At 54.8% G+C, this 48,619-nt stretch carries 40 protein-coding genes, 1 tRNA gene and 2 rRNA genes (1 of these 43 only partly in view); 20 read left to right on the forward strand and 23 right to left on the reverse strand.

From position 1 onward, the window contains the following. The 3 genes from IE105_RS04740 to IE105_RS04750 form a co-directional block, all read right to left on the reverse strand. A protein-coding gene (locus tag IE105_RS04740) for a VIT1/CCC1 transporter family protein (RefSeq protein WP_189495976.1) crosses the window boundary here: on the reverse strand, positions 1-319 show its beginning. The gene continues 389 nt to the left of window position 1, outside the view; 319 of the gene's 708 nt are visible here — the first part of the coding sequence; its start codon is at positions 317-319; its stop codon lies off the left edge, out of view. A gap of 99 nt (positions 320-418) precedes the next feature. After that, entirely contained in the window at positions 419-1,315 is an 897-nt protein-coding gene (locus IE105_RS04745; RefSeq protein ID WP_189495978.1) for an LOG family protein, read from the reverse strand. Between the two features lie 126 nt (positions 1,316-1,441). Next, positions 1,442-1,813 (reverse strand): c-type cytochrome, encoded by a 372-nt coding sequence (locus IE105_RS04750; protein ID WP_189495980.1) that lies wholly within the window; start codon positions 1,811-1,813, stop codon positions 1,442-1,444. A 265-nt stretch (positions 1,814-2,078) separates the two neighbouring features. Here IE105_RS04750 and IE105_RS04755 point away from each other — a divergent pair, with 265 nt between their 5' ends. Next, on the forward strand, positions 2,079-2,489 hold the full coding sequence (locus IE105_RS04755; protein WP_189495982.1) for a BLUF domain-containing protein: 411 nt from the start codon (positions 2,079-2,081) through the stop codon (positions 2,487-2,489). Between the two features lie 64 nt (positions 2,490-2,553). On the opposite strand, the gene fghA is transcribed toward IE105_RS04755, so the two are convergent. The 5 genes from fghA to IE105_RS04780 are packed head-to-tail and all read right to left on the reverse strand — an operon-like array spanning position 2,554 to position 7,034. Next, positions 2,554-3,399, reverse strand: a complete 846-nt coding sequence (gene fghA, locus IE105_RS04760) for an S-formylglutathione hydrolase (protein WP_189496374.1) — start codon at positions 3,397-3,399, stop codon at positions 2,554-2,556. 17 nt (positions 3,400-3,416) lie between these two features. Then, positions 3,417-3,791 (reverse strand): VOC family protein, encoded by a 375-nt coding sequence (locus tag IE105_RS04765; protein WP_189495984.1) that lies wholly within the window; start codon positions 3,789-3,791, stop codon positions 3,417-3,419. Positions 3,792-3,838: 47 nt separating this feature from the next. After that, positions 3,839-4,426, reverse strand: a complete 588-nt coding sequence (locus IE105_RS04770) for a hypothetical protein (RefSeq protein WP_189495986.1) — start codon at positions 4,424-4,426, stop codon at positions 3,839-3,841. After that, entirely contained in the window at positions 4,410-5,531 is a 1,122-nt protein-coding gene (locus IE105_RS04775) for an S-(hydroxymethyl)glutathione dehydrogenase/class III alcohol dehydrogenase (protein ID WP_189495988.1), read from the reverse strand. Before IE105_RS04775 ends, IE105_RS04770 begins: the two co-directional genes overlap by 17 nt. 9 nt (positions 5,532-5,540) lie before the next feature. Next, positions 5,541-7,034 (reverse strand): CoA-acylating methylmalonate-semialdehyde dehydrogenase, encoded by a 1,494-nt coding sequence (locus IE105_RS04780; protein ID WP_189495989.1) that lies wholly within the window; start codon positions 7,032-7,034, stop codon positions 5,541-5,543. 68 nt (positions 7,035-7,102) lie between these two features. Between IE105_RS04780 and IE105_RS15500 the strand changes: the two genes are divergently transcribed. Further along, a complete protein-coding gene (locus tag IE105_RS15500; protein ID WP_267904657.1) occupies positions 7,103-7,231 on the forward strand; it encodes a hypothetical protein in 129 nt (42 codons plus the stop codon). Here IE105_RS15500 and IE105_RS04785 read toward each other — a convergent pair. Next, positions 7,228-9,909: a response regulator gene (locus tag IE105_RS04785; RefSeq protein ID WP_189495991.1), complete on the reverse strand. Its 2,682-nt coding sequence runs from the start codon at positions 9,907-9,909 to the stop codon at positions 7,228-7,230. The genes IE105_RS15500 and IE105_RS04785 overlap by 4 nt on opposite strands. Positions 9,910-10,309: 400 nt before the next feature. Between IE105_RS04785 and IE105_RS04790 the strand changes: the two genes are divergently transcribed. The 4 genes from IE105_RS04790 to IE105_RS04805 all read left to right on the forward strand — a co-directional run bounded on the left by IE105_RS04790 (position 10,310) and on the right by IE105_RS04805 (position 19,705). Then, the gene (locus IE105_RS04790; RefSeq protein ID WP_189495994.1) at positions 10,310-13,672 is read left to right on the forward strand and encodes a TonB-dependent receptor domain-containing protein; all 3,363 of its coding nucleotides are present in this window, start codon (positions 10,310-10,312) and stop codon (positions 13,670-13,672) included. A gap of 166 nt (positions 13,673-13,838) precedes the next feature. Further along, complete coding sequence (locus tag IE105_RS04795; protein ID WP_189495996.1) at positions 13,839-15,794, forward strand: alpha/beta hydrolase family protein; 1,956 nt, start codon at positions 13,839-13,841, stop codon at positions 15,792-15,794. A 130-nt stretch (positions 15,795-15,924) separates the two neighbouring features. Continuing rightward, a complete protein-coding gene (locus IE105_RS04800) occupies positions 15,925-17,085 on the forward strand; it encodes a metallophosphoesterase family protein (protein ID WP_189495997.1) in 1,161 nt (386 codons plus the stop codon). Between the two features lie 10 nt (positions 17,086-17,095). Next, positions 17,096-19,705: an AAA family ATPase gene (locus IE105_RS04805; protein ID WP_189495999.1), complete on the forward strand. Its 2,610-nt coding sequence runs from the start codon at positions 17,096-17,098 to the stop codon at positions 19,703-19,705. Here IE105_RS04805 and IE105_RS04810 read toward each other — a convergent pair. Together IE105_RS04810 and IE105_RS04815 are read right to left on the reverse strand one after the other, a co-directional pair. Further along, positions 19,702-20,577 carry an ATP-grasp domain-containing protein gene (locus IE105_RS04810; RefSeq protein WP_189496001.1) on the reverse strand — a complete coding sequence of 292 codons (876 nt, stop codon included), beginning with the start codon at positions 20,575-20,577 and terminating at the stop codon, positions 19,702-19,704. The genes IE105_RS04805 and IE105_RS04810 overlap by 4 nt on opposite strands. A 54-nt stretch (positions 20,578-20,631) precedes the next feature. Further along, positions 20,632-21,090 (reverse strand): Lrp/AsnC family transcriptional regulator, encoded by a 459-nt coding sequence (locus IE105_RS04815; protein ID WP_189496004.1) that lies wholly within the window; start codon positions 21,088-21,090, stop codon positions 20,632-20,634. 134 nt (positions 21,091-21,224) lie between these two features. Here IE105_RS04815 and ald point away from each other — a divergent pair, with 134 nt between their 5' ends. From ald to IE105_RS04835, 4 genes are all read left to right on the forward strand, one after another. Further along, positions 21,225-22,337, forward strand: a complete 1,113-nt coding sequence (gene ald / locus IE105_RS04820) for an alanine dehydrogenase (RefSeq protein ID WP_189496006.1) — start codon at positions 21,225-21,227, stop codon at positions 22,335-22,337. A gap of 111 nt (positions 22,338-22,448) precedes the next feature. Next, complete coding sequence (locus IE105_RS04825) at positions 22,449-23,507, forward strand: dihydrofolate reductase family protein (protein ID WP_189496008.1); 1,059 nt, start codon at positions 22,449-22,451, stop codon at positions 23,505-23,507. Further along, complete coding sequence (locus IE105_RS04830; RefSeq protein ID WP_189496010.1) at positions 23,504-24,286, forward strand: 3-deoxy-manno-octulosonate cytidylyltransferase; 783 nt, start codon at positions 23,504-23,506, stop codon at positions 24,284-24,286. The genes IE105_RS04825 and IE105_RS04830 overlap by 4 nt, the downstream gene beginning before the upstream one ends. Next, positions 24,283-24,870 (forward strand): histidine phosphatase family protein, encoded by a 588-nt coding sequence (locus IE105_RS04835; RefSeq protein WP_233353994.1) that lies wholly within the window; start codon positions 24,283-24,285, stop codon positions 24,868-24,870. Before IE105_RS04830 ends, IE105_RS04835 begins: the two co-directional genes overlap by 4 nt. On the opposite strand, the gene IE105_RS04840 is transcribed toward IE105_RS04835, so the two are convergent. Next, entirely contained in the window at positions 24,867-25,865 is a 999-nt protein-coding gene (locus tag IE105_RS04840; RefSeq protein WP_189496012.1) for a KpsF/GutQ family sugar-phosphate isomerase, read from the reverse strand. The two genes, IE105_RS04835 and IE105_RS04840, sit on opposite strands and share 4 nt — an antisense overlap. 76 nt (positions 25,866-25,941) lie before the next feature. On the opposite strand from IE105_RS04840, the gene kdsA reads away from it, so the two are divergent. Then, a complete protein-coding gene (gene kdsA, locus IE105_RS04845) occupies positions 25,942-26,817 on the forward strand; it encodes a 3-deoxy-8-phosphooctulonate synthase (RefSeq protein WP_189496014.1) in 876 nt (291 codons plus the stop codon). A gap of 64 nt (positions 26,818-26,881) precedes the next feature. Here kdsA and IE105_RS04850 read toward each other — a convergent pair whose 3' ends face one another. Beyond that, positions 26,882-27,133, reverse strand: coding sequence for an HP1242/YdcH family protein (locus IE105_RS04850; protein ID WP_189496016.1), 252 nt, complete (start codon positions 27,131-27,133; stop codon positions 26,882-26,884). Between the two features lie 263 nt (positions 27,134-27,396). On the opposite strand from IE105_RS04850, the gene IE105_RS04855 reads away from it, so the two are divergent. Continuing rightward, the gene (locus tag IE105_RS04855; protein ID WP_189496018.1) at positions 27,397-28,251 is read left to right on the forward strand and encodes a DMT family transporter; all 855 of its coding nucleotides are present in this window, start codon (positions 27,397-27,399) and stop codon (positions 28,249-28,251) included. On the opposite strand, the gene IE105_RS04860 is transcribed toward IE105_RS04855, so the two are convergent. From IE105_RS04860 to IE105_RS04870, 3 genes are read right to left on the reverse strand one after another with little or no spacing between them, the layout of a single operon-like run. Then, on the reverse strand, positions 28,246-28,839 hold the full coding sequence (locus IE105_RS04860) for a class I SAM-dependent methyltransferase (RefSeq protein WP_189496020.1): 594 nt from the start codon (positions 28,837-28,839) through the stop codon (positions 28,246-28,248). The genes IE105_RS04855 and IE105_RS04860 overlap by 6 nt on opposite strands. A 25-nt stretch (positions 28,840-28,864) precedes the next feature. Beyond that, positions 28,865-30,055, reverse strand: coding sequence for an aspartate aminotransferase family protein (locus IE105_RS04865; protein ID WP_189496021.1), 1,191 nt, complete (start codon positions 30,053-30,055; stop codon positions 28,865-28,867). 15 nt (positions 30,056-30,070) lie between these two features. Then, positions 30,071-30,880: an ABC transporter permease gene (locus IE105_RS04870; RefSeq protein ID WP_189496024.1), complete on the reverse strand. Its 810-nt coding sequence runs from the start codon at positions 30,878-30,880 to the stop codon at positions 30,071-30,073. Between the two features lie 321 nt (positions 30,881-31,201). Between IE105_RS04870 and IE105_RS04875 the strand changes: the two genes are divergently transcribed. Next, positions 31,202-31,759, forward strand: coding sequence for a GcrA family cell cycle regulator (locus tag IE105_RS04875; RefSeq protein WP_189496025.1), 558 nt, complete (start codon positions 31,202-31,204; stop codon positions 31,757-31,759). 69 nt (positions 31,760-31,828) lie between these two features. Then, complete coding sequence (locus IE105_RS04880; RefSeq protein ID WP_189496027.1) at positions 31,829-33,238, forward strand: sensor histidine kinase; 1,410 nt, start codon at positions 31,829-31,831, stop codon at positions 33,236-33,238. A 28-nt stretch (positions 33,239-33,266) separates the two neighbouring features. Here the strand turns inward: IE105_RS04880 and IE105_RS04885 are convergent, their stop codons facing one another. Beyond that, positions 33,267-35,051 carry a gamma-glutamyltransferase family protein gene (locus IE105_RS04885; protein ID WP_189496029.1) on the reverse strand — a complete coding sequence of 595 codons (1,785 nt, stop codon included), beginning with the start codon at positions 35,049-35,051 and terminating at the stop codon, positions 33,267-33,269. Between the two features lie 268 nt (positions 35,052-35,319). On the opposite strand from IE105_RS04885, the gene IE105_RS15375 reads away from it, so the two are divergent. Both IE105_RS15375 and IE105_RS04890 read left to right on the forward strand, forming a co-directional pair. Then, a complete protein-coding gene (locus tag IE105_RS15375) occupies positions 35,320-35,550 on the forward strand; it encodes a DUF6356 family protein (protein ID WP_267904658.1) in 231 nt (76 codons plus the stop codon). A gap of 66 nt (positions 35,551-35,616) precedes the next feature. Beyond that, on the forward strand, positions 35,617-36,648 hold the full coding sequence (locus IE105_RS04890) for a YeiH family protein (RefSeq protein ID WP_189496031.1): 1,032 nt from the start codon (positions 35,617-35,619) through the stop codon (positions 36,646-36,648). A 106-nt stretch (positions 36,649-36,754) separates the two neighbouring features. Here IE105_RS04890 and IE105_RS04895 read toward each other — a convergent pair whose 3' ends face one another. From IE105_RS04895 to argF, 3 genes are all read right to left on the reverse strand, one after another. After that, a complete protein-coding gene (locus IE105_RS04895; RefSeq protein ID WP_189496033.1) occupies positions 36,755-37,735 on the reverse strand; it encodes a zinc-binding metallopeptidase family protein in 981 nt (326 codons plus the stop codon). Between the two features lie 154 nt (positions 37,736-37,889). Continuing rightward, positions 37,890-39,173 carry a hypothetical protein gene (locus IE105_RS04900; RefSeq protein WP_189496035.1) on the reverse strand — a complete coding sequence of 428 codons (1,284 nt, stop codon included), beginning with the start codon at positions 39,171-39,173 and terminating at the stop codon, positions 37,890-37,892. A gap of 118 nt (positions 39,174-39,291) precedes the next feature. Beyond that, positions 39,292-40,212, reverse strand: a complete 921-nt coding sequence (gene argF, locus IE105_RS04905) for an ornithine carbamoyltransferase (protein ID WP_189496037.1) — start codon at positions 40,210-40,212, stop codon at positions 39,292-39,294. Between the two features lie 322 nt (positions 40,213-40,534). On the opposite strand from argF, the gene IE105_RS04910 reads away from it, so the two are divergent. Further along, positions 40,535-41,647, forward strand: coding sequence for an ATP-dependent DNA helicase (locus tag IE105_RS04910; protein WP_233353995.1), 1,113 nt, complete (start codon positions 40,535-40,537; stop codon positions 41,645-41,647). An 89-nt stretch (positions 41,648-41,736) separates the two neighbouring features. Continuing rightward, on the forward strand, positions 41,737-42,405 hold the full coding sequence (locus IE105_RS04915) for a pentapeptide repeat-containing protein (protein ID WP_189496039.1): 669 nt from the start codon (positions 41,737-41,739) through the stop codon (positions 42,403-42,405). 199 nt (positions 42,406-42,604) lie between these two features. On the opposite strand, the gene IE105_RS04920 is transcribed toward IE105_RS04915, so the two are convergent. Next, a tRNA-Met gene (locus IE105_RS04920) sits at positions 42,605-42,681 on the reverse strand. Positions 42,682-42,906: 225 nt separating this feature from the next. Between IE105_RS04920 and IE105_RS04925 the strand changes: the two genes are divergently transcribed. Together IE105_RS04925 and IE105_RS04930 are read left to right on the forward strand one after the other, a co-directional pair. After that, a complete protein-coding gene (locus IE105_RS04925; RefSeq protein WP_189496041.1) occupies positions 42,907-44,565 on the forward strand; it encodes a hypothetical protein in 1,659 nt (552 codons plus the stop codon). Between the two features lie 28 nt (positions 44,566-44,593). Continuing rightward, complete coding sequence (locus IE105_RS04930; RefSeq protein ID WP_189496043.1) at positions 44,594-45,163, forward strand: hypothetical protein; 570 nt, start codon at positions 44,594-44,596, stop codon at positions 45,161-45,163. 224 nt (positions 45,164-45,387) lie between these two features. Here the strand turns inward: IE105_RS04930 and rrf are convergent. Together rrf and IE105_RS04940 are read right to left on the reverse strand one after the other, a co-directional pair. Then, a 5S ribosomal RNA gene (rrf, locus tag IE105_RS04935) occupies positions 45,388-45,502 on the reverse strand. Positions 45,503-45,612: 110 nt separating this feature from the next. Next, positions 45,613-48,428 (reverse strand): 23S ribosomal RNA (locus IE105_RS04940). Positions 48,429-48,619: the final 191 nt, after the last annotated feature.

The raw sequence follows: 48,619 nt of genomic DNA on the forward strand, positions 1-48,619 counted from the left end.
TGTGTGCCAGCTCTTGCAGCTCCCCAACCGGATCCGCCTCAATAGCGGCTTTTTCGATCGCGAGATCCACGGCTTCACTATCCGCTTGCGTGCTGACCGAAACATATTCTCCCGCGGCCATAGACAACGCGCCCGCCACCAGGGCCGCCGTTCCTGTGAGTAATAGAGCCTGATGCGACACGGAGGCCGCGGCCACGCCCATCATGACACTGGCCGTGGAAATTATACCATCATTGGCCCCGAGCACGGCCGCGCGCAGCCATCCTAACTTATGACTGACATGATGCTCATCAATATGGTCTTTGGTGGGCTTCGACATGCCGTGAGCTTATTCTTCAAAGTAAACCTTGTCAGAGGAATTTACACGTCGCCTCGCAGGCTGTGATACGGAAGGAGATTTGCAGAATGTGTCACGCGGTTATGGAGGACACGCACCGATCATAACCGAGTCTGACGGCGGGGTTTTATTGTAGAATTCACAGATCACATGCACCGCCTCGACAGCGGTATCAACGACCGTAAAGAGGGATAGGTCATCGGGCGCAACGAAACCTTCTTCGACCAAGAATTCAAAATCGACGACGCGGTTCCAGTAGGCGCTCCCAACCAAAATTATCGGGATCGGGTCTATTTTTTTGGTCTGAACCAAGGTGAGCACATCAAACACTTCGTCCAGCGTTCCAAAGCCCCCTGGGAACGCAACAAGTGCTTTTGCGCGCATAAGAAAATGCATTTTCCGCAATCCAAAATAACGGAAGCGAAAGCAAAGTTCCGGTGAAATATAGGGGTTTGGGATTTGCTCTTTAGGAAGATCAATATTGAGTCCAATGGAGCGCGCCCCGGCTTCATCGGCACCGCGATTAGCGGCTTCCATAATGCCGGGACCACCGCCCGTTACGACAACGAAGTCGGGCCGCCCCGCCACATGAAACCGCTGCGAGACAATTTTGGCGAAACGTCTCGCTTCCTCATAATAGTCCGATCTTCGAAGCTGCTTCTCAAGATCGGAGATTTTGCTCACATCGACAGTTTCCGCATTGCGGGCAGTTTCAAGGTCAGCCTCAACCGCCTCTTTCGCCCGCAGGCGCGCGCTGCCAAACACGACGATTGTAGACTGGATGCCTTCCCGCGTTTGCAGAAGATCGGCCTTCAGATATTCCAACTGCAACCTGACAGAGCGCAGTTCATCCAACCCTAGCAAATCAGGATCATTAGACGACAGCCGATAGGCTTCACTCTTCATCAAGTCTTGCTGCCGTTGCGTGAGCCCTTTGGCGTCGATGTTACGTTCATTGCCGCCAAATTTTTCAGTCATTCTGAATATCCTTATGACGTTCACGGAACCGACTTTGCTAAAGGAACACGCCCTATTTTTAGGCGTGTTTTGTCTCTGACTGACACCCCATAAACAGTACGCTTTTGGCCTCAGAGACCCGACTGATTAGTCTTTGGCGGGTGTCTCTTGGATCATTCTTAGGTAGGACAGCAGTCCCTCGGTTTCTTTCACAGTGAAATCGAAATCTGGCATATCCGGATGGCCTACATGAATATGTTCACGAAAATCATCGGCCAGAGCCTCAGGATTGTACTGGCTGAGAACTATCCGCAAGGGCGGTGCATCAGAGCGCGGACTATCCCCTGAAGGGCTCACATTGTGGCACGCCGCGCAGTGGGTTTTGGCAATATCCGCTCCCAATTCCGCATAGGGTTGCACGACCGTCGTCGGCGGAGATTTCATCGTCGGCGCTTGCACATTTTGACAGGCGACCAAGCTTATAACAGGAATGATAGTGACCGCTCTTATGATATCCATTTGACCTCCATGCCTGATTTCACGGCTCTAAGAAACGCGATCCTTCAGCTTCATTCCCGGCCCCGGAAATTCAGCCCGTGAGGATCCAGCCCCGTACAGCGTAAGCTTTAGAGGTTTATAGAGTTTGGGGCTACGTGATATTAAATAAGGCTCAGAGGCCGGACGCCTGGACCGATCATGCTGACGTGAAAACGTTGAGGTAGTGGGGTGACGACATTTGCCAACTGAGGTTGCGCCAACGCGTCACATCTGTGTAAACGCAAGTATGGTTGAGGAGACAATACAGATCAACGCGTGGCTTTACACAAGTGAATTTGTCGTGGCGCAATCTTGGGACGAGACAAAAGCCATGTCCGACGCGTTTTCCGCGTCCAATCAATCTTACGGGATAACGGGCTTTCTGATAAGTGATGGCCACAATGTCATGCAATATATTGAAGGCGGCGATTCAGAGCTTTCAACCCTAAAAAGCAAAATCATGAGTGACGCGCAGCACAACCGTCTCACCACCCACTGTAATACCTCCCTTAAAGAGAGGGCTTACCCCGATTGGTCTTTGAAGGCTGTGCCCCCGTCAGACTACGAAGATCTTTTCACAGAAATCGAGGCGGCCAATCGGATGTCCCTCGGCGTGAGCATTGCCCGGATGCTGTTTGACTCCATATTTGAGAGCTAAGCCGCCTGTCCGCAAAGTTTGAGGCGCGCGAATTTAACCGCTTTATTGTGTAAACGCGTGGCGGTTAGACGGCGTGAAACTTTGCCGCGTGCCAGCGGATATGATCGGCCATAAAAGTCGAGATGAAGTAATAGCTATGATCATAGCCGTCTTGCATCCGTAAGCGCAGGTCGATCCCGGCGTCCGCGCACGCCGTGGCCAAGGCCTCAGGTGCCAATTGTTTAGCCAGAAAATTATCGTCTGCCCCCTGATCCACCAGAAAGCTCGGCACACGGGCGCGCCTGTCATCTGTCATATCCTCGATCAGCGCGACGGCGTCATAGTCCCGCCACGCCTGTCGATCGTCGCCGAGATAACCACCGAGCGCTTTTTCGCCCCACGGGACTTGGGAGGGATGGCAGATCGGGGCAAAGGCAGACACGCTTTTGAACCGATCCGGATTTCGCAAACCAATCGTCAGTGCCCCATGCCCACCCATCGAATGACCAGTGATCCCCTGCCGCGTCATGTCCGCGGGAAAATTCTGCGCGATCAGCGAGGGCAGCTCGTCCTCAATATAGGTCCGCATCTGATAATGGGCGGCAAACGGGGCCTGCGTCGCATCGACGTAAAACCCCGCCCCTTGGCCAAAGTCATAGGCATCATCATCGGCCACACCCTCGCCGCGCGGGCTCGTGTCCGGTGCAATGAAGATAATCCCGGCCTCGGCACAGGCCGCGCGATATTCGCCCTTATCCGTGACATTGGCATGGGTGCAGGTCAGGCCCGACAAATACCATAGGACGGGGAACGGCCCCTCACCTTCCGGAACAAACACCGAAAACGTCATCGGCGTGTGTGTTGCCGTAGACGCATGGCGATACACGCCTTGCGTGCCGCCATGCGCGCGGTTGGTGGAGAGGGTTTCCAAAGCGAATTCAGTCAAGCCTAGCTACCCGAAACAAAGGCACAGACTTTATTGCCGTCTGGATCACGCAGATAAGCGCCGTAAGGATTGCCCGGCGCGCCTGAACGCGGCCCCGGTTTGCCCTCGCATGTCCCGCCATTGGCGCAGCCCGCCGAGTGGAACGCATCGACTTGCTCAGGCGTCTGCGCCTTGAACCCAATCGTGCCGCCATTGGCAAACGTCGCCGCTTCGCCGTTTCTCGGCTTGCCCACACCAAACGCACCGCCATTCGGCGAGCTGTAAAAGGCGCGCTCGCCCATCGTCTGCCCTTTAATGCCGAGCGGGCTCAGCGCCGCATCGTAAAAAGCGATGGATTTCGCGGGGTCGTTCGCGCCGACCATGATGTGTGTGAACATGGGTGTTCTCCTCGTTTCTCAAACAAACATTCAGCGTGATTAACTTATTAAGCGCTATACTCTAGGCGAAAGATTTCAACTTTAGTGGCCATAGCGTCGATGGATTGCAAATATAAACCTATGTTCAATCGAGTGTGGCCCTCAACTAATATCATTTCATTGGGCAAACTTTTATCAATAGCTGGTACATCCTGAAGTCGCGCTAAATGCCCATTTCGGTTATCTAGACAAATTATAGGGCTCGGAAACGACGCCTCAGCCCTCATAAATTTTTCTAACCAAATTTTATCGAATGGCCATTTGCGGCTGGGATGGTCGCCGCATATAAATTTCCCTTGATCCAATGCAGGAGTGTTATCCTCTCTAAATCTCGACCACGATGTTCTAATTTTTCTAAGTTCAGTGCTATCGATTTTTTCCCTGAAGAAGTTATACTTTTCTGACGGCACCCAATGAAAAGTGGAAAGGCCCCAATGTCTATGTAGCCACTCGCGAGCTACTTCTTCCGGAACATTTGGAAATGAAATCTGCTTGGCGCTCCACCAGTCTCTAAATGGCGTGCTGACTGCACCTGAACTATCAAAACTCGGAGCTAATTCTTCTGGATAATTATCCAACTCAATAAACCACCACACTCCGAATGCTCTCGCCCGAATGCATCAGGTCGAACGCCTCGTTGATCTGATCCAGATCAAGGACGTGGGTAATCATCGGGTCAATCTCGATCTTGCCGTTCATATACCAATCGACAATTTTCGGCACGTCCGTCCGGCCTTTGGCACCACCGAAGGCTGAGCCTTTCCAAACGCGACCTGTGACCAATTGGAACGGGCGGGTGCTGATTTCTTTGCCAGCTTCAGCGACGCCGATGACCACAGAGACGCCCCAACCGCGGTGGCAGGCCTCTAACGCATTGCGCATCACGTCGGTATTGCCCGTGCAATCAAAGGTGTAATCCGCGCCGCCATCGGTGAGGTCAACCAGATGCGCGACAAGGTCGCCGTCAACCTTTTTGGGATTGACGAAATGGGTCATGCCGAAACGCTCGCCCCATTCTTTTTTATCGTCATTAATATCAACGCCGATAATCTTATCCGCCCCGACTAACCGCGCCGCTTGCAACACATTGAGACCAATGCCTCCGAGGCCAAACACGATGACATTGCTGCCCGGTTCAACCTTGGCCGAGTTGGTCACAGCGCCCACGCCTGTCGTCACACCGCAGCCAATATAGCAGGCTTTGTCGAATGGCGCGTCGTCGCGGATTTTCGCGACCGCGATTTCCGGCAGGACCGTATGGTTCGCAAAGGTCGAGCAACCCATATAATGGTAGATCGGCTTGCCGTCAAAGCTGAACCGCGACGTCCCGTCCGGCATCACGCCCTTGCCTTGTGTGGCGCGAATGGCGGTGCAGAGATTGGTCTTGCCCGACAGGCAGCTTTTACACTGGCGGCATTCCGGCGTGTAGAGCGGGATGACGTGATCGCCCACTTTGAGCGAGGTCACGCCCTCCCCCAGCTCCCGCACAATACCCGCGCCCTCATGACCGAGAATGCAGGGAAACAGCCCTTCGCTATCCAGCCCGTCGAGCGTGTATGCATCCGTATGGCAAATTCCCGTCGCCATAATCTCAATCAGTACCTCACCCGCCTGTGGACCTTGCAGATCCACCTCGACGACTTTGAGTGGCTCTTTGGCAGCGAAGGCAACAGCCGCGCGGGTTTTACGGATTTTTGTCATGCTTAAACTCTAAAACGTTGGGATAATGAACGCGCTGTCTTCAGTTTCGCCTTCCGGCCAGCGCTGGGTCACGGTTTTGACTTTAGTGTAGAAGCGCATGCCTTCCATGCCGTACTGATTGGCATCACCGAACGCAGACCGTTTCCAGCCGCCGAAACTATGATAGGCGACAGGGACTGGGATCGGCACATTGATACCGACCATGCCGACTTCGACGCGGTCTGCAAATTCGCGCGCGACGCGGCCGTTTTGGGTGAAGATTGCGACGCCATTGCCATATTGATGCTCGGACGGCAGGCGCACGGCGGCTTCGAAATCTTTGGCGCGAACGATCTGCAACACGGGACCGAAAATCTCTTCGTGGTAGGTCTCCATGTCCGGCGTGACATTGTCGAGCAATGTCGGGCCGACGAAGAAGCCGCCTTCATGACCCTGTAAGGTAAAGCCGCGTCCGTCGCGAATGAGGGTCGCGCCTTCGGCCACAGCTTTGTCGATATCGGCTTCAATCGACGCTTTATGTACGGCGGAGACGACCGGGCCATAATCGGCGTCCGGATCGGTCGAGGTGCCGACCGTCATCGCGTCGATCTTCGGGAGCAGCGCTTCCAAAAAGCGTTCCGCTGTGCCTTCGCCGACAGGAACAACGACAGGCAAGGCCATGCAGCGTTCGCCAGCTGAGCCGTAAGCCGCGCCGAGGATGTCCTTGGCCGCTTGTTCCATATTGGCGTCCGGCATGATGATGCCGTGGTTTTTCGCCCCGCCCATACATTGCGCGCGTTTGCCGTTGGCCGTGGCCCGGGCATAGACATATTGCGCGATGTCGGATGACCCGACGAAGGATACGGCTTTAATCGTGGCGTGATCGCAGATCGCATCGACGATTTCTTTGTCGCCATTGATACATTGCAACAACCCGACCGGGCCGCCCGCTTCGACAAACAGTTCCGTCAGCCGCATCGGCACTGAGGGGTCTTTTTCAGACGGTTTCAAGATGACCGCATTGCCCGTCGTGATCGCCATGCCGAACATCCACATCGGGATCATGGCGGGGAAGTTAAACGGAGTAATCGCGGCGACAACGCCGAGCGGCTTGCGCATCGAGTAAACGTCGATTTCCGGCCCAGCGCCGTAGGTATGCTCGCCTTTTTGCGCATGCGGCGCACCGCAAGCAAATTCGATCACATCAAGCCCCCGGATGACATCGCCACGGCTATCGGGAATGACCTTGCCATGTTCGCGTGACAACGTCTCGGCCAGCTCTTCCATATGGCTTTCGACCAGCGCCTTATAGGCGAACAAGATGCGGGAGCGTTTTTGCGGATTGGTGTTGGCCCAGGCCACTTGCGCCTTGGCGGCGGATTTAACGGCGGCGTCTAGCTCGGCCGGTGTTGCCATCGCGACACGCGATTGCACGGCGCCCGTATTGGGATCGAAAATGTCTTTAAAGCGCCCCGATGTGCCGTCTACGCGCGCACCGTCGATAAAATGGCCAATTGTATGCATATTTTGCCTCGTCAAATCGTCGCGTCGGCGCTGTGAGAGCCAACACGATGTCTCAATGGATAGAATAATTGGAACCACCTTTAACGCGGTTTCGTGCCCCTGTCGCGGGTCAAGGCTGTATTCATCATTGGATGGATGTGATGCGTCGAAAATCACCCGTCGCGCAAGGCAAGGCGATGGGGGCGACGCGGCGCTAGGCGGCTGATGCCTGAGCTTTTTGGGCGGTTTGGGTGGCCTGACTTGTCTGCCCCTGCCATTTTGCGATCATCGCCAACAAGTTACCTTTAATGAGCGGCTTCGGGAGGTGATCGTCCATTCCGGCCGCCAAATAACGATCCCGTTCCGTATTCATAGCATGGGCCGTCACCGCAATGATCGGCGTGGCGGGCGCTTTGGCTTGGGCTTCAAGACGACGAATGGCCTGCGTGGCCTTGACCCCATCCATGATCGGCATTGAGATATCCATTAATACCAGATCGAACTGGGCAACACGGATCGCATTGACGGCTTCCTGTCCATCGTGGACAAAGTGCAAATCAAGCGGTTCGCCCTCACACATTAACCGCATGACTTCGCGATTGACGGCATTATCTTCCGCGACAAGAATTTTGGGGTTTGCCGTCGGGGCAGTCGCAGTCACGACGGGCTCAGGCTGTGCGCTATGCAGATTAAGAGCAGGATTGGTGGCGAGGGTTTCAGGGGACATAGCGGCGCGCGCTGACGCAGGAACCATCTTTTGCAACGCGCGGATCACAGCACCGGTTAAGGCCGGTTTTTCGAGCACGGACTCAACCCCCAGCGCACGGAACTCGCGCTTAACGTCATCACTACCAACAGAGGACAGCACCATCACCGGGGTCGCCGCTATCGTCGCGTCTGCCCGGATTTGCCGGACGAATTCCAACCCATCGATATGGGGCATTTGAAAATCACTGATCACGATCGGCAGGGTTTGGCTCCCCCGGGCGGCCACACCTCTCAGAACCGCCAACCCTTTTTCCGCACTATCCACACAATAGGCTTTTGCGCCCCATCCCGTGAGCTGCTCGCTAAGAATACGGCGGTTCAACGCGATATCATCCACGACTAAAAAAACGACTCCGCTCAGATCACACGTGTGTGGTTCTGCCACGGGTTTCGGCTTTGAGCTTTGCGTCTCAAGGGTCAGTTCAAACCAGAAGGTCGACCCGTGGCCATACTCAGATTTGACCCCGATCGTGCCGCCCATCAACTCAACGATGCGGCGACTGATAGAGAGACCAAGTCCTGTGCCACCAAATTGTCGTGTCGTTGATCCCTCCGCTTGCGTGAATTGATCGAAAATAAGGCCGAGCTTATCCTCAGGAATACCAACCCCCGTATCTTCGACCTCAATCCGAACCCGACTCAGACGCGCATCGACATCCTCCATGGTCGCCCGGATCAGCACATGCCCCTCCGAAGTAAATTTGATCGCATTGCCGAGCAAATTTGTCACGGTCTGTCGAATACGGCCAATATCCCCCACAACCGTGCGGTCGCGAAGGGACTCAATTTCAGCAATCAGATCGATTTCTTTATCGCGCGCCTGACTTCCTAACAGCGCAATTACGCTTTCAAGGGCGCAGTGTAGATCGAACGGTTCGGGATCGAGTTCCATCTTACCGGACTCAATTTTTGAGAAATCCAAAATGTCATTGATGATTGTCATCAAAGCCATGCCGGAGTCGTACATGAGGTCGACATAATGGGTTTGCACCTCGGATAGGTCTGTGCCGCGCATTACTTGCGCCATCCCCAAAACGCCATTCATTGGCGTCCGAATTTCATGGCTCATATTAGCAAGAAATTCAGATTTTGAGACGCTGGCCGCCTTGGCCTTACTGACAGCGGCTTCCAGCGCTTCCGTGTTTTCTTCGCTGGCCCGCTGAAGCGTATTGTATGTTCGATACAAGTCTCCGACCTCATCTGACCGCTGGTTTTGCTGGATCACATCGCGCCGCTTGGGCAGAGCGCGCCCCGCAATCAGGTTCGTCAAAGACGAAATCGGCCCGATCAACAGTTTTTCGAGCATGATCCGCAGGACAAGGAGAATAATGATCATTGATATGGCTAAGAATAATGTCAGTGTTCGCAATGACGACTTGCCCGACGCGACAATGAAACGCGGTGTATTCGACGATAGTAAGACTGATGTTTTTCCGTTTTCGGATTGAAACAGCGCCGTTTTCGTCGTGATGACTTTGTCTGCAGAAACATGCGGCGTATAAGCCCGGGCCTCAGCTTGACCGGACGTGAAGGCCAGCTCGACCAAGCCCAACTCTCCCTCTGCCCGCAAGGTCCAATCAATATTCGTTTTTCTTTTAATGGCCGCGATGAAATCTGCGTCAATTTTGCTGCCAATGACGATGTGCCCGACATGGCTTCCGCCGTCACGCGTCCCGACGATCGGCATGGTCGAGACAATCAAAGGTCCGTCGGCAGACTTAATAATGCCGTTCATCATGAAGCCTGGCTTCATCAGGTCCATAAGCTGGGACCACCCTGGTTCAGTCATGTCGTAAGCCGCGGCCATATCGGCGAGCGCCAATTGGTCTGCGTTCTCATCCTCGTCTCGCACGACACCGTATTTTAAACCCTTCGGGCAGAAGAAGCCGATCAGGTCGAGATTTGCAAATCTGAGTGAACTGGAGAGTCCGGTCTCCGATACGGGTGCCTCACCCTGACCCAGCATAAAATCATGCACGACATCCCATTTGCCATATTCAGACATCAAAGCGACTTTGGTTTCGATATTCCCGCGCACGGCATTTTCGATCACAAAGAAGTCGGAGTTCGCCTGATGAGTCTCTAAAGCTTCATAGCTGCGCCCGATAACGAGCGTGGCGACGAGCATTGTCACCCCACACAGCACAAGGGCTGTCAGGATAAAGGATGCTGTAAATTTCGTTCGTAGTTTCAATGGAATGATATCCGCGCGCCTATTTCACAGTCGCGGATAGCAGGTGAAAGCTAACTAGGTCTAAACACTGTGGAGCGACGCCAGCATGCGAACTCTCACGCAGCTACGTCAGGATTTATTCGGCCCAATGAACCAAACGGCGCATGGCGTGAGCGACCTCAAAAGAGGCGCACGGCTATGAAATGCCTTACTTTGTTGCAATATTGCTACAGTTCTGGATTTTCGACAGTCAAGTTAAAGCTTGGTGTCATTACGAACTTGTTAGGTCCATGGACCCTCCCTATAGGGGCATTAAGGGAATGCCATTCCTGCATTCAAAATTAAGAAGGGTAATATGTCCAATCTAAACCTGAAGCAGCTTCTGCTCTGCTCGTCATTGCTGGTTGGGGCCAGCTTTGCCTCATCGGGGATCGCATTCGCACAAGATGCTGATCCAGAACTTGAAAACACTGACGCGGAAGTGCTTCTGATTGAAGATGAAGATCTTCTTGACGACGAATCTGCTGACACAGTTGTCGTCACAGGTTCACGCATTAAACGTGATGCGTTCACAAGCATCTCACCGCTTCAGGTGATTTCAACTGAATTAGCCCAAGATGTTGGTCTGTTTGACCCAGCTTCTATTCTTCAGCGCTCCGAAGCGGCTTCTGGCCAGCAAATCGACGCGACATTCCAAGGCTTCGTTCTGGACAATGGTCCGGGCTCACAAACACTGAACATCCGCGGCCTTGGCGCTGACCGGACGCTTCTGCTGTTGAATGGTCGTCGTATTGCTCCTGCCGGTGTTGAAGGCGCGCCTTCCAGCCCGTCAATCAACTTGCTGCCTGGTTCCCTGATTGAACGTTATGACCTGCTGCTCGACGGCGCGTCATCCATCTATGGTTCTGACGCGGTTGCTGGTGTGGGTAACGTAATCCTGCGCAAAGACTTTGAAGGCTTGGAAGTCTTCGGTTCAGGCAACTACAACCCACGCGGGGGCGGCGACGATTATACTGTCAGCGCATCTTGGGGCAAAAACTCAGACCGTGGCTTCTTCGGCGTTGGCGCTGAATATGACTTCCGCGACGAAGTTAAGATTTCAGACCGTGACTTCCTTGCTGGTTGTGACACACATTACGAAATCTCTGAAAGCGGCGAAATCCGGACTGTCGGTATTTCTGACCGTCTGATTGTTGAAGACCGGACGCCTGGCGTCACAGTGTCCGATAATGCCTGCAAAGTTTCAGGTATTTCCGGCCGTATCTTCAACCCATTCACAAACCTTGGGTCAATCTACTACACACCCAACGCTGGCAACTCCGGCATTCCTAACTTTGATGAGTCCACAGGCGGCTTCGGCGATGTCGATGCCAACGGCGACGGCATCCGTGATGTTGACTTCCAAAATGTCAACGTCAACGGATCTAATGCTGACCGTACATTCATCAGTGAACAAAAGCGCATCAGCATCATGGCGTTTGGTGAATATACGCTTGAAGGCGAAGCTAACATCACACCGTTCTTCGAAGCGCTCTATACGCGCGCTGAAGTGGGTGCGGATAATACTGGTGCCCCACAGCTGTTCCCGTATGTGACAATGGCGAACCCGTTCAACCCATGTAATATCGGGACTGGCGTCGATTGTCGTGCGGCACAAAATGCAGGCGGCTTGTTCGCTAACAACCTCAGCACTGGCTTCTCGACACCCGTTATTCCTATTGTCGCTATCCGCGGTGATCGGAGTAACTTTGATGTTACGCAAGAACAGACACGTATCGTCGGCGGTATCAAAGGCGATATCCCTTGGATGAATGTCGGCCCATTGAACGACTGGACCTTTGAAGTTTCCGGGACTTATTCCCGTTCAGATGGTGAATCGACTCGTCTCGGTATTCGCGAAGACAAGTTGGCTTTGGCTTTGGGTATCGACCCGACGTTCGATTTTGATGGCGACGGCATTGTTGATAACAATGGCGACGGCATTGCAGATGATTATGATAATAACGTCAACTTCGGTGTGACCTTTGGCGCGCCTATTGTCGGGGTCAACACGCCCGCAGGTGTCATCAACCCTTGTGATGCTTCGGCCCTCTCAAACCCTAGTTTGGCGATGGCCGATCTGACGGCGGGCTGTGTCCCGGTCAATCTGTTCGCCGATAGCGTCCTTGGTGCTGCGATTGGTGATTTCGAAACGCAAGCTGAACGTGACTATGTGTTCGGTCGTCGTGATTTCGACACCATTTATGAGCAAACGATCTTCAATGGTATGGTAACTGGTCAGGTCGGCAAAACTGCTGCCGGTCCAATCGGTGTTGCTGCGGGCTTTGAAATCCGCACAGACAAGATCGATTCACGCCCATCATTGGTTGCTGAAAACGGTTTGTTCTTCGGGTTCTTCTCTGACTCGGGTGCTCAAGGTGAAAAAACCATCAAGGAAATTTTCGCCGAGGTCGATATTCCATTGATCGCTGATTATCCTTTGTTCGAGCAACTTGACGTTAACATTTCAGGTCGTTTCACGGATGAAGAGTTTTACGGTTCGGCCGGAACATATTCGATCAAAGGCGGCTGGCGTCCCGTGACACCACTCTTGCTGAAAGCAAGCTATGGTACGTCATACCGTGCGCCGAACCTGCGTGAAAACTTCTTGGCCGGACAATCCGGGTTCAATACAATCTTTGACCCGTGTGCCGTCCCCAATGATGCTTTCATCACTGGTGTTTATAACGCCTCTGAAGATACGCGTGATGCTACAACTTTGGCTAACTGTCGCCGTGAAGGACGTGACCCACTTACAGTCGGTACCGATCCTCTTGGTAACCTTTTGGGCACGCAACAAAGTGCGAGTGTCGAAATTTCAGCAGGTGGTTCACTGGACCTAGAGCCAGAGACTTCCACGTCTTTCACAACTGGTTTTGCCTTCACGCAACCATTCTTTGAAAGCTTCGATTTCGACTTCAACATGAACTATTATGACATCAAAGTTACGGGGGCTGTTATTGAGCCGTCCGGCGCTTTCATTGTTAATGATTGCTTCTCACGTGATGACGGAACTCGCTCACCATTCTGTGGACGTATCCAAACGGGTGGCGCGCGTAGCTTGGTCAGCTTTGTCTCAGGCGGCTTTATCAACCAGGACGAAGAAATAGTCCGTGGTCTCGATATTAACTCACGCTTTGGTTATGAGTTCACAGCCTTTGACCAGCCGCTTGATTTTGGTCTGAACGTTCGGGCCAACAAGTTGCTGGAACGCAGTAGCCTCTTCGTTGACGATACAGGTGAAGAGCTGTTTGACGAAGATGCCGGTGAGTTTGGCTTCCCAGAGTGGACCGGAACAACGACAGCGACGCTGGATTGGAAAGACTTCCGTCTGACTTGGCAAGCGCGTTACATCGGTAAAGTCGAGCAACAAGCTGACGGTATCGACCCGTTCAGTGACGTGTTTGATACACGCGGCACAGGGTTCTTCTCTGATACGTGTGCAAACGGTGAGTTCTGTCGTGATGTCGGTTTCGCCGATGATTACATGACCCACACAGTCGCTTTGCGTTATCGTGCGGATACATGGACCCTTCGTGGCGGTGTTTCGAACGTCTTTGACAAAGAGCCACCCCTGGTTGACAGCAATGAAGTTCTCGCAATTTCCAACACACCAATCGGAAATGGCTACGACCTTGACGGTCGTGAGTTCTTCATCTCGATGAACAAACAGTTCTAGTCCTTAGGGATTAAGACGACTATTTAGGGTCCCAGCCTCAGGCTGGGGCCCTTTTTCGTGGCCGACAGGCAGAATTTGCTGTGATTACGATGTAATATCGCCTCAAAGTATCTTGCTTCCACTCTGGACTGTGCCAAATTGCAGGCCAATTGCCGGAGAAACACCTATGAAATCGATCCTCTTATCCTGTGTTGCTGCTATGGGCATGGTTGCCCTGCCGGCAACGATCGCGTCCGCCAAGGTCAGCAAGCCCTACCCAATGGAATATTGGGCTGCGCCAAATTTCATGAGCAGCGTTTCATTGTCTCCCGATGGGAAACGTGTCGCTTTCATCAAAGCGGAAAGCCAGATGGGTGATAATATTATCGAGATCTATGAAACCGCGAATATGAAGAAAAAGCCTCTTCGCGTCGGCGCCGACACCATGGAAATCCAACAATTCAGCTGGGTGAGTGACCGCGATTTAATCGTCGTTTTTAACAAACAAGTCAGTAAAAAAATCAAAGGCTTCAACCGAGGCGCTTTTAAATCCAAAGTGGCATTGTTTTCGATAAAATCTAAGAAGTTTGAAGAACTTAACGACGATAACTTTGCAATCTCTTTTGTCTCTCCTTTGATTGACAAACCCAATAAAGTTTTGGTGACGTTTCAAGAGGCCCGAGAGGGCAAATCCCGTCGCGCGGCCAATTACTATGAATATGACCTTAAAACGGGCAGCAAGAAACTTGTGCTCAAGGGCAACCAAGAACTGTTTGGATACCGTTTTGATAAAGACGGCAACCCGCGTTTTGCCAGCAAATTCGATCAAGGGTCGGAAGAGTTTGTCTACTTATGGCGCCCTGTCGACGGCGGTGGTTGGGAAGAGTATCACCGTATAAAACGCGATAGTTTTGAAAACTTCTCCTATGCTGGAATCATCAAAGACGAGCCAGACATGGTCTATGTCATCGCTCACAACGGCGAAGACCGGGAAGGGCTTTACAAGTTCAATCTTCGGACCAAACAATTTGGTGAGCTCGTTTTCCGTCACCCTGAAGTCGAGCTTGGGGGAACAACTCGCCACTCAAACGCTTGGACACGGGCCGGTGAAGTGACGGGTGTGACTTACGGAACCGATAAAACTTATACAGAGTATTTCGACGCCGAAGAAGAAGCCATCGTTAACCAGTTTACGGCGGCAATTCCGAATGCCCACCGTGTTCGTCTGTCAAGCCGATCGCGAGACGGTAACGTCGTTGTGGTTACAAACTCCGGTCCACGCGACCCTGGCTCTTACTACCTTTATAATAATGGGGCGTTCTCAAAACTGGGCAGTGTCAATGCCTTGCTCGAACCTGAGCAGCTCTCGGATGTTGAATATATCACGTATCAAGCTCGCGATGGCAAAACCATTCGTGGCTATGTCACCCGTCCGAACGGTCCCGGACCGCACCCTCTAGTCGTCATGCCACACGGCGGTCCTTTCGTCGGAGAAGTCGTCGGTTGGGATGACTGGGGACAAATGCTGGCCAACAATGGCTACATGGTCTTGCAACCGCAATATCGCGGCTCCACCAATTACGGCCTTGATTTCTACAAAGCGGCTTTCATCAACGGCGGTGAAGGGGGCGGTAAAATGCAAGATGATAAGGATGATGGCGTCCAATACCTAATTGACAAGGGTGAGGTCTCTGCCGACCGCGTCGCAATGTTTGGCTGGTCTTATGGCGGTTACGCAGCCCTAATTGCGGCGGCTCGTGAGCCCAACATCTATCAATGTGTCATCGCAGGCGCGGCCGTGGCGGATAATCAGCAACAAGTGAACTATTATCGAAACGGCATCCGAGGTTCGCAGCGTGTCGAGCAATTGGCCATGTGGGATGACTCCGTCAGTCCAATCGAAGAGGTGAGCAAGGTCAATGTACCCATGCTCCTTATCCACGGCTCCGTTGATCAACGGGTAGTTGTCAGCCACTCTAAAAAGTATGTTGATGAGCTCGAGAAATACGGCAAGGATTTCGAATATATCGAATTGGAAAATGCCGATCACTTCTCAAACACGCTCGATTACGATCACAAAATGTTGGCCTATCCACGGATGATGGACTTCCTCAAAAAAGATTGTGGTCCGGGCGGGCTGTAGGCTTCGTTCAACACTCATCACAACACGCGCCTCTCGGGGCGCGTTTTTTTTTGCGCGCAATGCAGATGGCGGCGTTACTGCGCCGCGCCTAATCCCTATCGCTGCGCAGATAGATTGATATGTAGGCGCTATGGCAGTGCGATTCATCCACACAGCTGATTGGCAGCTAGGCAAGCCGTTTGGTCGGTTTGATGATGCTTTGGCCGGTCGACTGACTGCAGAGCGCCAAGAGGTGATCACCCGGATTGCCGACACGGCCCGCACACAGAACGCGCCGCATGTTATTGTCGCCGGCGATGTCTGGGACAATGCCGCCCCGAATAATGCCGTCCTGCGCCAGCCGCTCGATATTATGGGAGAGCAGCCCGACATTACTTGGTGGCTGATGCCCGGCAATCATGATGTCGACGGGGCCGATAGTCTCTGGGACCGGGTCGCCGCAATCGCCCCGCCGAATTTGCGCGTTTTACGCACGGCCGAACCGATCCAAATGACGCCAGACACATGGTTGCTCCCGGCTCCGTGGCAGCGCTTGCATCACGGGCGTGACCTAACAGATTGGATGGACGGCGCCGAGACGCCCGCAGGGGCGATCCGTATCGGTATAGCGCACGGGTCGATAAAAACGTTCGGGACCCAACATGAGGGAACGAATTCCGGCGAAAGCGATGCCATCATTCCCCCTGACCGCGCGACCCGGGCTCGGCTGGATTATCTCGCACTCGGGGATTGGCATGCGCGCGCCGCCATCAACCCCCGCACCCATTATTCCGGCACGCCAGAGCCCGACCGTTTCAAAACCGGATCCCGCGGCCAAGTCCTGCTGGTCGAGATCGACGCGCCCGGCGCAGAGCCTCGCGTCACCGACATTCCGACAGCGGCGTTCGATTGGCCCGTCATTGATGCCCCGCTTCGCGTCGAAGCAATTTCGGACACGCTTAAACAGATCACGGATCACGTACAAAGCGGGCGCGCCGAACGGTACACATTGGCCGAAATCACCCTGTCGGGCGAAACGACGGTGCAAGACTGGACGCTGTTAGACGCATTTATCGACGACCTGTCCGGGCGCTGCGCCTATCTTGATCTGCGCGGGACGTCGACTGTCGCATTGAAAGTCGTGACGGAGGACATCGAAGCCCTCGACGCACAAGGCTCGGTTCGACAGACAGCCGAGCAGCTCAAAGCCCGGCGTGAAGACCCTGCCCTCAGCCAAGCCGACCGCGATATTGCCGCAGACGCGCTACGCTTGCTGTTCTCTTTCGCGGCCACGGATCAGTCCCAGTCATGAGAGACACGGTATGAGGATCGACGCGTTCCGCTTTCGCCATGTCGGCCCCTTCGGGGCAGACGGCATTGAGGTGTCGGGCTTTCGCCCCGGCCTGAATGTCATCGCGGAACATAATGAGCGCGGAAAATCCAGCCTGCTGGCGGCGTTAGAAACTGTGCTGTTCCTTCCGCATACGAGCTGGAAGGGTGACGCCAAACGATTACAACGCAATGACGGCGCCCCCGTTGGCGAAGTTGATTTTACCCATGCGGGGCGCGCCTATCGGCTCGTTAAACGTTTCGTCAAATCCCGCCATACCGAACTCATCGACCTGACAAGCGGCACGATTGTCGCCACGAAACGCGAAGCCGAGGAACGGGTCGGCGAGATGCTCGGCCTCAACTCCACGGCGCGCGGCCCGTCCGGGCTTCTGTGGGTCCGCCAAGGTGACAGCATGGACCAAGCGCAAGATGATGGGCAAGTGGCCTCGCGTCTTGAAAGCGAGCTTTCAACCTTAGTCGGCGGCGAACGCGCACGCGCTTATTTAGACCGAACCGAAACAGAGCTTTATGCGCTTCTGACCGCGACAGGGCGGGTTAAGACAGGCGGACCGTTGGCGTTGGCCGAAGACGCGCTCGCCACGACCGAGTCCAATTTAGAGGTGGCGCGCACGGCTCAATCAGCAACCCGACAAATGGGGCTAGACCTCGCCCGCGTCCTCGAACAAATTGCCGTTACGGAGACACAAGGCGATACGAATACAGAAATCACCCAACTCAAAGATGCGCGCGCAGCGCTCGACAAAGCCCGGATTGCCCGCAGCGAGCTTGACCGCCTGACTGAGCTACTCGCCCGGCTGCAAGCCGAAACCGAACGCGCCGATGCCAAACTCGCGGCGCATTTGGCCGCCACCAAAGCCTTGGATGACGCGCAAACCGATATTGATAATATCAGCAGCGCCGTGACCGCTTTGTCCACCCGAAAAGCCGATGTACTAACACACCTCACCGGTCTCTCGGATCATCTGCAGGGGCTCGAAGCGCGCCGTGCCACCCTCTCAAAATTAGACGCCGATCAGGCAACTCGTGAAAGGCTCATCGACCGCAACGCCGCCTTACAAGCCGTGATCGTCAATCTTGAGGCGCTCGACATCGTCATCGACACGCGCGCCAGCCATGTTGCGCAGCGTGATGCCCTGCCCCTCATCGACCGAACCGCGCTGGACCGGATGGATCAGCTAAGGCGAACCTTAGATCAAACACAGACGGCTTTGGCCCATGTAGACTCCACACTCCTGGTTGATTTCGCCCCCGACATTGTTGCCACAATCGGCGACACCGTTGTAACGAACGGCCCCATTCAGCTTAACGCAACGACAGCCCTTACAATCGCCGGGGTCGGCACAATCATATTGGCTGCACCGGAAGCTGAAACTCTGCGCGCCACATTAACGCAGACGCAAGACGCCTTAGAGGCGCTCTTCGAAGCGCTTGGCGTATCATCGCCCGAAGAGGCCGCCGCCGCGCTGCACCGTCGTAAAGATATTATGGATGATATTGCTCTGATTGACCGAAAAATCACCCTCATTGCCCCGGATGGGCGCGACGCGCTGATCGATGCGCGTGACCGATTGCAGGGCGAGATTGACCGGCTTGCGGGTATGTTAAACGATATGCCCGTTGATGAGGTGAAGATCGATGGCGTCGCGCTTGAAGCGACCTTGGCGCAAACGCGGGGTGAACAACGCGCCGCGCAAACGACGCTCAGTGAAATTGACCGTGAACTCGCCACCTTACAAGAACGTCTCAACACGCGGCGGCGCGATCTGGCGAGTGCACCCGATACGGCAACGCCTGCTAAACGAAAAGAAAACTACGGCGCATTAGCCGCCGCGGCCGCAAGTCTGGCGACACAAGTCGAAACCGCCAAAACCACTCTAAACGATACGCGCGCCCAAGGCCCCTCCGACCCCGCGCTGTTTGAGGCCCGGATCAAGCGGTTGAGCGATGTTGCGCGCACCCGGACGGAAACACTTTCGCGTTTGCGTATAGACGCCGCCGAGCTGGCCGCGCGCCGTCGGGAAAGTTTCGAGCAACGCGACCCCGACGCCGAAGTGACGCGCCTTGAAGACCGAGCCGTGCAGCTGATGGATACGGTCGACCGTCACCGCAAACGCGCGGCCGCCCTGAGCTTACTGCGCGATACGCTCAAGGACTCGCAGCGCAGCTTACAAGATCAATATACTGATCCGGTGCGGCAAGAGTTACTCCCCCTGCTCCGGCTTGTGATTGATGGGGCGGATGTGGAACTCAGCGAAACGCTCGGCGCCCAAGGGCTTATGCGGGACGGTCGCGACGATTCGTTGGAACGTCTCTCCGGCGGAACACAGGAACAGATTGCAATTTTAACGCGCCTAGCCTTTGCGCGCCTGCTCACCAAGGGCGGACAGCCCTGCCCCGTCATTCTCGATGACGCATTAGTTTATGCGGATGACAGGCGGCGGGGACGCATGTTTGATGTGATGCATTATGTCACCAGCGGCGACGATCCGTTGCAATTGCTCTATCTGTCCTGCCACGAAGCCAATGCCAATGAGCTGGGCGGAAACCGCCTAACGCTCAAACCTTGGGTGGATTCCTAAGCGCTGAGAATAAGCGCTTCCGCCGCCTTACCAATCCGGCGCAGCCCTATTTCCAGCTCGCCGACAGGCATCGACAGCACCGGCATACAGGTCTTGTTGACGTCGACAATATAGAGCCGCCCGCCTTCTGAGTAATCCCGCAAAACGTCCATCGATCCAAAATCGAGTCCCATTGCGGCGCAAAACTGCGTAATCAATTGGCGTTCTTCTCTGCTGAATGTCGTATCCGGGTCGCGCAATGTCGTTTCCAGATAGACCGCCTGAAAGCGCGATTCACAGGCTTTTTCCTTACGAAAAACCTGCACTACGACCCCGCCCACGCAGGCGCAGCGTAAGTCCTCCGTCACCCCCTTGCGGACAGTGCTTTCGACCGGGTGTTGATAGACACAATCCACAAGCGGCGCACTCAGCGGGCCTTGCACAATCTGTCCGTCATGCAGGCCGTTCCCATCTGATTTTTGCACCATCGGGCCGAGATGGGTCAACGGGTCGAGGGTCAGGGGATAGCCAAACACGGCCTCGAACACGCGCCCGACATGCGCCTTGGAAATATCGGTCGCGAGTACATTGAGCAGCTTTGCTTGTGTGTGCGGCAAGGTGACATCTGACACAGTCCGATCATCAAAAATCATCACCGCATCGGCAGTTTTCAAATCGCGTGTCAAACGGATGCCCGTTCCGGCTAGCGCCAGCGGCAGCGTGTACCACGGTCCAGCGGGCTGCGGATAATAAGCGATTGTTCCGCGCTTTGCGGGGCGCGACATCCGGTGGCGAAACTGCAGATAGGGCACGATCCAGAGACCCCGCAACACGCTGCGATCCCATGTGATGCGCCCGCCCACAGTCCGCCAATAATCCAGCCATCGCTTCATGCGTGCCGTTAGCGCGGCAGTTCATCACGGTCGAGTCACAGATACGATATTTGTTTATCCGACCGAATAGCCGCGCCAGCGTTTGACAGTTTTCATCACCAGACTGCTTTGAATGCGGATGACGTGGGGCATACCGGAAATGACGCGGCGGTGGATACGTTCAAAATCATCCGCATCTCGCGCCGCGACTTTCATCACATAATCTGCTGTGCCTGTCGTGAGGTAACATTCCAACACATCAGACCGCGCCATCGCAGCGCGTTCAAATTCGCCTAACACCGTCTCACTCTGCCCAGACAGGGTGACTTCGACGAAGAACGTCATCGCATAGCCGAGTTTTTCGGCATTCAACCGTGCGCCATAGCCTTCGATCAATCCGCGCTCTTCGAGTAAGCGTATCCGGCGATGACACGCCGACGCGGACAGGCCCACAACGTCGCCAATAGCCGCCGCCGATCGACGACTATCGGCTTGTAACTCTCGGAGGATTTTACGGTCTGTGACTTCGATCATCGATATTGTCCCATAATTATGCTTATGTGTCGGATAATTACGCATCGAATTCATTTAAGGGAACCAAAATACGCAATATTTACGCGTATGGCGCGCCTAAGTCGCGGCAACCACAGCCTTTAGGAGAGACTCTCATGATTATCGGCGTCCCCAAAGAAATCAAAAATCACGAATATCGCGTCGGCCTGACACCTGAGTCGGTCGCCGAACTCATCGCTGACGGGCATGACGTCTGGGTCGAAACTCTCGCGGGTGCGGGCATTGGCTCGCTCGACCAAGATTATCTGGACGCGGGCGCCGTGATCAAACCCGACGCCGCAACCGTTTTTGCCGGCTGCGACATGATCGTGAAAGTCAAAGAGCCGCAAGCGGTGGAGCGCGCGATGCTCCGCCCCGGTCAGATCCTTTACACATACCTGCACCTCGCACCCGATCCGGAACAAACGCGCGAGTTGATCGACAGCGGCGCAGTCTGCATCGCCTATGAAACCGTAACCTCGGCCCAAGGCGGCCTGCCACTGCTAAAGCCGATGAGCCAAGTCGCAGGTCGGCTATCGATCCAAGCGGGCGCAAACGCCCTGCAAAAGGAAAATGGCGGACGCGGCGTGTTGCTCGGCGGCGTTCCCGGCGTGAATAGCGGCAAAGTCCTGATCATTGGCGGCGGCGACGTGGGATATAATGCGGCGTTGATGGCCGTCGGCATGCAAGCGGACGTGACAATTTTGGAGCGGTCCAACGACGTGATGGCCAAGCTGTCCTATGAATTTGGTGTCCGCGCCAATATCGAACGCTCCACCCCCGCCGTGATGGAACAACGGCTCGCCGAAGCGGATCTCGTTATCGGCGCGGTCTTGATCCCCGGCGCAGCCGCCCCGAAACTCGTGACCCGCGAGATGCTCGGCCTGATGAAAGAAGGCGCCGTCCTCGTTGATGTTGCCATCGATCAAGGCGGTTGTTTCGAGACCTCCAAGGCGACCACCCACGCTGACCCGATCTATATTGTTGACGGCATCGTGCATTATTGCGTCGCCAACATGCCCGGCGCTGTGCCGCGGACCTCGACCTATGCGCTCAACGCGGCCACGATCTATTACGCCAAACGCATCGCGCGGGACGGCTGGAAAGAAGCGATGCGCGACGACAAACATCTGCGCAATGGTTTGAACGTGTGTGAAGGAAAATTGACCATTAAAGCCGTCGCTGACGCGCAAGGTCTAGAATGGGTCGACGCGGAAAGCGTGCTTTAAACACCAATCATCCCGGACGCCGTCAGGCGATCCGGGATTTCAGGTTAACGTCCCGGCTCTGCGCTGCTTTGCGGCTTGGCCGGGATGATCGCGTAGGGTAGCGAAGACATCGTGCCCATTACGATCCACCTCTCTTGTGCTGTCTCCATCGACGGTTATCTCGACGATACTTCGCCGAACCGGGCGATTCTGTCATCACCGGAAGACTTGGACGCTGTGCTCGCCTTACGCGCGCAGATGGACATGATCGTTATTGGCGCGGAGACCTTGCGTCGTGACAATCCGTCTTTGGCCACACGCGGAGTGGTTCACATCGCGGCCCGTAAAGCCGCAGGTCGAGCGCCCGATCCGGTTAAAGTGGTCGTGACACGCACAGGCGACATTCCCTCCGACCGCGCATTTTTCCAAACCGGCACTGCCGAGGCAATTGTCCTGTCTCAGACTCCGGCGGATGTGCCCGGAACGCTGGCCCTGTTTCACGGTGACCCCATTGATGCGATAGAGGCGCTGGCACAGACTCGCGGCGCATCGGACGTATTGATCGAAGGCGGGGCGAAAATGCTGACCCTCGCCATGACGCACGCGCGCTATCTCCGTCTCGCGGTCAGCTCGCGTGAATTGGGGAACACGGGTCACGCGCGCCTCTTTGACGATCTTGAGCCATTCATGTCCTCGCTGCACGTGACAGGCACGGAAACGCTGGGCGATACGACCGTGTTTCATATTGACCTGCTGTTATCCCGCGCGAAGCCGCTGATGGAACAGGCGCTTCGCTTGTCCGCGCAATGCCCCGCATCAAGCACCGCCTTCGCCGTTGGCGCAATCGCTTGCACAGAAAAACTAACGGCTTTGGCAACAGGATATAGTCGGGAGACCGGGCCGAATGACCATGCCGAAGAAGCCATGTTGTCAAAATTGAACACCGCGCCGCACACGGTCATCTGCACACTCGAGCCCTGCCTCACACGCGCGTCCAAGCCGACGGGCTGCGCGCAACGGCTGATTGATGCGGGGGTTCAACGCGTCATTTATGCCGTGGCAGAGGACTCAACCTTTACCGCGCAGACCGGATTGCGCCATTTGCATGCGCATGAGGTCGAGCTGATGCATCTCACTGGCTATGAAGACTGGTTTCATACCGTGAATGGTCCGATATACGGGCCCTCATGAAATCTCTGATCGTCATTCCTGCGCGTTACGCGTCCACCCGCTTTCCCGGCAAACCGTTGGCAGAGATTGGCGGCGTTCCCATGTTGCAACGCACATCGGATGTGGCGCGGCAGGTTGGGAATTTCGTCGTCGCGACGGATGATGCAAGGATCGAAGATTTCTGCGCCGCCCATAACCTGCCCGTTGTCATGACCGACCCGGATCTGCCAAGCGGATCGGACCGTGCGAAAGCCGCCGCGGATATGTTCGATCCTGACGCTGACATCATCGTCAATTTGCAAGGCGACGCGCCGTTTACGCCGCCGTCCTATGTGCAGGCTTGCCTTGATGCGCTCACCCGCGATCCGGACGCCGATATTGCGACGCCCGTTGTTGCGCTCAGTTGGCGCGCGCTCGACGACTTGCGCGCGGCTAAGTTAACAACACCGTTTTCCGGGACCTGCGCGATTGTTGGCGACACGGGACGCGCGCGTTGGTTTTCTAAAAACATCGTGCCTGCAATCCGCGAAGAAGCCACCTTACGCCGTGACAGCAACATATCGCCCGTCTTGCAACATGTCGGCCTCTACGCCTATCGCCGCGACGCCCTGGCCCGTTACGTCACCCTGCCGTCCTCACCCTATGAGGCGCTCGAAGGATTGGAACAGCTCCGCGCGCTCGAAAACGGCATGATCATCGCCTGCGCGCGCGTAGACAGCCACCCTATGAGCCAAGCCGGAATCGATACACCCGAGGATGTCGCGCGGGCGGAAGCGAAATTGAAAGCGCTCGGTCAATGACGACCGCGAGCATGCGGCGCGTTATTATCGTGCGCCACGGAAATACGTTTGATCCCGGCGATGTCATCCGCCGCGTCGGACAGGGGACGGATATCCCCTTATCTCGGTCTGGACAGGCGCAGGCCGCCGCGCTGGGCACATATTTCGCCGACACATTCTTTGATCGGGTCATCAGCTCCCCGCTCATACGGACACGACAGACGGCCACAGCCATTGCGCCGAATATTGTCCTTGATGATCGCTTGTTAGAAATCGACTATGGTCCTGATGAAGGACGGCCAGAAGACGAAGTCGTTGCCCGTTTGGGCAAAGACGCTATCGCCCTCTGGGATAAAGATGCGGTGCCGCCGCAGGGGTGGCGGGTCGATCCGGATCAAATCACGTCTGATTGGGCCGATATGTTAGCGGGGTCCATTGGCACGACGCTGATCGTCACCAGCAACGGCATTGCCCGCTTTGCCCTAGATGTTGCCGAGCATGATGGCGCGGAGCGAAAATTGAAGACAGGGGCTTTCGGCGTGATCGAAGAGCGCGCCGACGGCTGGAACGTGAGGGAGTGGAACGTCCGTCCCCTTCCGCGCTAAGCGACGCCCTCTTTCAAGAAGTCATGAATGTGCAGCAGCCCGACGGGTGCGCCGTCCTTGACCACGAATAAGACCTGAATCAGTTTACGATTCAGAAGCCCGAGCGCATCCGCCGCCAATGTGTCCATCTCCACCGTAACCGGATCATGGGTCATGATGTCTTGCGCTGTGAGTTGCAGCAGGTCGCGGCCAATATTTCGGCGTAAATCGCCGTCCGTTACGACCCCAACCAACTGGCCCTCGCGCATGATGCCCGCAGTGCCCACGCCACCATGCGTGATGATGGCGACAAGCTCTCGCACCGACACATCGCCCGTCGTGAGCGGCATCGCGCCCGTTGTCATAACATCGGACACGCGTTGAAACGCGGCACCTAATTTGCCGCCGGGATGATAGGTTTTGAAATCATCGCGATCAAAGCCTCGATCCCGGAGCAGCGCGACGGCGAGCGCATCGCCCAGCGCCATCATCAAGGTCGTCGATGTCGTCGGCGCGCGCGTAACAGAACAGGCCTCATCCGCCGCTGGCAATAAGAGCAAGTGATCCGCCGCGTTGGCAAGCGAACTGAGCGCGACCGAGGTAATCGCCACCAGGGGAATATCGAACCGCGCGCAATAATTGACAATGTCTGACAACTCCCGCGTTTCCCCAGAATTCGACAAAGCCATGACCAGATCACCAGTGCCAATCATGCCGAGGTCGCCGTGGCTGGCTTCGGCAGGATGAACAAACATCGCCGGCGTTCCCGTGCTGGCCATCGTCGCGGCAATTTTGCGCGCCACATGGCCGGACTTCCCCATGCCAGAAACGACGACACGGCCCGGCGCGTTGCGAACGGCGGCCACAGTCGCAATGAGCGCCTCGCTCAAATCGGATCCTTCCGCCAAAGCACGCGCGAGCGCATCCAGCCCATCGCGTTCAATTTCCACCGTGCGTCGTGCGTCCTGCAAGGTGCTATTTGCCGGGCTGGGCTTTGTGAGGGAACGGTCTGTCATGTTTCGTGTCTTGCTGTCATAAGGGCACCGACTTAGCCCCCGCTCCAAACCGGGTAAAGCCATGATGGACCAAACCATGACAACCACCAACTTTCATCACGTGACGATTGCCGCGCCTGCGGGGGATGTCACCTTTGGCAATGATTTGCCATTTTCGCTCTTTGCCGGGCCTTGTGCGATGGAAAGCCGCGATCACACGCTATTCATGGCCGAAGCGATCAAAAAAATCACCGACAAGCTCGGCATCAGCTTTGTCTATAAAACGAGCTTCGACAAAGCCAATCGCACCAGCATGAGTTCTGAACGTGGTGTCGGATTGCACGAAGCCTTGCCCGTCTTTCAAGCGGTCAAAGACACGTTCGGCGTGCCGGTCCTGACGGATATCCACCTGCCGGACCAATGCGCAGTCGTCGGTGAGGTTGTGGATGTGTTGCAAATTCCTGCATTTCTCTGCCGCCAGACGGACCTCCTCATCGCGGCGGCGAAAACAGGCCGCGTCATCAAGATCAAAAAAGGCCAGTTCCTGTCGCCCAGTGATATGAAAAATGTCGCGCAGAAGGTTTTGGACGCGGGCAATCCGAGAGTTCTGTTGACCGAACGCGGTGCCAGCTTTGGCTACAACACGCTCGTCAGTGATTTCCGCGGCCTGCCGACAATGGCGCGCGATACCGGTCTGCCGATTATTTTTGATGCGACCCATTCGGTCCAACAACCGGGCGGCCAAGGCGCGACCAGTGGCGGCCAACGCGAAATGGTCCCAACCCTGTCCCGCGCCGCCATCGCCGTCGGCGTCGCCGGCATCTTCGCCGAAACCCACCAAGACCCGGCCAGCGCCCCTTCAGATGGCCCCAATATGATCCCTTTGGAATATCTAGAGACCTATCTGTCAGAGCTGCAGGATATTGACCGCATCGCCAAGAGTCGGAAGAACTTGCACTTTTTTAGTGAGTGACAGGCCAGCTTAGCGAGTGTTGCGCCCATTATGTCGCCTTTAATACGCGTGCGTCAGCGGATATCTATTCCGTTGTAACGCTGGCTTTCAACAACCCGTAAATTTCATCTTTTAGGGCGGACCGCTGTTTGCGCATGTCGACCATGTTATCATCCGACGTCGGTTCAACATTCGTTTCGGCGCGATGAACGTCTCGATTAATATCATGATATTTGTCTGCGAGCTTACGGAAGTGAGAATCCGACGTCTTTAGCTGATGCAATTGCTCGGCATATTCTGGAAAATCGGCGGCGAGCTCGTGGGGTGTATGGCTCATAAATCACTCCTGTACGACGCTTGGGCATTGCGTCTGTTAGCGTCAAAAAGACCCACACCTGTGTGGGGTCCGTTCAGTCTGCAGCGAACGCTGCGTGACATTGCAATAGAATTACCCGCATGCGGGGTCGTAAAAGTGATGGGCGTCAAATTCAGGACCGTCAGTCAATTTTGGAAAATAAACGCGCTCTTCCCCCGGACTTGCAAGACTTTTCTGCGACCGTCGGCTAACCCCGTCGAATAGACACAGGCCGCCCTCCGACTATGACACCCACAACCCTCGCCATCTTACTCGGCCTCACCAGCGCGGTGAGCCTGGCCGCTGTCAACGCCGTCGTGAAGGCGGGGCGGGATATTTTGATGGCACGGGTCGTGCTGTCGGTGACCGCGGCGTTACTCACACTACCGGCAATCTTTTTTGTGCCGCTGCCGACCGCGCCAATTTGGATAGCCCTCGCGTTTAGTCTGATGGCGCATGGGGCCTATCAGTTCGGGTTGATCAATGCCTTGTCGCGAGGCGACCTGTCGCTAGTGTTTCCGGTCATGCGCGGTGGCGCGCCAATCCTTGTGGCCATCGCCGCCTTTATCTTTCTGAACGAATCCCTGCGCCCCATTGAGTGGACGGGGCTCATCATCGCCACGCTGGGCGTGTTTGGCTTTGTCCTCAAACCGGGCAAATCGATCACCGGCATCGACGCACCAAAACCTGCACTTTTATTCGCGGGGTTTACCGCCTTTGCCATCGCGCTTTATTCCGTATTGGACGCGCGCGGCGTGCGGATGGTCGAGAGCCCGTTCACCTATATTGTGTGGTTGTTCGTTTTAGATGGCGTGCAGATGGGGATTGCCGGATCGGTCCTGCGCGGTGAGGCCTTGTGGCGCGATGCGCGCTCAATTTGGCGTTACGGCGTGATCGCGGCGCTCGGCTCGATGTTATCATTTGGCGTGCTGCTCTATGCGATGAGTTTGACCGAAGTCGCGCGGGTCAGCGCCTTGCGCGAAAGCGCGGTCGTGTTCGGCGCGCTGTTCGGTTGGTTGTTCTTAAAGGAGGGGTTCGGCGCGCGCCGCCTCGCCTTTGCCGCCATCACCGCCAGCGGACTGGCGATGATGAATTTATAATTTTCTAGAAATCGCATAGACGTGATTTTCAGGAAATTGGTCCAACTCCAAATGTAGGAGTGAAAGACCTCTATCGTGCAACACTTCGATATTCCGGGTTATGCCCATCGAGCTATATCGAAAAGTTTGCCCCCGCCATCGATCCGTATGGTCACCGTCTCCATCACCGAAACTATGGATCAACACCCCGTTTTTTGACAACAAGCCGCACAATTTCGATAACACCTGAGCCTGATGCTCAAGTGGAAGGTGAAACAGACAATCCCAGACGAGAATGAAATCATATGTCTCGGACGTCTTCCAATCTATAATATTGGCGTTGATAAAGAGCGTGTCGGGGTGGTTCGCGCGGGCAAGCCCTATCATTTGCGCAGACGCATCAATGCCTGTTACGATAAACCTCTGTTCTATGAGGCGCCGAACAAATCGGCCGCCGGACCCGCATCCCACATCAAGCGCTTTGCCGCCATTTGGTACAAATGCCAAAGCCCGGTTCACTTGCGCTAAGCCATAGGTGGAATGATCGTGACGTTCATTCCACCACGAGGCTATTTCGTCATATTGCTGACCAATGTCAGGGGCCGTCATAGTTTCGGTCTAGCCCGAAACTATCTTACGCGCTCATATCATTGAACACAGCGCGGAGCTTATCCATCGCTTCGCGCATTTCGGTTTCGCCAATGATAAGCGGTGGCGCCATACGCAGGACATTGTCGCCCGCTGTGCCGACCATGAGTTTATGCGCCAGCGCGCCGTTTTTCGCGACAAGGTTGTCGCCGTCGACCTTCATCTTGAGGCCAACAAGCAGGCCTTTGCCGCGCACGTCTTCGATCAGGTCTGGGAACTCATCCTTGAGGCCCGCCAACGACTGGCGGAACTTGTTAGAAATGTCGCGCACATGTTCAAGAAACGCTGGGTCGCTGATCCGGTCAAACACGGCGATTCCGGCCGCCATAGCGAGCGGATTGCCGCCATAGGTCGTGCCGTGTGTGCCGGGAACCATGTGCTTGGCAGCCTCTTCACTCGCGATGACAGCGCCGAGCGGAAAACCGCCGCCAACGCCTTTGGCCACGGCCATAATATCCGGCTGTCCGCCCTCGACCCATTGATGCGCCCAGAGCTGGCCCGTCCGGCCTGCGCCGCATTGGACTTCATCATAAATCAACATCAGATCATTTTCGTCGCACAACTCGCGCAGGCCGCGCAGGCATTCAGGTGGCAAGGCGCGCACACCGCCTTCACCCTGCACAGGTTCAACGAGGATCGCGGCCGTTGTCGGACCGACCGCCTCTTTTAACGCCTCATGGTCGCCGAACGGCAGATTGATAAAGCCCGGCAAACGGGGGCCGAAACCTTCAAGATATTTCGGGTTCCCCGCCGCGTTGATCGCCGCGAACGACCGCCCGTGAAAGGCCCCGCCAAAGCCGATAATATCGACCCGCTCTGGACGACCTTCGCCATATTGGTATCGCCGCGCCGTTTTCATCGCCAATTCAAGCGACTCCGTGCCGGAGTTTTGGAAGAAAACTTTGTCCGCCCACGGCAGACTGTCGCAATAACGCTTGGACAGATCGACCTGCCCCGGCACTTTGAACATGTTGGATAGATGCCAGACTTTGCCCATCTGTTCCGTAATCGCGTCCGCCACATCTTTAGGCGCATGACCCAATGAATTGACCGCGATTCCGGCGATGAAGTCGAGATAGCATTCGCCGCTATCCGTGTAGAGATACGCCCCTTCGCCACGTTCAAACGTGATTTCAGGCGGGTTGTAACAATCGAAAAGGTGGTTGCCTTTGGCCATGGGTAACTCTTTGGCTTAGCTTTTAATCCGCCAGCCTGCGCGAAGCACCAGCCAGACAGTGAGGAAGAGAGCGATATTCAAGATTGCGATAAAGACAACCCCGACCATCAGATTGGCGTCGGCTTCACCCGTAAACCCATAGCGGAACCCGTCAATCAGGTAAAAGAGCGGGTTGCCCTTGATCAGGGTTTGGAAAAGGGGTGGGAGGACGTCGATTTTGTAGAATGTGCCGGACAGGAACGAGAGTGGCAATATGATGAACTGATTCACGACAGCGAGTTGATCGAACTTCTCTGCCCAAACACCCGACAGCACACCGACCATCGACATCATGAAGGCCGCACTCAGTCCGAAATAAAGCACCGCCCATATGTGCGATGGGAGAAGCGGCGTGAAGAATGACAGCGCAGCCCCCGTCGCGAGAGCCACCAGTACACCGCGTGTGGCGGCCCCGCCGATCCAGCCCAAGGCCAATTCGATGGGCGACAAAGGCGGCGTCAACACATCGGTGATCGAGCCCATCATCTTCCCCGTCATAATCGAGGACGAGCTGTTTGCCGCCGCATTATTCAAAATGCCTAACATCACTAACCCGGGGGCCAGGAACGCCATAAATTCGCTGGGGTCAGGACGGAGCGCCGCAAAGGCCAGAACAAAGACCGTCATATACAGCAAATTGGAAATAATTGGCGCGAGCAGAGTTTGCGGCCCAACCCGCATGAAGCGTTTCACTTCTTTCTTATACAGGGTCGCCAATCCCATCCAATTGACGGGACCCAGATTGCGCACGATCGGGGGGGAGGAATCGAGAAGCGGTTTAGACATGGTGCGGCTCATACGCCGCGCGCCTGTCGCTGTCCAACATCCCCTACCAGCCCGACGTCGCAAACTGACATTGAACGGCACGTTTTCACGCGCTCTAAATGGCCACGGGACGGTGAGAGGCGTCAGATCGGGCCGTCAAGGGTCTATGAGCGAAGTTGTCTGTGGACGAGGGCATCACTACATATGGTTTCTTGTGGATAGGCTGACGTCTATATTTTGTGGTTTCCAATGCGCTTGCTACAAGATTTGTGACATTAAGCACAAGATATGGTGTGTGAGCCTCGTTTCTACGACGTCCGCATCTATTAAAGGAGATCGTCCATGGCTTGGACCGAAGACCGCGTCGAAACATTAAGCAAACTCTGGGCTGACGGCTTGTCCGCGTCACAGATCGCCAAGCAGCTGGGCGGCGTGACCCGCAATGCCGTGATCGGCAAAGTCCACCGACTCGGCCTGTCCGGTCGCGCAAAACCAAGCCGGCCGAAGCCTGCGAAAACGACAACAACAGCGGCCCGTCCAAAGGCGGCGCCGAAACCCGCGAAGGTAACGGCGAAAGCCGCAACCGTCGCTGAGGTCAAGGCAAAGGCGAAGACAACTGCACAGCTGCCCGCTACGATCGAACAACCCCCGTTAAAAGCCAAACCGCTTAAAGACGGCACATATGCGACGATCCTAACGATCACGGATCATATGTGTAAGTTCCCAATCGGCGACCCCAAAGCCGATGAATTCCGTTTTTGTGGTCGTAAGACCGACCCGGATGAGCCCTATTGCACACCGCATTCAATGGTCGCCTATCAGCCATCCCGTCGCCGTAATTCATCCGGCAAAATGATTAGCATTGGCCCCGCACCGACATCGCGTAAACGCCTGCGCTAAACGGCCTCGCATTGATCACGATTTAAAGGCGCGCCTTGCCGGGCGCGCCTTTTCTATTACAGCAGAGCTGTGCGCCGCTTTTTCTCTCGATCCCTGTCCGCGCGGTTGCTTCTGCTGACCGTTGGCTTCGTTCTGGCCGCAGAAACCTTGCTCTTTCTGCCGTCGATTGCTTTTTTCCGCCAAGAAGGTCTGGAAATGCGAGCCCGATCTGCCAGCCTGGTTGCCGAAGCCTTGATGAGCAATCAAGTCGGGGGGGACCCGTCCCGCGAAGCCTCCGCCATGCTTGCGCGGCAATTTATGATGCAAACCGACGCAGACTTTCTCGCCGCCTTCCAAGACGGTCAAACGCTACTCATTCTCGGTGAACCGCCACAGGCCAATATCATCGCGGTGGTGGATTTGCGAAACACGAGACGGTTTCCAGACTTTATCGCCACAACGATGGATTTCTTTGCCAATGGCGATGGCTATTTACGTATCATCGCGCCGTCCCCCATTGACGGGCAGGATCGTTTAGAACTCCTAGTGCCTTGCGCGGCGATTGGGGCAGAATTGCGCGCCTATGCCGGGCGCATATTACTGTTGAGCCTGTTGATTGCTATTTTTGTCGGCATTTTGATTTATCTGGCCATGCTCCGTTTGATCGTGCGCCCGGTTCGAGAACTCGCCAATGACATGACGGCCTTTCGCGAAGCGCCGGAACTGAGGCGACAGCTCAGCCCGGTCTTGGATCGAGGCGACGAAATCGGGCAATTGCAGCGCGAATTTCACGAGATGAAACAGAGCTTACGGTCTTCGTTTCGCCAACGGGAACGGTTGGCGTCGTTGGGCCTCTCCGTCACCAAGATTAATCACGATCTCCGCAATGTTCTGTCGACCGCGCTGCTTATGGCGGACCGCCTATCCATGAATGCGGACCCGGCCTTATCGGAAATGGGCGAACGGCTCGCGCGCACGGTCGAGCGCGGGGTTGGGCTGACCGAAGAAGTGCTCGAATATTCATCTGCCCGCGAACCTGAGCCTGTGCTGGAAACCGTGCAGCTGGGCCGGATTGTCGCGGATGTACAAATGGATATGCGAACGGCTTTTCCCCGGGTTTGGGTCGCCAATCAGATCGGGCATGATGTGCGCATCACGGCGGACCCCGAACAACTGCAGCGCATCCTGTCAAATCTGTTGCGAAATGCCGCGCAAGCGATGGACGGCCAAGACAAGCCCAAAATTGAAGTGGCGGCCGACATCGTCGCCGACACCGTCATAGTGCAAATCGGGGATAATGGTCCGGGACTGCCTGATTATGTCGAAGACCGGCTGTTTCTGCCATTCACGCGCGGAAACAGCGACAGCAGCACCGGGCTTGGCCTCTCCATTTCCAAAGAACTGGCGGAAAAGATGGGCGGGTCATTGGAACTGCTCGACACCGGACCAGACGGCACGACCTTTATTCTCGGCCTGCCCCGCGCCTATATTCAGGCCTAGTCGCTCCCGATCATGGCGCCTTCGCGCCTTATTTTACTGCGATCACGGCGCCTTCGCGCCGGGGGTCCGCACCGCCATCCAACGTGCCATCCGGCAACAAACGAATAATATGCAGACCACTAATTTCGCCGCGGGACCGAACAACATCGTGACCCAGCGTTTCCAAACCCTCAATAATATCTGAGCTCAGACCAAATTCTTGGGCCGGTCCGGCGCGTTGGACTTCATCCGTGTCTTCTTCGGGCAGATCCTTAGCTTCCAACCGAACCGTTCCATTGCGGGCGATAACATTGGGCAATTCAATCGCGGCTTGCGGGTCGAGACCCCAATCAATCATCCCGACAATGGACTTGGCGGTATAGGCAAGGATGGCATTGCCGCCAGGCGATCCCGTCGTGAAGGCCAGCGAGCCATCCGGGTTGAACACAATATGCGGCGCCATTGAGGAGCGCGGGCGTTTCCCCGGTTGCACACGGTTCGCCACGGCACGGCCCTGACCATCAACGGGTCTGAAAGAAAAATCTGTCAGCTCATTATTGAGCATGAACCCCCCGACCATCCGTTGTGAGCCGAACGGGGCCTCGACGGTCGTCGTCATCGACACGACTAATCCGGTCTTGTCGACGACGGTGAAATGCGATGTGCCCGGCACTTCGGCTGTAGCGTCGGTTCCCGCTGGACCCAGATCTCCCGCCGGATAATCGGCCAGCACCGCCTTCGATTTAATCAGACCCGACCGCCCCGCCAGATATCCCTTGTCCAACATATCTTTGACGGGGACGGAGACGAAATCTGGATCGCCAACATATTGATCGCGGTCAGCATAGGCGAGCTGGCTGGCTTCAATAAAATAGTGCCACCCTTCAATGGACGGGCCGACTTCCGCCATTTTAAACGGCTCCAGCAGTCCTAAAATCGCTTGCACGCCGACCCCGCCGGAGGATGGCGGTGGCGCGGAGCACAGTCGATAATCGCGGTAGGTTGAGCATAGCGCAGGCTTTTTAATCGGCTGATAATTCGCCATATCGGCCAAGGTGAGCGCGCCCGGCAGGGGCGCTTCGCGTGTTTTGTCGATAATAGATTGCGCAATCGGGCCTTCGAGCAGCGCGCGCGGGCTTAATTGGATCGCGCGTAAACTGTCGGCATAAGCCGGATTATCCCGCACAAACCCCGCTGGCAGCGGCTGTGACGGATCACCGTTCACAAAGAAGTAGGCCCGGGCATTGTCATCCCGCGGCAACACGAGTTTCCCCATGCGAGCCACAAGGTCAGCCATGCGCGGACTGACGACAAATCCGTCTTCCGCTAACTCAATGGCCGGGTTCAAATTATCGGCCCATGGCAAGGTGCCGTAATCCGCATGCGCAAGACCGAGCATCGCAATGGCCCCGGGCGCGCCCGTGGACCGCCCTGAAGCGATACCATCAAAATACCGCAACGGCTGACCGTCTTCATTCAGGAATAAAGCCGAGGTCGCTGCGGACGGTGCGGTCTCGCGCCCGTCATAGGTCCACGTCGCATTCGTTTTGGGATCATGTAGCACCATAAACGCACCGCCGCCTAAGCCCGAACTTTGTGGCTCTACCAGCCCAAGGACGGTCTGTACGGCAACTGCGGCATCCACGGCCGATCCACCCGCTCGTAGCACCTCTGCACCCGCTTCAGCCGCATAGGGGTTGGCGGCGGCGACCATGCCCATTGACTGGCCCATAGTCTGGACAGGCGCTTCTTCGATAATGGGATCGCCGTCAGCAGCGGCCTGACAGGCCATCAGGAACAGAGTGGAGGAGAGGAGCAGGAGGCGGAATGTCATACTCAAGCTTTGGCCCTTGGTGCGGACAGGCGCAAGAGGATCGATTGCAAGGCTGTGGTCACAACTGACAATCTTGTAGATCGCGCGCGACTCACGGGCCAAACCGCCATTTCAGAGACAACGTGTCTGTTCGCCCTGACTCCCGCTATGATATTCTTCGACAAACGCCTTCATTATGAAATATTTTTCGACCTCACTATGAGTTGATCCAAACTTTCATAAAGTTTTCCCGTCTTCGCAGTCATACCCTGAGAAAAATAGGTCTTTTATGAAAACTTTTACTGAGCATCCGGCGTCCGTGGGGGAAACGTATTTCCAGCACATGAGAACATCCTTTAGTTTCGGCATAAGAATGCTGGTCTCTGGTATTGGGTGTTTTCTGCACGGTATTTTTCCGTTCCTCTGTGTAAAAACAGGCAGCAAAACCATTACCACCCTCCACGACCGGATGGTGACGCATCGCGATAAGCGTAAGCAACCGCGTGACCTTCGAACATAGCCTTTACCGCCGGCGGCATTACGCCTCGGAGTTGCAGCGATAACCCGCCCGCCTGCCTCACCGCCTGTGAGTCTCTCCCCAAGCCGTAAACAGTCGTTCTCGGGGCGGGACGCGCTCATCACCATATTGCCCGGCATTATGCTGGCCGTGATGATTGCCGCGATCAGCCTATTTATTGAGGCCCGCTTTGGCGGTCCCGTCATGCTGTATGCTTTGGTCATCGGCGCTTTGTTTAACCCGCTGGCCTCCAAACCTTATCTGGCAACAGGCCTTACAGTCTCCGCAGAGACTATTTTAAAAATAGGCGTCGCGCTTTTAGCCGTTAAAATCACCGTGATCGATGTGGCGAACCTCGGTTGGCAGGCGGCTGGTTTAGTTATCGCCTGCGTTCTGAGCACGCTGGTGCTTGGCGTCGCCATCGCCCGATTATTCGGTCTCAAAGTTGATCATTCCATCTTAACGGCCGGATCAGTCGCCATTTGCGGGTCCTCTGCCGCGCTCGCGCTCGCCTCGGTGCTTCCGCAAAATAAAAAGACGGAGTGCAATACGATTGTGACGGTCATTGCCGTGACATCGCTCAGCACCCTCGCGATGGTGCTCTACCCAGTGATCACGACGCTGTTAGGTTTCTCGGATAGGCAATCCGGCCTCTTCATGGGCGTCTCAATTCACAATGTCGCGCAGGTCGTTGGCGCGGGATATATTGTGTCAGACCCCGCTGGCGACATCGCCACTATCGTCAAGCTTATGCGGGTCGCTTGCCTTGTGCCGGTCATCATCATTGTCAGTTTGATGTTCAAGCAAACAGGTAAGGGGGTCGCCAACACTAAAAAACCGCCGCTGCTCCCGCTATTTATGGTCGCGTTCATTCTCATCATGCTGATCAACAGCGCCGGCTTTATTCCGACGCAGGTCAGTCAGGGTCTGAACATCCTATCCCAATGGGCGCTCGTCATCGCCGTCGCGGCCTTAGGCGTAAAAACCTCTGTCAAAGACATCGTCGGCGTAGGCATGAGGCCCTTGCTGGTCTTAGTGTCCCAATCCACAGTCCTCGCAATTTTCGCGCTGATTGCGATTAGTGTGTTTATGGCGAGCTAGTTTGCCTGAAGACGCAATGCCAAAGTACCGAGCCCTATCCACATGGCGATAGCGGACATGATGGGACGCGACCGCCGGTCTCAGCCACATTGTCTTTGATCTCGCTTTAACGGCGCAGCAATGTCGATATCTGCGTGTGGGAAAACATCAGTTTCGCTTTCACCGCATCAGATATGACGAACGGGTAGATGTCCGACATACCAATCGAGCGATTGACATGATTGAGTGACATTCCGTAGGCGGCGCCAACGCGGATCAGCGCTTCGCTATCCTTTTCCGTATAGGGGTTCAGGTCTATGTCCGATGTTTCGGACATATTGAGCCCCGTCGCCGTCGCGCTATCAATAATATCGGTGAGATGCAGCACATGCGCCGTCGTTTCAGCCCAATCCTCGTGCGGATGACTGGAAGCGTATTTTGTGATGTGATCGCGGGCCCATACGGGCGGCGGTCCGTTTTCATAATGCGCTTTTAAAGCCTCGCCATAATCGGCTGTTTCATCGCCAAATAAATTCCGAAACGAGTCTATAAAACCATCCGTTCGGCTTAACCTGACGAAGAGGAAATGTGCGATTTCATGGCGGAAGTGCGCCGTCATTGTTCTCAGCCGTTCGGACATATCCGTTTGCCGTTCAAGCCGGGTGACGGGGTCGCTTTCCTCAACATTGATCGTGATAAGACCCGCGTCATGCCCCATGATAATGGTCTTATCGCCAATGGCGGTGTGCTCGGCCAGAAGGTGAAACCGTGGACGTTCACCCGGATCTGTCGACGTGAACCAACCCCACCGGGCCAAATTAGCCAGAACCCACCGTTTGGCCGCTTCAGCCTTTGACCAGAGGGTAATATTTTCTGTTCGGTAGGTGTCGGGAACAATGTCCGTCATCTCGCACGACCGGCAGAGGTCATCCTGCCCGTCCTCCTGAGCGATCCAGTTACAGGAAATTGTTTGGCGGTTTGCACACCCTTTTCCGTCTGTTTTTAAGACGTCAATGTCAGGGTCGTAGAAAAGCTCAGTGCCGCACACGCAGCGTAAATTATGAAAGAACGCTGTCCCGCCACAATGATTGCAAGTGTAAAGTCGCATCGGACCGCTCGCTTCTTTCTGAATCTATGACGCAATAATCGCCTTTAGACATAACGCCGGAGAGCGGAGAAAGTTCGACTGTTTTAATCGTTCAAACAGCCCATCAAAACAGCTTTCTACGCTACGCCCCAAATCGCCGACGGCGCACTGATCATCACGGCGTTGGTGAGGTTCTAGCTAAGTTAGACCGGGAAGCATTGCCGCGTGGTCTTAAATATTGAAAATTCATAGAGTTCGAGGGCAGTTCTTGATCCTCATTATATTTTAGCCGAACTTTAAAAACATGAGTTGAGGATCGCGGTGCCCCTAACCAGATTGAAAATCGATCGAAGTCTTTAGGGCGAATGGGCTGCGATAGAGGAACCGTCAAAGTATAGGTCGTTCCAGACGGCTTAAAAGCCACATCATAACTTCCCGTCGGTTCAAACCCCGTTGAGCCGAGTCCTTCGGGCGGAGAAATAGACACAAACGTCCTAAAATTGATAGTTTGCGTTTTGCTGTCTGCACCCTCTTGCCACGTGACGAGCAGGTTCCCGTTCACCATCACGCCACACCCATAAGGCATTTTCGTTAAATCCTCCTCGGTGAGTGAAATGTTTCCAGAGCGCGGCTCCTCTCCGTAAAGAATGGCGTATGCATTTGATAATATGTCCGGCGTGGCCAGAGCACGCATACAAGGGATATGCACCTTCGCCCATGCTGCGCTTTCTGCTTCGAAATCATCGCCATCGGTAAGGGCGTCAGCCGCCCTAATATCTGCGCCTGAAATACCGTAAGGTTCAAGCAAGGGCGACATATCAAACATATACCGCGCCCCAAGAAGGCTAGACGAATCCAGCTTACTTGACGGCAAGACCTGTGGGTTTTGTGATGCGGGACCTTCAATCGCCGCTGTCATAACAAGGCTGGTTGGCTCACCCCATCCGTCATTGGTAAATTCAATTTCGCCGACAACACCTTCGTGATGTGTAAATGCCATTAAAGGCCGATTGTCAGGCGTACTTGTTTGAACATCAATACTGGCCTCGGTAACAAAGATCGCTTCATCACTATTATTGACCAACTTTATATCCAAACCGACCTTGGGCAGGTTAAAGTATGGGCCTTCGCTGAGTATGCCGACGCGTTTAGGTTCAAGGTCAAAATAATCTGTTGTGTAAGATATCAAATACTCTGTGCCCGACGTCTCCAACTCATAGTCCACTTGATATTGGTCAAAAACGTCCCAGTCCTCACCCACGTCGGGTTGTTGCTCTGCGAGCGAGACAATCATTTGAACGGTCCCTTCAACCTCATCGCCTTGGGATGTGAGCCGACTTCCGTTCAGGAGTAATGATGTCACCGCCCCTAAAAAAGCAACGAGAGAGACAACAAGGGTGACGGCTTTTTTGATGCCCGTACTTAGGGGAGATATCTTCGTATCGGGTGTCTTGCTCATAGGTTTCACTACTCCATTTCGAAGACGCTTAAGACGTTATAAAAGAACCCTTTAGACGTGATGTATCTAAACTCTGCACCCTCATCCGAACTCAACCAGCTCATTTATTTCACTACACTTACCGCTCCAAACACCACATCAGCACCGCTTTTTGCGCATGCAGCCTGTTTTCGGCTTCGTCCCAAATTGCGGATTGCGCGCTTTCCATCACGGCGTCGGTAATTTCTTGGCCGCGATAGGCCGGCAGGCAGTGCAGCACGACCGCGCCCGGTTTCGCTTTGGCGACGCGGGCTTCATCCAGATTATACGGCGAGAGCATTTCTAATCGCGCATCGTAATCGTCGTCGCCCATTGAGACGAAACAATCCGTGATCAGCGCATCCGCGCCAGCGGCCGCCGCGTCAGGGTCATCGGTCAGAGTGATCTTCGCCCCAGCCGCCCGCGCGCGCTCAACCTCTTGCCCTTGCAAGCGGTAGCCATTCGGACTCGCGACAACGAGGTCGATCCCGGTTTGCGCGGCAAGATTGACGAAGCTCATGGCGACATTATTGCCATCGCCAACCCAGGCAATGCGCGCGCCTTTGAGGGTCAGACCCCGTTCTTCCAGCGTCATTAAATCGGCGAGTATCTGGCACGGGTGGTTATAATCCGACAGACCATTAATGATGGGAACCGTCGCATGACGCGAAAATTCGGTCAGGGTTTCGTGGCTTTTCACCCGCATCATAATCGCATCGACATAGCGGGATAAAACGCGCGCTGTGTCTTTCACGGGTTCACCGCGTCCGAGTTGCATCGTGTCCGATGTGGCGACAATCGCACTGCCGCCGAGTTGACGCATGCCTTGTTCAAACGAAAACCGCGTGCGTGTCGATGATTTCTCAAATATCATCGCGAGCGTATGACCCGCCAGCGGCGCGTCATCATCTACGGTCCCTTTCGGCTTGTCGCCTCGCGCCGATTTACGCGCATGCGCATTATCCAGAATGGACCGAATATCATCGGCGGTCAGATCGTTTAAGGAGAGAAAGTGGCGCATAGGCCCGCTTAGCGCAAAGTCACGCGCGAGATCAACGATCCACGGATAAGATCGCAGACAGACTCGACGCCCAAACGGCACCGATCATTTTCTTGATCATGGCAACATGCGGCGGCTAGGCCCCTGTGATTCCCAAGACAGGTGATGCTTTTCCGACAAATTGTCATATTTTCCCTTGTGACGACCCTCGCTTTGCGAAAGAACGAATATGGAACATTCTGCCGTTTAAAATGATTCAGTCACGACAATGTGGCGAACATCGCCCGGAACTGAACAGGTCAAGCCACTCAAGACTGCGGCTGACAAGAGAGACGAACGGAGAGTGCAGAGCATTATGGAATGGTCCGGCCAACAACAAAACGCCATCGACGCGGTTGCCAAATGGCATAAGGCCGGGGCGGACCAAGTGCTCCGCGTGTTTGGCTATGCAGGCACCGGCAAGACGACCTTAGCTAAGCATTTTGCTGATTCCATCGAAGGGCGAACAGAATTTGCCGCTTTCACGGGCAAAGCCGCGATTGTGATGCAGAAAAACGGCTGTATCGGCGCCTCGACTATTCACAGCCTCATTTACCGCGCCGAAACCGATGAGGACACGGGCGACGCGATCTTCAAATTGGACAGTTCTGGCGCGGCGCGTGATGCGGCCCTCATCGTGATCGACGAGTGCTCTATGGTCGATAAGGCCATCGGCACGGATTTAATGTCCTTTGGCGTGCCCATTCTCGTGCTCGGCGACCCGGCACAGCTCCCCCCCGTCAAAGGCGGTGGGTTTTTCACCGACCAGACCCCGGATATTATGCTGACAGAAATCCACCGGCAGGCGGCGGATAATCCGATCATTCGCTTAGCCACAGAGGTGCGCATGGGGCGGACGCCGGACTATGGTCAATATGGCGAGAGCCGCGTGATCTCTGCTGCTGATATAGACGCCGCACAGGTCACAGCAGCCGATCAAGTCTTGGTCGGCACCAACCGGTCGCGCCATCTTTATAATCGGCGCCTTCGCGACCTGTTGGATAAGACGGACCCGCTTCCCATGATGGGCGACCGTTTGGTCTGTATCCGCAATGATCGGCTGAAAAAGATTTTCAATGGGGGGCTCTTTGATGTCGTGCGGAGCCAGCCGCACCCTGAGAAAAAGGGCTGTGTTCGATTGACCATCGCGTCCGAAGACTTCCCCACTCGCTCCGCACTCACCGTGACCGTGCGCGAGGAATTCTTCCTCGGCGGGGCGGAGAGCATTGATTGGCGAGATCTGCGCGGGCAGCAACAGTTCAACTATGGTTACGCCCTGACCGTGCATAAAGCGCAAGGTTCTCAATGGAATGATGTGGTGCTGTTTGATGAGAGTCGGGTCTTTGGCGACGACCGACAACGCTGGCTCTATACGGGTATCACGCGCGCCAGTGAGCGCATTACGATCGTGCGCTAGCGCAAAAGTGACTCACAATATTTAGCCCAATCACCCGCATACAATTGGCTTTCAAAGCCATTACGCAGCCCCGCAGAAAGTAACCTCGTATGAGTGATGTTCCCGAGCGTTTGGGCCGTGACGCCTTCGAAAGTTTAATTGCACGGTCTAATCAACGCGTCATCGGCGCTTCGGTGATCAATCAAGACCTGACGAAGCTAGACGTTCGAGATGTGGTATTTGAAAATTGTGATTTTAGCGGGTCCGATATGTCGGGAAGCGACTTGGACGGAGCAACCCTGACGCGTTGCAAGGCGTTTGAAACCAAATTTAAGTTTGTTCAGGCGGATGATACGACATTCGAGAACTGTAATTTGTCCATGACTGATTGGGACGGGGCTCACCTCGCCTCAAGTCGTTTTGAGGGCTGCAAACTCACCGGCGCGAGCTTCCGTCAATCCCATTGCCTTGGCCTCAGTTTTCAGGAGTGTGTGTTAGTCGGCGCCAGACTTCAAAAATTCTCCTTTAGAAAGGAAACACTGCATCGAAACGACTTCTCTGAAGCCGATTTAGGGGGGGCTGATTTCCGCGACGTAAATTTGAAACAGCGTAGCTTGAGAGACGCCTCCCTTAAGCGCGCCAAATTCCAAGGCGCAGACCTACGGCATTGTGACTTAGGCGGCCTAACCCTGACCGATGCGACCGTCTTAAAAGGTGCCCTCATCTCGAAAAATCAAGCCGCCGAACTCTTAGTCGGTTTAGGTATCTTAGTGCGGTGACCACAGGTCCGACCGCTCCCTAACCCCGCCATGATGCGGGGGCTCTATCCGCTCTAGGTCTCTTCGGTCTTTAAACTGGATTTCGGCAAGACAGTGTATTGTTTGCGGTAAAAAATGCGGCTCTATCAAAGCGGTGGTTTTGGCATTGGATCGCCATCGATCGCGCACAAAAAAACCCGCCAGAGGCGGGTCAATTTATTGGTTGCGGGGGTAGGATTTGAACCTACGACCTTCAGGTTATGAGCCTGACGAGCTACCGGGCTGCTCCACCCCGCGCCAAGAGAAACAGCATATATTTATCTGCGCTGGGAGTTACAACCCTTGTGTTCAGCTTTGCTCAGTTTTTTTCATCAATCCCAATATCGCCCTCTTTGGGCATGATCGATTATGCGCGGGACGATCCCTAAGGGTCAGGCTTTGTTATTTGGACTTTTCTAGCTGCGGCCCTAGAGTGAACAAAACCATTAGGCTTGCGACACGGCCTTGGCATGAAAGTTCTTTATGACATTCAAACACTGGCCACAGACCTTAGCCCTTGGATCCGCCATGATTGCGTTGAGCGCCTGTGGGGGGGGGTCAACCAGTTCCGCGCCTATCGCGGTTGTCCCCCCCGCGCCCGTGCCGCCCACGCCGCCCCCCGCTAATATAACCATTTCGGGTATTGCGACCTTTGACCGAGTTCCCCTCAATACGACCAATGGATCGGGGCTCAATTATAACGCGACAAGACAAGACCCCATTCGCGGGGCCATTGTCGAACTTGTGAACAATAGCGGTACGATTTTAGAATCCGCCACGACCACAGCAACAGGGGCCTATTCCTTCACCGTCGCAACCGGAACATCCGTTCGGGTGCGCGTTAAGGCCCAATTATTACACACCGGCGGGTCGAGCGATATTGATCTGTCCGTTGTCGATAACACGAATAGTAACACGCTTTATGCCTTACAGGGCAGCCTCGCCGCCGCGTCGACCACGACGGCCACACGCAACTTGAACGCCGGATCTGGCTGGGGCGGAACGTCTTATACAGGCGCCCGATCCGCCGCCCCCTTTGCGCTGCTCGACACGCTCTATGATGCCACGCAGGCTTTTGTCGCCGTTGATGCGAATATCGATTTTCCGACATTAAATATTTTTTGGAGCCCGCAAAACCGAAGCGCCAGCGGCGACGTGACCCAAGGTGAAATTGGCACCTCCTCCTTCACGCGAATCGGCGGCGTTCCCACGATCTTGATCTTGGGCGATGCTGATGCCGACACAGATGAGTATGATGAAAGCGTCATCACCCATGAATTCGGCCATTACTTCGAACGCGCTTTCTCGCGGGCGGGGAGTATCGGTGGATCCCACAGTTTAAATAATCGCCTTGATATGCGGGTCGCTTTTTCTGAAGGGTTTGGCAATGCGCTGGCGGGATTCATCGATAACCCGCGCTATCGGGACAGTTTCGGGAATGACCAGTCGAGCGATTTTGGCTTTGAATTAGAAGCCAATACATATGCCCAACCGGGTTGGTATTCAGAAGGGTCTATTCAATCAGTCCTCTACGACATTATGGACGCCAATTCCGATGGCGCGGATGTCGTTAGCGGCGGCCTGGGTCCGGTCTATCGGACATTAATTTCGACAGATTACGCTAACACGAACACAGCGACATCTATATTCACCTTTGATACGGCCCTAAAAACCGAAGGCTCCCTTCAAGCGGCCTCATTGGATGCGTTGCTAACCGCTCAAAACATTATCGGTCGGGGGGCTGACGGCGCCGGTGAAACCAATGATGGCAATATTCCATCCGCCTTGCCTGTTTACAAAACACTATCCATCGGCGGAGCGGCCGTTGAAGTCTGTTCTGTTGATGATGCTGGGGAATATAATAAGCTGGGGAACCGCGCTTTTCTTACCCTGAATGTGCCCGCAACCCAATCTGTTACACTTACCGCTGATGCCGTTGACGGGGCTGGAACAAGCGATCCAGACATCTATATTTACCAACGCGACACCCGGATCGCGACGGCTATTAGCCCGGTCAATAATACCGAAACGCACTCACGCAATTATGGCGCGGGCGATTATATTATCGTCGTGTTTGACGATGCCAATGCGTCCGTTGACGGCACAGGGATCGACAAGTGCTTTAATGTGCAGGCGCAATAAGATGGCGCGATCAAACAGAAAGATAGTGATGACCCAGTTATTCTCGAAATCATTCGTCCTGAGCCTAACGTGTACGGCCATGATCGCCTCAGGCTGTGCGGAAGGTACAAGTGGCGTGCCCACAAAAGTCGCGCATAAAGTGGCACCCGAGATGACAGTTGCAACCGTTAAGCCCGGGGCGGCCCTCCAGTTCTCTTCACAGATGCAGGGCGATCTGTCCGTCGGCGCTTATACGGATATCGAGATCACGATAGATCCGTCCTATCAGACAGGCATACTGCAGGCGACCGCGACGGGGACAGACGGATTAGAGGTTCTCGCAAGTGGGGCGCAACTGCATCATGATATGGCGACGGGTCGTGCCGAGTGGCGCGTGGCTGTCCGACCAAAAGATGATGGGCTTCACTATCTAAACATTATGGCGACTGTGTCCGGTCTCCCGTCGGGCGAACCGACAGCCCGCGCGTTCTCTATCGCGGTCGATCCCGGCACAAAAAGCGAGCCCCGTGACGGTGTGACAAAACCGATGATCGTGCAAAGCGGCTCTGAAAACTTGGCCGTTTTCGAAGCCGAAGAGACAATTATTCCTGAAAAATAAATCCTTTAAACAGCTTTTCATTTGATTTGAATTTCAGGGAGCCCTGTTCGTCTATGACGAGCAGGGCTTTTTTATTGCGTTTCGTGTCCTAGGCACACGTCTGCCCGAACAGACGGTACAGCCCCCTCCTATATATGGACACAAAAAAGCCCCGTCGGTTTCCCGCGGGGCTTTATATGTTTTGTGTGTAACGGAGGGATTTGCTATTTTTGTGGTCTGGATAAACCGGGCGATGACCTACTCTCCCGTGCCTTAAGACAAAGTACCATCGGCGCTGAGACGCTTAACGACCGAGTTCGGGATGGGATCGGGTGGGGACGTCTCGCTATAACCACCCGGTTAATGCAGACCACGTAATTTCGCAAAATATTGAATAGTAAAGATATCGTCTGACCGTATGCGCACACACATGACTGGTAAGCCACGCGCATGAACGCCAACGAGATCGAGTAATCAAGCCAATCGAGTTATTAGTACTGGTAAGCTTCACGTGTTACCACGCTTCCACACCCAGCCTATCAACGTCCTAGTCTTGAACGACTCTCAAGGGAGCTCTCGTATTGAGGGTGGTTTCCCGCTTAGATGCTTTCAGCGGTTATCCGTTCCATTCATAGCTACGCTGCAATGCCGCTGGCGCGACAACAGCTCCACCAGAGGAATGTCCACCCCGGTCCTCTCGTACTAAGGGCAGATCCTCTCAAAACTCCTACTCCCACGGTAGATAGGGACCGAACTGTCTCACGACGTTCTAAACCCAGCTCACGTACCGCTTTAAATGGCGAACAGCCATACCCTTGGGACCTTCTCCAGCCCCAGGATGCGATGAGCCGACATCGAGGTGCCAAACAACGCCGTCGATATGGACTCTTGGGCGTCATCAGCCTGTTATCCCCAGAGTACCTTTTATCCGTTGAGCGATGGCCCTTCCACGCGGGACCACCGGATCACTATGACCGACTTTCGTCTCTGCTCGAGTTGTCACTCTCGCAGTCAGGCTGGCTTATGCCATTGCACTCAACGACCGATTTCCGACCGGTCTGAGCCAACCATCGCGCGCCTCCGTTACTCTTTAGGAGGCGACCGCCCCAGTCAAACTACCCACCAGACAATGTCCCGGATCCGGATAACGGACCGCGGTTAGACATTCATAAAAACAAGGGCGGTATTTCAAGGACGACTCCACATGAGCTAGCGCCCACGCTTCATAGTCTCCCGCCTATCCTACACAAATTGTTACAAATGGCACTGTCAAGCTGTAGTAAAGGTTCATGGGGTCTTTCCGTCTAGCCGCGGGTACCTCGCATCTTCACGAGGAATTCAATTTCACTGAGTCTATGCTGGAGACAGTGGGGAAGTCGTTACGCCATTCGTGCAGGTCGGAACTTACCCGACAAGGAATTTCGCTACCTTAGGACCGTTATAGTTACGGCCGCCGTTTACTGGGGCTTCAATTCGGAGCTTGCACCCCTCCTTTTAACCTTCCAGCACCGGGCAGGCGTCAGACCCTATACGTCGTTTTGCAACTTCGCAGAGCCCTATGTTTTTAATAAACAGTCGCCACCCCCTGGTCTGTGCCCCTGACAAGTACTTGCGTACCAGCCAGGCCTCCTTCTCCCGAAGTTACGGAGGTAATTTGCCGAGTTCCTTCAGCATAGTTCTCTCAAGCGCCTTGGTATTCTCTACCTGATCACCTGTGTCGGTTTAGGGTACGGTCATATATGGGGGCTATTTCCAGGAACTGCTTCACTGCACACCCAATCCAATAAGGATGTACAATACACGCAATCCGTCACCACCCAATGGCCCAGTAATATTAAACTGGTTCCCATCGACTACGCATTTCTGCCTCGTCTTAGGGGCCGGCTAACCCTGCGCTGATTAGCATTGCGCAGGAAACCTTGATCTTTCGGCGAAGGGGTCTCTCACCCCTTTTATCGTTACTCATGTCAGCATTCTCACTTCCGATACCTCCAGGACCCCTCACAGGACCCCTTCACAGGCTTACGGAACGCTCCGCTACCACGCACATAAATGTGCGTCCGTGTCTTCGGTAAATCACTTTAGCCCCGGTACATTTTCGACGCAGGAGCGCTTGACCAGTGAGCTGTTACGCTATCTTTAAATGATGGCTGCTTCTAAGCCAACATCCTGGTTGTCTAAGCACTCTCACATTCTTTACCACTTAGTGATTATTTAGGGACCTTAGACGACGGTCAGGGCTGTTTCCCTTTCCACTACGGACCTTAGCACCCGTAGTGTGTCTGCCTGATATTACTCCTAGGTATTCGGAGTTTGGTTAGGTTTGGTAAGTCGGTGAGACCCCCTAGCCCATCCAGTGCTCTACCCCCTAGGGTATTCATCAGACGCTCTACCTAAATAGATTTCGCGGAGAACCAGCTATCTCCAAGTTTGATTGGCCTTTCACCCCTAGCCACATGTCATCCCGTCATTTTTCAACATAAGTGGGTTCGGTCCTCCAGTGAGTGTTACCTCACCTTCAACCTGCACATGGCTAGATCACTTGGTTTCGGGTCTGATCCTACAAACTCAATCGCGCTATTAACACTCGCTTTCGCTACGCCTACACCTAACGGTTTAAGCTTGCTTGTAAGACCAAGTCGCTGACCCATTATACAAAAGGTACGCCGTCGCCCTGCATGTCCCGAAGGACAAGAAGGCTTCGACAGCTTGTAGATTTCCAGTTTCAGGGACTGTTTCACACCCCTCGTCGGGGGACTTTTCACCTTTCCCTCACGGTACTAGTTCACTATCGGTCGCACAGGAGTACTTAGGCTTGGAGGGTGGTCCCCCCATATTCAGACAGGATTTCACGTGTCCCGCCCTACTCATGGACCATAATACTCATTACACCTACGGGACTGTCACCCACTTTGGTCGTGCTTCCCAACACATTCGGTTTAGATTATTATAGCCACTGGCCTGATCCGCGTTCGCTCGCCACTACTAACGGAGTCTCGGTTGATGTCCTTTCCTCCGGGTACTGAGATGTTTCAGTTCCCCGGGTTTGCTTCTTTAGTCCTATGTATTCAGACTAAGATAACTCGACAAATGTCCGATGCAAACCTGACACCCGGCAAGCCGGATAATCAGATAAACATCAGAATCTGTAGAGTTGGGTTTCCCCATTCAGAGATTCCGGGGTCAAAGGTTGTTCGCACCTCACCCGGACTTATCGCAGCGTACCACGTCTTTCATCGCCTCTGTGCGCCAAGGCATCCACTAGAAACCCTTGTAACGCTTGATTCTTCGATCTCGAGAGGGCCGCATCGCCAGAAGATGATGCGGCCTCAATGTTTGGCGCTCATGCGCGAGGATTGCCAGTCGATGTAACTGAACTCTCGCGTCTGAGCATATGCCAGACGATATCTTTACTATTCAAAGCCTACCCTAAGAGAATGTTTTAATAAGCATCCGAAGATGCCGAAGTTTTTTCTG

This window comes from Algimonas arctica (genome assembly GCF_014652695.1).
Classification (GTDB): domain Bacteria; phylum Pseudomonadota; class Alphaproteobacteria; order Caulobacterales; family Maricaulaceae; genus Litorimonas; species Litorimonas arctica.

What these genes read in the sequence shown, in the direction of transcription:
- IE105_RS04745 (WP_189495978.1), bottom strand. Translation starts at nt 1,315, where the DNA reads ATGACTGAAAAATTTGGCGGCAATGAACGTAACATCGACGCCAAAGGG.
- IE105_RS04750 (WP_189495980.1), bottom strand. Translation starts at nt 1,813, where the DNA reads ATGGATATCATAAGAGCGGTCACTATCATTCCTGTTATAAGCTTGGTC.
- IE105_RS04755 (WP_189495982.1), top strand. Translation starts at nt 2,079, where the DNA reads ATGGTTGAGGAGACAATACAGATCAACGCGTGGCTTTACACAAGTGAA.
- IE105_RS04765 (WP_189495984.1), bottom strand. Translation starts at nt 3,791, where the DNA reads ATGTTCACACACATCATGGTCGGCGCGAACGACCCCGCGAAATCCATC.
- IE105_RS04775 (WP_189495988.1), bottom strand. Translation starts at nt 5,531, where the DNA reads ATGACAAAAATCCGTAAAACCCGCGCGGCTGTTGCCTTCGCTGCCAAA.
- IE105_RS04780 (WP_189495989.1), bottom strand. Translation starts at nt 7,034, where the DNA reads ATGCATACAATTGGCCATTTTATCGACGGTGCGCGCGTAGACGGCACA.
- IE105_RS04785 (WP_189495991.1), bottom strand. Translation starts at nt 9,909, where the DNA reads ATGCTCGTCGCCACGCTCGTTATCGGGCGCAGCTATGAAGCTTTAGAG.
- IE105_RS04790 (WP_189495994.1), top strand. Translation starts at nt 10,310, where the DNA reads ATGTCCAATCTAAACCTGAAGCAGCTTCTGCTCTGCTCGTCATTGCTG.
- IE105_RS04795 (WP_189495996.1), top strand. Translation starts at nt 13,839, where the DNA reads ATGAAATCGATCCTCTTATCCTGTGTTGCTGCTATGGGCATGGTTGCC.
- IE105_RS04800 (WP_189495997.1), top strand. Translation starts at nt 15,925, where the DNA reads ATGGCAGTGCGATTCATCCACACAGCTGATTGGCAGCTAGGCAAGCCG.
- IE105_RS04805 (WP_189495999.1), top strand. Translation starts at nt 17,096, where the DNA reads ATGAGGATCGACGCGTTCCGCTTTCGCCATGTCGGCCCCTTCGGGGCA.
- IE105_RS04810 (WP_189496001.1), bottom strand. Translation starts at nt 20,577, where the DNA reads ATGAAGCGATGGCTGGATTATTGGCGGACTGTGGGCGGGCGCATCACA.
- IE105_RS04815 (WP_189496004.1), bottom strand. Translation starts at nt 21,090, where the DNA reads ATGATCGAAGTCACAGACCGTAAAATCCTCCGAGAGTTACAAGCCGAT.
- ald (WP_189496006.1), top strand. Translation starts at nt 21,225, where the DNA reads ATGATTATCGGCGTCCCCAAAGAAATCAAAAATCACGAATATCGCGTC.
- IE105_RS04830 (WP_189496010.1), top strand. Translation starts at nt 23,504, where the DNA reads ATGAAATCTCTGATCGTCATTCCTGCGCGTTACGCGTCCACCCGCTTT.
- IE105_RS04835 (WP_233353994.1), top strand. Translation starts at nt 24,283, where the DNA reads ATGACGACCGCGAGCATGCGGCGCGTTATTATCGTGCGCCACGGAAAT.
- IE105_RS04840 (WP_189496012.1), bottom strand. Translation starts at nt 25,865, where the DNA reads ATGACAGACCGTTCCCTCACAAAGCCCAGCCCGGCAAATAGCACCTTG.
- kdsA (WP_189496014.1), top strand. Translation starts at nt 25,942, where the DNA reads ATGACAACCACCAACTTTCATCACGTGACGATTGCCGCGCCTGCGGGG.
- IE105_RS04850 (WP_189496016.1), bottom strand. Translation starts at nt 27,133, where the DNA reads ATGAGCCATACACCCCACGAGCTCGCCGCCGATTTTCCAGAATATGCC.
- IE105_RS04855 (WP_189496018.1), top strand. Translation starts at nt 27,397, where the DNA reads ATGACACCCACAACCCTCGCCATCTTACTCGGCCTCACCAGCGCGGTG.
- IE105_RS04860 (WP_189496020.1), bottom strand. Translation starts at nt 28,839, where the DNA reads ATGACGGCCCCTGACATTGGTCAGCAATATGACGAAATAGCCTCGTGG.
- IE105_RS04865 (WP_189496021.1), bottom strand. Translation starts at nt 30,055, where the DNA reads ATGGCCAAAGGCAACCACCTTTTCGATTGTTACAACCCGCCTGAAATC.
- IE105_RS04870 (WP_189496024.1), bottom strand. Translation starts at nt 30,880, where the DNA reads ATGTCTAAACCGCTTCTCGATTCCTCCCCCCCGATCGTGCGCAATCTG.
- IE105_RS04875 (WP_189496025.1), top strand. Translation starts at nt 31,202, where the DNA reads ATGGCTTGGACCGAAGACCGCGTCGAAACATTAAGCAAACTCTGGGCT.
- IE105_RS04885 (WP_189496029.1), bottom strand. Translation starts at nt 35,051, where the DNA reads ATGACATTCCGCCTCCTGCTCCTCTCCTCCACTCTGTTCCTGATGGCC.
- IE105_RS15375 (WP_267904658.1), top strand. Translation starts at nt 35,320, where the DNA reads ATGAAAACTTTTACTGAGCATCCGGCGTCCGTGGGGGAAACGTATTTC.
- IE105_RS04895 (WP_189496033.1), bottom strand. Translation starts at nt 37,735, where the DNA reads ATGCGACTTTACACTTGCAATCATTGTGGCGGGACAGCGTTCTTTCAT.
- IE105_RS04900 (WP_189496035.1), bottom strand. Translation starts at nt 39,173, where the DNA reads ATGAGCAAGACACCCGATACGAAGATATCTCCCCTAAGTACGGGCATC.
- argF (WP_189496037.1), bottom strand. Translation starts at nt 40,212, where the DNA reads ATGCGCCACTTTCTCTCCTTAAACGATCTGACCGCCGATGATATTCGG.
- IE105_RS04915 (WP_189496039.1), top strand. Translation starts at nt 41,737, where the DNA reads ATGAGTGATGTTCCCGAGCGTTTGGGCCGTGACGCCTTCGAAAGTTTA.
- IE105_RS04925 (WP_189496041.1), top strand. Translation starts at nt 42,907, where the DNA reads ATGACATTCAAACACTGGCCACAGACCTTAGCCCTTGGATCCGCCATG.
- IE105_RS04930 (WP_189496043.1), top strand. Translation starts at nt 44,594, where the DNA reads ATGACCCAGTTATTCTCGAAATCATTCGTCCTGAGCCTAACGTGTACG.